This window comes from Methyloversatilis sp. XJ19-49 (assembly GCF_024580145.1).
Lineage (GTDB): Bacteria > Pseudomonadota > Gammaproteobacteria > Burkholderiales > Rhodocyclaceae > Methyloversatilis.
The window spans coordinates 283,506-341,176 of record NZ_JANINI010000003.1; the positions used below are offsets into that span (position 1 = coordinate 283,506).

Below are 57,671 nucleotides of genomic sequence, written 5' to 3' on the forward strand. Positions count from 1 at the left end.
CGACGACGGACGCCTGCGCATCGAGGTGCGCGACAGCGGTCAGGGCATTCCGGCCGAACGTATCGACGACGTGTTCGAAGAATTCGTGCGCCTGCCCGGCGCCGACCCGGGGGCAGGCGGGCGTGGCATGGGGCTGGGGCTGACCATCGTGAAGCGGCTGTGTGCCTTGCTCGGGCATGAAGTGAAGGTGCGCTCGCGCCCCGGCCGCGGTTCAACCTTCAGCGTCGTGTTGCCGCGGGTACGCGCCTTCGTTCAGGCACCGGTTGTCGAGTCGTTGCATGGGCTGGTTCGGCTGGCCGGATGCCGGGTGGCGCTGATCGACGACGATGCCGCGGTGCTGCAGTCGCTGCAGTCGCTGCTCAGTTCGGTCGGCATCGATGTGATTGCCGGTACCTCGCCCGATTTCGTACTGCGTCAGCTCAGGCAGGCCGGTGCGCCGGCCTTCATCATCAGCGATTACCAGCTGGGCGACGGACTGGATGGACTGAATGCCGTACTGACGCTGCGACGCGAGCTGGGCGACGACATTCCGGCGCTGGTGATGACCGGGCTGGCCGCCACGCGCGAGCTTGAAATCCAACTGGAAGGGCATGGCATCCCGCTGGTCGCCAAACCGGTGCGCCCGGTCGTGCTCGACGCGGTGATCGGCGGTATGCTGGATGCGGCCGATGATCCGGACGCCTGACCGGCTGCGTTCAGGGCGTCGCCGGTTTCAGGCCCGAGCGGGGCGTCGCGGCAGCTTCACACCCATTTTCGACAGTGCGAACACCGCCTGCGTGCGGTTGCGTACGTCAAGCAGGCGCAGGATGGCTGAAATATGCGTCTTGCAGGTGCCGTCGGAAATGCCCAGTTCGCGGCAGATGAGCTTGTTCGGCAGACCTTCGATCATCAGTGTCAGCACTTCGATCTGACGCGGCGTCATGCCGATGTCGGCCAGATCCTGGATATGCGCCTGTGGCGGATGGTCTACGCCGTGGCTGTCGAGCACCTGATGCGGCACATAGATGCCGCCCTTCATCACGAGCTGCAGCGCGCTGACCAGTATCGCCGTGTTCGAGCTTTTGGAAATGAAACCCATGGCGCCCTGGTCGATGGCGCGCGTGATGGTGTCGCGATCGTCCTGGGCCGAAATCACCACCACCGGCACATCCGGAAACTCCTGCCGCAGGTCGGTCAGCAGCGAGGTACCCCCGGCATCCGGAAGATTGAGGTCCAGCAGCACCAGATCGGGCCGCAAACCGCTGCGCAGCATGGACAATGCGCGGGAAGCAAGCAAGGCGCACCGGATGTCCGGCTCGCAGTCCATGCCCGTCAGCACGCTGCGCAGCCCTTCCACCACCAGGGGCTGGTCTTCGATGATCATGACCTGCATGCACAGTCCCGTCGCAATGAGATGGCACGAGTGTACCCGGGGCGCTTGACCGGCGCTTGATCGTAAGCACATAAATTGAAAGGGATTAAGCAGTGAAGCATGGTTTGATACTGTTCGGACACGGCTCGCGCGATCCGGAATGGGCGCGCCCGTTGCGTGAGGTGGCGGCGCGCCTGACGGCTGCATCGTCGGCGCCGCGCGTCGAACTCGCCTTTCTCGAGTTCCTCGAGCCCACGCTCGATCAGGCCTGCGACCGGTTGGTTGCGGAGGGCGTGACGCGCATCGCCGTGGTGCCGATGTTCATTGCACAGAGCGGGCATGTCCGGCGCGACCTGCCGGCTCAGGTCGATGCGGCGCGCGTCCGTCATCCGTCGCTGCTCATCGATCTCGCGACGGCCGTGGGCGAGGATGCACGCGTGCAGCAGGTGATGGCCGAGGTGGCGCTGGCCGCCCTCAGCGGCTGAACGGGGTTCAAGACTCGGCGCAAGAAGCCGTTAGCACTGCCAGAGGTCGGGTGCCATCAGGTTTGACGGGATTCCGGCCGCAGACTTCCGGAGCCTTGCATGCCGAATGTGTCAGCGAAAGTACGGGTGCTCGTCGTCGATGACGAACCGTTCAACCTCGAAATCATCCGGGAATATCTGGACGCGCCCGGATTCGAGCTGACCATGGCTCACGACGGCGTCGAAGCATGGGCACTCCTCGGGGATGCCGAGCGCGAATTCGAGCTGCTGGTGCTGGACCGCATGATGCCGCGCCTGGACGGCATGGAGGTGCTGCGCCGCGTGCAGCGCACGCCGCGCCTGCGCGGTATGCCGGTCATCATGCAGACAGCCGCCGCCACCCCGGACCAGGTGCGCGAAGGGCTCGAGGCGGGCGCGCGCTATTACCTCACCAAGCCGTACGAGCCGGACGCGCTGCTCGCCATCGTCAAGTCGGCACTCGACGAAGTGCGTCGCACGCGCGAATCCCAGGTGCAGGTCGAAGACATGCGCCGCGCCATGTGCGTGCTCACCCGCGCGGAGTTCGAATTCGCCACACTGAAGCAGGCGACCGAGTTGTCGACGCTGGCGTCGCTGGCGGCGCCGCAACCGGAAAACATCGTGATGGGCCTGAGCGAGCTGCTGATCAATGCGGTCGAACACGGCAATCTGGGCATCACCTACGCCGAAAAATCGCGCCTGCGTCTGGAAGACCGCTGGCAGGAAGAGGTCGAGCGCCGCCTGTTGTTGCCGCAGAACGCGGGCAAGCGGGCGCGCCTGACGGTCGAACGTTCGGCAACGGAAGTGCGCTTCACGGTCAGCGATGAAGGTCGGGGTTTCGACTACACGCGCTATCTCGACTTCGATCCGGAGCGCGCCTTCGATCCGAACGGCCGGGGCATCGCGATGGCGCGCCAACTTTCTTTCACGCGGCTCGAATACAGCGGATCCGGCAATGTGGTCAGCGCAGCGGTGGACGTGCAATGAGCCGTGCGCAAGTCACTGAGGAAGGCCTGGCGCCAATCGTCGATCAGCAGCCCGTGAGACCGATGACGGTGCTGGTGGTGGATGACACCCTGATCGGCCGCGCGACCGTCAGCGCGCTCGTGCGGCGGCTCGGCTACCGCTGCATCGAGGCATCGGATGGCGCCGCCGCGCTGCATGCCTTTCGCAGCGTGCGCCCGGACATCGTGCTGATGGACGTCGTCATGCCCGGCATGGATGGCCTGCAGGCCACGCGGGAACTGCGTCGCCTGTGTGCCGGTATTTGGCTGCCCATCCTGCTGCTGTCGGCGCGTTCCGACGACGAAGACATGATTGCCGGTCTGGAGGCGGGCGCCGACGACTACCTGAGCAAGCCGATCCGGCGTGCGATCCTCGCGGCCAAGCTGGCTGCCTGTGCGCGTCAGCTGGCACTGCAGGCCGACATGAACAATTACCGTGCCGAGCAGGAAGCGGAAATCGAGTTTGCGCGTGCGGTCATCGATCGCCAGGTAAAGGGCAAGGCGGTCGCCGACTCGCGGGTGCGCTATTCGGTGACCCCCACGACGCAGTTCTCCGGCGACATCGTGGCTGTGTCGCGGTCGCATTCCGGTGCGCTGTACACGCTGCTGGCCGACGCCACCGGTCACGGACTTGCAGCGGCGATCAGCGTGCTGCCGGTGCTGCAGGTGTTTTTCGGCATGGCGGCGAAGAACCTGTCGCTCGGCCTGATGGCGGGTGAAATCAACCGTCATCTGATGTCGTCACTGCCGGTCGGCCGCTTTGTCGCGGCCAGTATGCTCAGGCTGGGAGATGGCTTCGGCGAACTGTGGGTCGGCGGCACGCCGGACGTCCTGTGGCTGAACAAGCAGGGCGTGGTGAAAGAGCGTTTCGGGTCAGCCAACCTGCCGCTGGGCATCGATGCCGACGATCCGGTCAATGTCCCGCCCCGTCATTTCCGCTGGACCCCGGGCGACCAGCTCGTGCTGTGTTCGGACGGACTGCTCGAGGCGCAGTCACCCGGCGGCGAGGCGTTCGGCAACAATCGCCTCGAAGCGGTACTGCGCGACACCCTGCCCACGCAACGCCACGATGCGGTGCGCAACGCGCTCCACATGCATCTGGACGGGGCATCGGCGCACGACGACGTGTCCCTGATGGTGATCAATCTCGAATGAAACCTGCGCCGAACGGCGCAAGTGCATCGAAACGGCTGATCGTGCCTGCAGTTCCCGCGCGTTGGCACAGCGATTGCATGCCACGTTCAATCCGAATCTCGAATGTTGCGCCATGGCTGTCCTCAATGTTCTGGTGGTCGATGAATCGCGCAAGCGTGCAGCGGAAATCTGCGCCGGGCTTGCCTGCGCCGGTTACCAGGTAGCGGCCGTGCTGTCGAGCGCCTACGATCTGCACCTCAGGGTAGAAGAACTCAAGCCCGATGTCATTCTGATCCAGACCGATTCGCCTTCGCGCGACACGCTGGAACACATGGCCGCGATGGACCGCGAAAAGCCGCGTCCGGTGATCGTGTTCGCCAACGAATCGGACAGCAAGACCATCCGTCGGGCCATGAAGGCCGGTGTGTCGGCCTATGTGGTCGACGGGCTGGAAGCCAAACGCATCAAGCCCATCATCGATGTGGCCCTGGCGCAGTTCGAGGAACATCAGGAACTGCGTCGCGCGCGCGACGAGGCGCGGCAGAAGCTGTCCGACCGCATCACCATCGACCGCGCCAAGGGCGTGCTGATGAAGCTGCGCGGCATAGAGGAAGATGCCGCGTACCACACGCTGCGCAAGCTGGCGATGGAGCGCGGCAAGACCATTGCCGCCGTGTCCGAAGACCTGCTCGCCACTGCCCGACTGCTCGGCTGATCCTGCACCGGTTGTATCCGCCGCTGCACTCGCTGCCGGCGGCACCTTGTTTCGACTGTTGCCGGCATCCCTGCCGATTACCGCTGTTCGTCGTGGTGCGCGGCGTCAGGCTGTTGCACCGCACAAGTGCAGCCCAATGAGGCAGCGCGCGCAATGTCGTCGGGCGGATTATGCAAAACCTTTGAAAAACAGCTGGATGGATGTGGCGCAGTGCTCTGGCACGCTGCGTGCTACGAGACGTTCAAGGCGCAACAACGACGTTGCGGCCAGCGAGGCTCGAAAGCCTCCGACAGGGACAGGGGCGTCCATCCGGCTCGGCTTTCACCGCTGCGGATGCACGCCCCTTTTTCATTCTGGAACCGAAACATGAACCCACGGAGAACACGATGGCTGACCATCCGAAACAGGCAGACAGCGCGCAGGCCCAAGGCATCATCGAAACCGCAGACAAGCGCCGCAGCTTCCTCAGGCAGGGCGTGGCACTCGGCGCAGGAGCAGCGCTCATGAGCATGGTGCCGCCCGGCGTGCGTTCGGGAGCATGGGCTGCAGGCTCGGACGCACCCGAGAAGAAGGAAGTGCGCATCGGCTTCATTCCGCTGACCGACTGTTCCAGCGTCGTCATGGCGGCGGTCGAGAAGTTCGACGAAAAGTACGGCATCAAGATCATCCCGTCCAAGGAAGCATCGTGGGCTGCGGTGCGCGACAAGCTGGTCAATGGCGAACTCGATGCGGCGCACGTGCTGTACGGCCTCGTATATGGCGTGCATCTGGGCATCGGCGGTCCGAAGAAGGACATGGCCGTGCTGATGAGCCTGAACAACAACGGCCAGGCCATTACGCTCGCCAACAAACTGAAGGACCAGGGCGTCACCGATGGCACCAGCCTAAAGAAGCTGCTGACCAGCAAGCCGGGCGACTACACGTTCGCGCAGACCTTCCCGACCGGCACCCATGCCATGTGGCTGTATTACTGGCTGGCCGCGCACGACATCAATCCGATGAAGGATGTCAAGGTCATCACCGTGCCGCCACCGCAGATGGTGGCCAACATGCGTGTAGGCAACATGGACGGTTTCTGTGTCGGCGAGCCGTGGAACAACCGCGCCATCATCGACAAGATCGGCTTCACGTCAGTGACGACGCAGGACATCTGGACGGATCACCCGGAAAAGGTGCTCGGCACCACCGCCGACTGGGTCAGCAAGTACCCGAATACTGCGCGCGCCATGACGGCTGCCGTCCTCGAAGCGGGCAAGTGGATCGACGCCTCGCTCGCCAATCGGCGCAAGACGGCCGAAGTCGTGGCAACCAAGTCATACATCAACACCGACATGGACGTCATCCTGGAACGCATGCTGGGTCGCTATTCGAACGGCCTGGGCAAGAGCTGGGACGACAAGAACGCGATGAAATTCTACAACGACGGCGCGGTGAATTTCCCCTACCTGTCGGATGGCATGTGGTTCCTGACCCAGCACAAGCGCTGGGGTCTGCTGAAAAGCGACCCGGACTATCTGGCCGTGGCCAAGGCGATCAATCGGATCGACATCTACAAGCAGGCCGCGACGGCCGCCGGCGCGCCGCTGCCCAAGAGCGACATGCGGTCGCACAAGCTTATCGACGGTGTCACCTGGGACGGCAAGGAACCGCAGAAGTATGCAGGCAGCTTCAAGGTCAACGCCGCGTGATGGTTCGGGCGCGGGGTTCGCCCTGCGCCCTCAGGTACCGAAAGGAGTCAAGCATGAGTGCAGCAATCATTACCAGTGACAAGGTCGTTCAGATGACGTCCGGTGCCGCCGCCACGCCGGTGCGCGCCGCGAACGAAGCGGCGCCGGTCGTGCCACCCGTCGTTGCGGCAGCGTCGCGTGAGCCGCGCACGCCGGTGTCGGAAATCCTTCTGAACATCTTCAAGGCGGTGTTTCCGCCGATCGCCGGCATGGTGTTGCTGATTGCCGTGTGGGCCCTGCTGGCCGGTTCCGGCGGCAGCATCCCCGGGCCGCTGCCGGTGTGGGAAGCGGCCAAGGTGCTGTTCGCCGACCCGTTCTACAACAATGGGCCGAACGATCTGGGCATCGGCTGGAACGTGCTGTCGTCGCTGCAGCGGGTCGGCATCGGCTTCGGCTTCGCCGCGCTGGTGGGCATACCGCTTGGCTTCATCATCGGCCGCTTCGCCTTCATGAACGCCATGCTCGACCCGATCATCTCGCTGCTGCGCCCGGTCAGCCCGCTGGCCTGGCTGCCGATCGGTCTGCTGGTGTTCAAGCAGGCCGATCCTGCCGCCACCTGGACCATTTTCATCTGTTCCATCTGGCCGATGATCATCAACACCGCGGTCGGCGTGCAGCGCGTGCCGCAGGACTACATGAACGTGGCGCGCGTGCTTGATCTGAGCGAGTGGAAGATCGTCACCAAGATCCTGTTCCCATCGGTGCTGCCCTACATGCTGACCGGCATCCGCCTGTCCATCGGCACCGCCTGGCTGGTCATCGTCGCTGCCGAAATGCTGACCGGCGGCGTGGGCATCGGTTTCTGGGTGTGGGACGAGTGGAACAACCTGAAGGTGGAGCACATCATCATCGCAATCTTCGTCATCGGCATCGTCGGTCTGCTGCTCGAACAGTTCCTGCTGCTGCTCGCCCGCCGCTTCTCGTACGGCAACAGCTGATCACGGACCCAGGAGATTCCCATGAGCAAAGTCATCGTCAAGGTCGAAAACGCCGGCATGTCCTTCGATACAAAGAAGGGCAAGTTCGTCGCACTGCGCGACATCGACCTCACCATCGCCGAGGGCGAATTCGTCACGCTGATCGGACACTCCGGCTGCGGCAAGTCGACGCTGCTGAACCTGATCGCCGGGCTCACACTGCCGACGTCCGGCAACTTGTTCTGCGACGGTCGCGAAATCGCCGGCCCGGGCCCGGAGCGCGCGGTGGTGTTCCAGAATCACTCGCTGCTGCCCTGGCTGACCTGCCGCGAAAACGTGCTGCTGGCGGTCGAGCGCGTGTTCGGCAGGAAGGAAGGCAAGGGCAAGCTGAAGGCGCGTGCCGAGGCGGCGCTTGAAATGGTGCATATGGACCACGCACTGGACAAGCTGCCGCATGAAATTTCCGGCGGCATGAAGCAGCGCGTCGGCATCGCCCGCGCCTTCGCGATGGAGCCGAAGATCCTGCTGATGGACGAGCCCTTCGGCGCGCTCGACGCACTGACGCGCGCCAGCCTGCAGGACGAGCTGAACGGTGTCATGGAAAAGACCGGTGCGACCGTCGTCATGGTGACGCACGACGTCGATGAGGCGGTGCTGCTGTCCGACCGTATCGTCATGATGACCAACGGCCCGGCGGCCACCATCGGCGAAATCCTCGAAGTGAAGCTGGCCCGTCCGCGCGACCGGTTGAAACTGGCGCATGACCACGACTTTGTCGAGTACCGCGCCGCGCTGCTCGAGTTCCTGTACCAGAAGCAGGTGAAGAAGGCGGCCTGACGCGGTGTATGTCGGGCATCGCTGCGCTCGCCCCGATCTGCGGGACGTGTGCCGGGTGCGGCGGGCGGGTGTTGGGCATCGCCTTCGGCTCACCCCAACCTACAACGGCGCGCGGAGTCCGTAGGTTGGGGTGAGCGCAGCGATGCCCAACATCCCCGCTCCATCCCCGCAAAGCTGCGCGACATCGTCGACGACGCAGATGTCGGAGCTGCCCTCGCCTGCAAGGGCGAAGTGCCTCGTCAATCTGTGCCATTTCCGGCAATCCATGACGGGCGAAGCGGCCGCCGTGCGCGTGTGCGGTCGCCTGGGCGATAATCGTGGTTTTACCGCACCGCCCAGCCCATGAACGTTTTCGGATTTGCCGGCTACAGCGGCTCCGGCAAGACCACGCTGATCGAACAGCTCATCCCGCATTTCGTGCTGGAGGGGCTGACCGTATCGCTGATCAAGCACGCCCATGCCGGCTTCGACATCGACCGTCCGGGCAAGGATTCCTTCCGCCTGCGCGAAGCCGGCTGCACCGAAGTGCTGCTCACGTCCAACAACCGCTGGGTGCTGATGCACGAACTGCGTGGCCGTGAAGAACCGTCTCTCGACCAGCAGATTGCCGCGCTGAGCCCGTGCGACCTGGTGCTGGTGGAAGGTTTCAAGGCGTCGCCGATTCCGAAACTGGAAGTGCACCGCCCGTCGCACGACCGGCCGCTGATGTATCCGGACAACCCGCACGTGGTCGCCGTCGCGACCGATGTGCCGATGGAACTTCCGCTGCCCAGGCTCGACCTGAATGATGTGGAAGCCATCGCGGGCTTCATCCTTAGCCACCAGGGGTTCCGATGAACGAAATGCTTACCCTCGACGCGGCACTCGCGCGCTTGCTCGCGAGCGCGCGCCCGATCGGCGACACCGAAACGGTCAGCACCTTCCATGCGGCCGGTCGTGTGCTGGCACGCGATCAGCGGTCGGCAATCACCGTGCCGCCGCACGACAACAGCAGCATGGATGGCTACGCGGTGCGCGTGGCCGACCTCGAATCGGTCGGCGACTGCCTGCCGGTCAGCCAGCGCATTCCCGCCGGACACGTCGGTAAGCCGCTGGCGCCCCGCACCTGTGCGCGCATCTTCACCGGCGCGCCGGTGCCCGCGGGTGCTGACGCCATCGTGATGCAGGAAGCCACGCGCACGACCGATGCCGGCGTGTGCTTCGACGAGATACCGAAGATCGGCGCGTGGATACGCCGCGCCGGCGAAGACATCCGCAACGGCGACACGGTGCTGGCGGCCGGCAGCCGGCTGCGCGCGCAGGAAGTCGGGCTGGCGGCGTCGGTCGGGCTGGCCGACCTGCCGGTGGTGCGCCGGCCGCGCGTCGCACTCTTTTCCACCGGCGACGAACTGGTCATGCCGGGCCAGCCGCTGCCCCCGGGTGCCATCTACAACTCGAACCGCTACCTGCTGCGCGCACTGTGCGAGGCGCTGGGCTGCGAAGTGCTCGATCTGGGCATCGTGCCGGACCGGCTCGACGCCACGCGCGCTGCGCTGCGCGAAGCGGCGGCGACCTGCGATGTCATCCTGACGAGTGGCGGCGTCGGTGTCGGCGAAGAAGACCACATCAAGCCGGCGCTCGAAGCCGAAGGCGGGCTGGACAGCTGGAAGATCGCGATGAAGCCGGGCAAGCCGCTGGCGCACGGCCATGTGAAACGCTCCGATGGCAGCATGGCCGACTTCCTGGGTCTGCCCGGCAATCCGGTGTCCAGCTTCGTCACCTTCCTGCTGCTGGTGCGTCCGTTCATCCTGCGCCGCATGGGTGTGAAGGACGTGACGCCGGTGCCCTTCATGGTGCGTGCCGACTTCGACTGGCCGAAACCCGATCGCCGGCGCGAATTCCTGCGCGTGCGCCGCACTGCCGCCGGCGGGCTGGAGCTGTTCGACAATCAGAGCTCCGGCGTGCTCACCTCGACCGTGTGGGGCGATGGCCTGGCCGACATCGTGGCCGGGCACACGATCGCCCGGGGCGATGCCGTGCCTTTCCTGTCCTTCGAATCGCTGCTGTACTGAAACATGGCCCACACCACCATCAAAGTGCTCTATTTCGCCGCGCTGCGAGAAGCGCTCGGCACGCCGGGCGAAACGCTTGAGCTGCCGGGCGGCTGCACGACGCTGGGCGACGTGCGGGCGCTGATCGCCGGCCGGGGCGGCGACTGGGACAGGCTGGCGCAGATGAAGAACCTGCGTGCGGCGATCAACCAGCGCATGGCCGATCCGGCCGCGACGGTGGCCGACGGCGACGAGGTCGCCTTCTTTCCGCCGGTCACCGGCGGCTGAGCGGGAGGCAGGCATGAGCGTAAGTGTCCGCGAAGCCGATTTCGACATCGGCGCCGAAATCGACGCGCTGCTGGCCGGCCGCACCGACGTCGGTGCCGTAGCCACCTTCACCGGTCTGGTGCGCGACATGAACGACGGTTCGGGCGTGCACGCGATGACGCTCGAACACTATCCGGGCATGACCGAGTCTGCGCTGGAAGACATCGTCGCCCAGGCGAAGTCGCGCTGGGACATTCTCGCGGTGCGCGTGATCCATCGCGTCGGCCTGTTGCAACCGGCCGACCGCATCGTGCTGGTCATCGTCGCCGGCAGTCACCGCGGCGAAGCCTTCGCGGCCTGCGAATTCATCATGGACTACCTGAAGACGCGCGCGCCGTTCTGGAAGCGCGAAGACACGCCCGACGGCAGCCGCTGGGTGGACGCGCGCGACACCGACGACAGCGCCGCCCGGCGCTGGGACTGATCAGGCGCCGCCTTCGACCCTGACCGGCAGCGGAAAGGGCTTCACCGTGCGGCCCTTCCTCGCATACAGCAGCACCGGCGCGCAGCGTTTTTCGTCGGCGTGGATGCCGACGCAGTCGAGGCACTGGAAACAGTCGTCGTAGCGGATTTCGCCGCTGCGCTCGATCGCATCGTACTGGCAGCGGTGACGACAGGTCTGACAAGGCTTGCCGCATTCCACCCGCCGCGCCAGCCAGTCGAAGCGGCGCAGCTTGCCACCGAGCGCCATCGCCGCGCCGAGCGGACACACATAGCGGCAGAAGAACTTGTAGCTGAATGCGCCGGCCAGCAGCAGGCCGACGGCCCATGCGACATAGGGCCAGGTGCGGTCGAATCCCACCGTGATGGCGGTCTTGAACGGTTCCACCTCGACCAGCCCGGTCGCCAGATCAGGCGCGACGCCGGCCGCCACCACCAGCACGAGCAGGATGACGAAGCGGCCGCGGTCGAGCACCCGCGCGAGCCGCGCGGGCAGGCGGATCTGCGGCACGCGCAGCTTCTGTGCCGCCATCGCGACGAATTCCTGCAGCGCGCCGAACGGGCACAGCCAGCCGCAGAAGGTGCCGCGGCCCCAGATGAAGAAAGTCACCAGCGTGAAGGCGATGATGAGCAGCGATACCGGGTCGTACAGGAAGCTCTTCAGGCTCTGGCCGGCGACCAGCGTCTTGATCGCGCCGGTGATCTGCACGATGGACAGCTGGCCCTGCGCATACCAACCGATGAACACCAGCGTGAACAGCAGGAAGCCGCTGCGGAAAAGCACCAGCCGTCTGGCATCCTTCGCCATCCACTGCGGTTTCGCCAGCACCACCGACAGCAGCACGAGCGCGGCGCCGATCAGCGCCAGATCCGGCCAGCGGCCTTGCCAGGCGATCAGCCATTCCGGCAGCGGCTTCGGTGGATAGATGAACAGCCGCTCGGGCAGCGCGTAGTCGAGCGCAACGGTCTGGTTGGTGATGCGCGGCAGCATGATGCCCTTGGCGCGGGTCAACGTGAGCGTGACCTGCAGCGGCTGGGCCGGGTCGAGATTGGACGCGGCATAGACGCGGAACACACCCGATGCATTGAAGGCGGGCGCGCCGGGCGGTGCTGGGTGCTCGAACACCAGATCGCGCATTTCCGCCGGATAGCCACCCTGGGTCAGCTGCAGTTTCGGGGGTGCGGTGCCGGGCACGAAGCTGTCGTCGAGCACCGCCTCGCGGCCAGTGCTGGCGAACCACAGTGCATGCTGCCCCGGTTCGAGCTTTTTCATCAGATCGGCGTAGCGCGCTTCGCCGAGCACGGTCCGGCCGACGGTCGGCGCATTCAGATAGGCGACGTAAAGTTCGATCAGCGTGTCGCCGGGGCTGCGCAGCGCGTCATCGTCGACGCCTTCGCCTTCGGTGCCGGCAAACAGCTTTTCGGCCTCGGCGTGTGTCACGCGCAGACGCCCGATCAGGCCGCGCTCGACCAGCACCGGAAAGTCCAGTGGTTCATAGACATCGCTGCGCACTTCGGCGGGCGGACCGCGTGTGCCGGGGTCGGCGAAACCCAGCTTGGCGCGTGCCACCGCCAGCCCGGCGGCCAGTGCGGTCTGATTCACGATGCGCACCGACGCGGTGGCCTTGGTGACGCCGTCCAGCACCACGCGGTTGTCGGCAGCGCCGGTCTTCGTGTTGCCGTAGGCCGACGACACGGTGAAATCCTGACGCAGGTTCTTGCCGGCGTACTGGCGCACGAACTCGTTCAGCGGCGTTTCGCCCAGGCCGCTCAGGAACACCGGTTCGTGCTGTCGCAGCACCGATACGTCGATGAAGTTGCCCTTGCGGTCGATCGCCACCAGCAGGTTCATCGGCGTGCCTTCGAACCCCGGGATGGGTGCCAGATCGATCGACTCGAACACATAGCCGATCGGCCCGCCTTCCGGTTCCAGTTCGCTGGTGATCGGCCAGGCGGGAATGTCGGTCAGCTTCGGCTGCACGTGCAGCGGCGGCGGAAAGCGCGCCGACAGCGCCTCGAGCGTCATGTCGCCGGCGACGGCGGGCGCACAGGACAACATGAAGCACAGCGCACTGGCAGACACGGCGGCCAGCACGAAGCGGATCGGACCGAACAGGGAAGATGTCATCGTGCGGCGGGGTGCAGTTCGTGAAGCGATGGTTCGCGACGCTAGCACACGTCGGCCGGATCGAAATCCGACGTCGAAGGGAAACTCCTTCGTGCGTTAAGCTGTCAAGGAAACATGACATACCCGAAAACCGCTGCCACATCCTGTCGGTGCGGCCGGGCTGACCACCGCGGAGAACCTGCATCATGACCATCCAACGCTTTCGACCGCGCTTCCTGCTTCATGCCGCCGTGGCTCTGGGTCTGCTGCCGATATCGGCGTTTGCGCTGACCGAAGCGGACATCGACGAAGCCATCCGCAAGCCCTCGTGGGGCCTCTACAAGGGCTACGCGGAATTCAAGATGGCGCATTACGACGACGCCAAACGCATCTGGTCCGTACTGGCCGAGCGCGGCAGCGGCGAGGCCTGGTTCAATCTGGGCATCCTGGCCGAAGACGGGCTGGGCGAGCCGCGCGACCCGCAGCAGGCGCGCCACCGTTACGAACAGGGGGCGCTGGCCGGCAGCCGCAACGCAGCGCTGCGCCTCGGCCTGCTGCTGCAGACCAGCAAGCTCGGCGCGCCTGACCCCGATGGCGCGCGGCGCTGGCTGAAGGTCGCTGCCGACGGCGGCGATCAGGAAGCGGTGACCCAGCTCGCCGCACTGTCCGGCGATGCGCCGGGCGGCAGTGCTGCCGATCGCGCGCTGGCTGACGCGCGCAAGCTGGAAGCCGACGGCCGGCATGGCGATGCGGTGCTGCAGTACAGAACGCTGGCCGATGCGGGCGACCCGCGCGGCGTGACCCGGCTCGCCTGGGCCTACGAATCGGGCCGCGGCGTGCCGCGTGATCTGGCCGAAGCCGCACGGCTGTTCCGCGTCGCCGCAGAAAAGGGTGAAGCCGAAGCGCAATACGCGCTGTCGGTCATGCTTGAAACCGGCGCCGGTCAGTCACGCAACAGCGACGAATCGCTGCGCTGGTTGCGCAGCTCAGCCGACCAGAAGTACCCGCCCGCGGTCGAGGCACTGCAGGCGCGCAAGTAGCGGCCGATCGACTGCGCGCAGATTCTCCTGGAGCGTCCCCTGTGGGCACGGGGCGGTCTGTGGGAGAGTGGCGGTCTGTGGGAGCGGCGGCCCCGCCGCGATTGGCACCGGCCCTGTGGGAGCGGCCTTGTGGGAGCGGCGGCCTCGCCGCGATCGTGCAGCGATCATCGTTGAGCAGAGTGCGTATCGCGGCGAGGCCGCCGCTCCCACAAAACCTGCGCCGCTCCCACAATAGCCGCTCCCGCAAGGACTGCTCCTACGGGGGCACAGCGCCTTGGCGGCTTCAGGACGCGATCGGCAACACCAGGCTCGCGCGTAGCCCGCCTTCGGGTCGCCGGCTCAGGGTGATGTCGCCACCTTGCGCGCGGGCCACGGCGCGGGCGATGGCGAGCCCCAGGCCGCTGCCGCCGGTGTGGCGGGCGCGCGACGCCTCCAGCCGCACATAGGGTTCGAATACCCTCTCGCGTTCGCCGTCGGGAATGCCCGGGCCGTCGTCGTCGATGTCGACCCGCGCTTCGGTGGCATTGCCCGATAAGGTGACGCGGATCTTGCCGCCACCGTAGCGGCGCGCGTTGTCCATAAGATTGGCGAGGCAGCGGCGCGTGATGGACGGCCGCACGATGACCGGCTGCGCCACGCTGCCGCTCACCTCGATATCGGCGCCCAGTGCGGCGATGTCGTCGGCCACGCCCTCGACCAGCGCGTCGAGCCGGGTCGGCGCGGCCGCTTCCGAACTGTCGCCGGCGCGCAGGAAGGCCAGTGTGTCGTCGATCAGCGTTTCCATGTCGGCCAGATCGCGCTCGATGGCGTCGCGTACCGGGCCTTCGGGCAATTGTTCGAGACGCAGGCGCACGCGCGTGATCGGTAGCCGAAGGTCGTGCGACACGCCCGCCAGCGCCTGCGCCCGGGTGTGGATCAGCGTGCGCAGCGCGCGCTGCATGCTGTTGAAGGCGCGGGCGGCGCCGGCGACTTCACGCGGACCGGATTCGCCGAGCGGCGCCTGTTCGAGGTCGCGCGCCAGCCCTTCGGCGGCGCGCGCGAACATGTCGAGCGGCCGGGTCAGCCGGCGCACCACCCAGATCGACAGCAGGCTGACGACGATGGCCACCAGCAGCAGGCTGCCGATGATGCGCAGCGGTCGCTCGGCCACCGCGAGTGGCGGCGAATAACGGAAGGTGAGCACCGTTCCGTCGTTCAGCCGCGCCTGGGTCGACACATTGTGCGGATGCGGCTTGGCGAACAGCCGGGCCAGGGCCGGCGGGGGCGGGAGAGGCGGGCGCAGCGGCAGCGCGTCAGCGGCCGTTGCGCCGGTTGGCGCTTTCGGACGTTCCAGCGTGATCACCTGATGCGCATGCCGTCCCGCAATGCGCTCATCCACCTTGTTGGCGAACGCCTCGAAGTCCTCGTCCACCGGCCGTGCGTCGTCGTACCAGGGTTCGTCGAGCGACAGCGCCGTGCTCGGACTTTCCAGCAGTCGCACCAGGCGGTCCCGTCCGGCCGGCGCGGTTTCGTTGATCAGCGCGATCGATTCGGCCACCCGCGTCGCCGCATATTCGCTGCGCACCTGACGCGACAGACGCACGCGGTCGTCCACCACCAGCCAGAGGCCGATGCCATTGGCCACCAGCAGTCCGCCGAGCAAGGTCAGCAGGATCTGGCCGAACAGCGTGCGCGGCATCAGGCGCGAAAAGAAAGCGCTCAAACGTGTTTCTCCACCGGCACCGACAGCACATAGCCTTCGCTGCGCAGCGTGCGGATGATGCGCGGCTCGCGCCCGTCGTCGCCGAGCCGGCGGCGCAGCCGGCTGATCATCACATCCACCGTGCGATCGAACGGACCGGCGCTGCGACCGGCCAGCACGTCCATCAGCTGGTCGCGCGACAGCACGCGGTTTGGGCTTTCGGCCAGCGCGTTCAGCATGCGGAATTCGCCGCTCGACAGCGGCGTCACGACGCCCTGGGCGTCCACCAGGTGGCGTGCGCCCAGATCGAGCGTCCAGCCGGCAAATTTCAACGTGCGCACATTGCCGTCACCGTCCGGATGTTCCGGCGCGCGGCGCAGGATGCTGCGCACACGTGCCAGCAGTTCGCGCGGGTGAAAAGGCTTGGGCAGGTAGTCGTCAGCGCCCATTTCGAGACCGATGATGCGATCGAGCTCGTCGCCTCGCGCGGTCAGCATCAGGATGGGCAGGCGCGATTTCGCGCGGATTTCGCGGCACAGCGCGAGCCCGTCGTCACCGGGCAGCATCACGTCGAGAATCAGCAGGTCGCACGCTTCGTGGGCGAGTGCGGCGCGCAGGCCCGGGCCGTCAGCCACGGTGCGCACGTCCATGTCCTGCTTGCCCAGATAGTCGCGCAGCAGCTCGCGCAGCTCAGGGTCATCATCGACGACCAGGATGCGCGGCTTGGGATTGGCGGTGTTCATGCACGCAAGCTTAGCGGCTTGCCGGCCGCCCGCATGCAAAGCGGACAAATCCACACAGCCGGTTTACGCGCTGTTAACAATTGCACTGCGCCGTCAGTGCGCGTGGCTGCGGCGTGACCGGGTCGACGCCAGCGCGATCAGGCCAAGCAGCAGTCCTGCCGCGGCGTAGTCGGCGCTGTACAGGATCAGGCCGGCGCCGCCACTGACCACAGCCACTGCCGCCAGCATGGGGATCCGGGTCGCCATGGCCAGTGCGCCGGCCGCCAGCGCAAGCCAGCCGATGCGCTGGTCGATGAACAGCTGCGGCGCGTAGCGCCTTGCAGCGCAGCGCCAGTCGTCGCTCGCCGCCGCGCACAGGCCGTGCAGCACATCGGATTCCATCAGCCCGTAACGCAGCGTCGCACTGGCCGCGACGGCTGCGGTGAAGGCGACGATCAGGCCGGTGACGGGCGTATTGCGGTGGAACAGGTGTCGGTTCATGGGCGCAGGAGTGTAGGCGGAGTCCGTCGCCACAGGGCAAGGGATTTTCGCTGTGTTAGCATCGCCGCGCTGCAACAACGGGTCGTTCGCAGACATGTACGACGCGTCAGAACAACGTTGTGCAGACCCCAACCTTACCGGAAATTCCGCGTCCGACGCTTCATGGCGCGGTCGCACACCGCGCATGAAAAGACATATTTCGTTCGCCCGGATACTGATGGCGCTGTTCGTGGCGGGCGGCGTTGCCGCCATCCACTTCGGCCTGTGGGCGGTGATGAACCGGCCGGTCAGCGTGGTCGAACCGCTCGACTACATCGACGGATTTTCTTACAGCCCCTACCGCCGTGACCAGACGCCGCTGCGCGGAATCTACCCGTCGTACGAAGAGATTGCGCAGGACCTGTCGCAACTGGGTGGCATCGCCCACCGCATCCGTACCTACAACTCGACCGAAAACCCGGAAGTGTCGGATCTGGCCGGCCAGAACGACCTGAAGGTCACGGCGGGTGCGTGGATCGATACCGACAAGGTGCGCAACCGGCGGGAGATCGGCGCGCTGCTGGCGGACGCGCGTCTGCATGGCAACATCGACCGGCTGATGGTGGGCAACGAGTCGCTTCTGCGCGCCGACGTGACGATTCCCGAAATGATCGAGTACCTGGACGAGGTGCGCGAGGCGACCGATCTGCCGGTATCCACCGCCGAGCCCTGGCATGTCTGGCTGAAAAACCCCGAACTGGCCAACCACGTTGACTACCTGGCCGTTCACCTGCTGCCCTATCACGAGGGTGTGCCGGCGGACAAGGCGGTCGATTACGCGATGGCGCGCTATCAGGAACTGCTGGATGCCTTTCCCGGCAGGGCCATTTTGATCGGCGAAATCGGCTGGCCGAGCAAGGGACCTACCATCCAGGCCGCGGTGGCGTCGGAAGAGAACCAGGCGCGCTTCGTCCGTGAGTTCCTGTACCGCTCGCTGTGCAAGAACCTCGACTACTTCCTGATCGAAGCCTACGACCAGCCGTGGAAGATCGAGATCGAAGGCTGGGCCGGTGCCTACTGGGGCATGTTCAACGCCGACCGTCAGTTGAAGTTCCCGCTCGAAGGCAGCGTGGACCGCAACAGCGGCTGGATCGACGACGCTGTCGTGGCCACCGTGTTTGCGCTGGTGCCGATGCTGCTGCTGTGCCTCGCGCAGCGCGGCATGAGCATGTTCGGCCTGCTGTGGATGTGCGTGCTGGTGCAGGCCTGCGTCACCGCCATCGTCATTTCGGCCCGGCTGCCGGCGGATTATTACTTCACGCTGCGCGATCTCACGGCGCTGATCGGCCTGGTGTTCGGCGTCATGCTGACCGCGGGCGTGCTGCTGACCAATGGTTTCGAATTTGCCGAGGTGTTCTTCAAGGCGCGCTGGCGCCGCGCCTACAAGGCGGCTGCGCCGCTGCCGCCCGAACAGCAACCTTTCGTGTCTGTGCATCTGGCCTGCTGCAACGAGCCGCCGGAAATGGTGATTGCCACCATCGACAGTCTGGCAGCCATGGATTACCAGAACTTCGAGGTGCTGGTGATCGACAACAACACAAAGGATGAGGCGCTGTGGAAGCCGGTCGAGGCGCGCATGGCCGAACTGGGCCCGCGCTTCCGCTTCTTCCATCTGTCGCCGTGGCCGGGTTTCAAGGCCGGCGCGCTGAATTTCGGCCTGAAGCAGACCGACCCGCGGGCCACCGTGGTCGGTGTGGTCGATGCCGATTACGTGGTTACGCCGGACTGGCTCAGCGCATTGATTCCGCACTTCCACGATGAAAAGGTCGCTGTCGTGCAGGCGCCGCAGGCGCACCGGGAATGGGAACGTCACCCGTTCCGGCGCATGTGCAACTGGGAATTCGAAGGCTTCTTCCGCATCGGCATGCATCATCGCCACGAGCGCAATGCGCTGATCCAGCACGGCACGATGACGCTGGTGCGCCGTTCGCGCCTGGAAAGTTCGGGCAGCTGGTCGGAGTGGTGCATCTGCGAAGACACCGAGCTGGGCCTGCGCCTGCTCGAAAACGGTGACGAACTGCGCTATATCGACCGCGTGTTCGGCCGCGGCCTGACGCCGGCCAGCTTTGCTGCGCTGAAGTCGCAGCGCTTCCGCTGGGCGTTCGGCGCAATGCAGATCCTGAAGGGCCACTGGCGTTCGCTGTTCGGTCACAGCAAGCTCGACAGCGGGCAGCGCTATCACTTCATCACCGGCTGGTTTTCGTGGTTCGGCGACGCGCTGCAACTGGTGTTCGCGATGGGCGCCATCGCCTGGACAGCGGCCATGCTGATCTGGCCCAAGCTGTTTTCGCTGCCGGTCACCATCATGCTGGCGCCGGTGCTCGGTCTGCTGGTCGCCAAGGCGGCGATGGGCCCGATCCTTTACCGGCGCGCGATGGACTGTCCGTGGGCTGATATTGCGGGTGCGTCGCTGGTCAGCCTCGGCCTGTCGCATTCGATCGCGCGCGGCGTCATCGCCGGTCTGACGCACAAGCGTGGCGTGTTTCTGCGCACCGCCAAAGGCAGGGGCGAAAGCGGCCTGGCCCAGTTCTTTCAGCCGATCCGCGAGGAAACTTATCTGCTGCTGGCGCTGATCGCCGCCGCCTGGGCCATGATCGTGCTGCGCGGTACGCAGAACATCGAAGTCGTGCTTTGGGTGACGATGCTGGGTCTGCAATCGCTGCCTTACCTCGCCGCCGTGGGCTGCCAGTTCATCGCCCAGTTGCCGGAAAAAGCCGAGCCACTGCCAGCGCAGGCCCAGGCCGCGTGACCGGTCACTGAACGCATGAACCGTTCTGCGCCGCGCTGGGTGCGCTTTGCGCTCGTCCATGTCCTCGTCCTCGTGCTGCTGGCGGTATGGCTGTGGCAGCGCAATGAAGCGCAGCCGCTGGCCGACGTGCCGACGGATGCGGGCCCGCTGCAGTGCGTGTCATACGCGCCGTATTACCGCCCGGGTGAATCGCCGCTGCAGCCGGACTTCCAGGTCACGCGCGAGCGGATAGACGCCGATCTGGCGCGCCTCGCGGAAGTTTCCGGCTGCGTGCGGCTGTATTCGGTCGACCAGGGCCTGCACCATGTGCCCGAACTGGCCGGCAAGCACGGCCTGAAGGTGCTGCTGGGCGCCTGGATAGGCGGCGACAAACTGAAGAACGACCGCGAACTGGCGCAGGCCATCGAACTGGCAAACCGGCATCCGGACGTCGTGCGCGGCCTGATCGTCGGCAACGAGGTGCTGCTGCGCCGCGAACAGACGCCGGACGCCATGCGTTCCTACATCGAACGCGCGCAGGCCGCGACGAATGTGCCGGTCACCTACGCCGATGTGTGGGAGTTCTGGCTGAAGAACAAGGACCTCGCGCAGTCGGTCGACTTCGTCACCGTGCATGTGCTGCCCTACTGGGAAGACGAGCCGCAGCCGATCGACCGCGCCATTGCCCATGTGGAAGAGGTGATGAAGACGGTCGACGCCGCCTTCGACAAGCCGCTGCTGATCGGCGAAACCGGCTGGCCCAGCGTGGGCAAGCAGCGCGAAGGCGCACGCCCCGGCGTGCTCGAACAGGCGCGCTACCTGCGCGAATTCGTCATTGTCGCGCAGACGCACGGCTGGCAATACAACCTGATCGAAGCTTTCGACCAGCCGTGGAAACGCCGGCTGGAGGGCACGGTGGGTGGCTTCTGGGGCCTGCTCGATACGGACGGCCAGGCCAAGTTTGCCTGGCAGGGGCCGCTGGCTGCGCGGGTCGATGGGCCGCAGCCGCTGGTCGCCGGTGCGGCAGGTCTGGCGCTGGCGCTCGTGTTGTCGACGCTGGGCCGCGTGCGCCGGCCGGCCGCGACGGTCGCGTTCGCCGTGTCGGGCGTGCTGGCCGGTGTCATCGCACCGCTGCAGTTCGAATATCTCGCGCTGGCCTGTCGCAGCCCGCTCGAATGGGCCGCCATGGGCGCGGTCGCGGCGGCTGGCTGGCTGATGTGGGCCGCGTTGCCCTGGACGCTGCACGGTCGCCCCGGCGAGGCGGTGCGCCTTGCGGCCCGGGTGCTGCTGTTCGGACTTGCGTTCAGCGGTCTGCTGCTGGCCGTCGACGGCCGCTACCGCGATTTCCCCTTCCTGCTGTTCCTGCTGCCGGCGGTGCAGTGGGGTCTGGCCGCCGCCGTCGCGCGGCTGGCGCCTTTGCCCCATCTGCCGGAAGGCAAGCTGTTTGCCGCCGTCGCGGTGATCGGCAGTGCCGTCGCCTGGCTCGCCGACTGGCGCAATCCGCAGGCACTCGCCTGGCTCGCGCTGACACTCGTCATGGCCAGCGCGTTCGTGCTGCGCCGGGAACGCGGTTACTGAGCTGAAGCGCACGCCCGCAGGGGGGAGTGGCGCCCTCGCTGAGATTGGCACCGACCCTGTGGGAGCGGCGGCCCCGCCGCGATCGTGCCGCGACCATCGTTGTGCAGAGTGCGTATCGCGGCGAGGGCGCCGCTCCCACAAGAGCAGCGCGCCCGGACACCACGGCGAGCCCTCAAGCGCAGAGGCTGTGGGAGCGACGGCCCCGTCGCGATCAGTGCCGTGGCCATCGAGGTGCGAAGTGCATATCGCGGCGAGGGCGGAGCGGGGGGGTCGGCGAGCACTGCTCGCCGCCCGCAGAGCCGGCTGGCCATGCAGGGCCAGCAGTGGATCGCCGCTCCCACAGAGACAACTCCCACGGCACGCGACCTGCAGCGAGACGGCAGCCTTCCCGCCGCCCGCCTTCACACCTTCAGCGGAACAGCGCCTTGAATTCCCTCGGCTGGCAGCGCAGGTACTGCGGGGCGGCATCGACCTGCGCACCCAGTTCCGCGGCTGCGTGCCAGGGCCAGCGCGGCTCGTACAGCATGGCGCGGGCGAGTGCGACCAGATCGGCCTGACCGCTGGCCAGGATGGCTTCGGCCTGTTCCGCTTCGGTGATCAGGCCGACCGCGATGGTCGACAGGCCGCCGTCGCGCTTGATGCGTTCGGCGAACGCGACCTGATAGCCGGGCACCGCCGGAATCTGCTGCAGCGGCGAGGCGCCACCGCTCGACACGTGGATGTACGCCGCGCCGCGCGCCTTCAGCGCCTGCGTGAAGACGACGCTCTGATCGACATCCCAGCCGCCGTCCACCCAGTCGCTGGCGGAGATGCGCACGCCGACCGGCTTGTCGGCCGGAAAGGCGGCACGCACGGCGTCGAACACTTCGAGCGGAAAGCGCATGCGGTTGTCGAGCGAACCGCCGTATTCGTCGCTGCGTGCGTTGGCCAGTGGGGTCAGGAACTGGTGCAGCAGATACCCGTGCGCGGCATGCACTTCGATCGCATCCAGTCCGAGCCGCGCCGCGCGGCGGGCGGTGTCGGCGAACGCTGTGCGGATGCGCTCAAGGCCTGCGGCATCGAGGGCGACCGGCGGGTGTTCGCCCGGCGCATGCGGCTGTGCCGACGGCGCAACGGTCTGCCAGCCTCCGGCCGAGGGCGCGATCTGCGCGCCCCCTTCCCATGGCCGTGCGACCGACGCCTTGCGCCCGGCGTGACCGATCTGGATCGCGATCGGCATGTTCGAATGCGCGCGCACCGCCTTGAGCACGCGCGCCAGCGCCGCTTCGTTGGCGTCGGACCACAGGCCGAGGTCCTGCGCGGAAATGCGGCCTTCCGGCTCGACCGCCGACGCTTCGATGATCAGCAGGCCGGCGCCGGACAGCGCCAGCTGGCCCAGATGCATCAGATGCCAGTCGGTGGCGCAGCCGTCCTGCGCCGAGTACTGGCACATCGGTGCGATGACGATGCGGTTCGGGAGCTGCAGCGGGCCGAGGGCATAGGGCTGGAAAAGCAGGCTGGACATGGGAGAGGGCGGCGTATTGACGGAGGCGTGCAGTATCCCTGACGGCGGCCCGGGCGCGCCACCGTCAGGTCGGCGAGAGGACGAAAAAGCGGTGACGAGAAGACGGTGACGAAAAGTCAGCGCAGCATCAGAGCCCGAGTTCGCCCAGCCCCGGGTGGTCGTCCGGTCGGCGGCCCTGCGGCCAGCGGAACAGCCGATCGGCCTCGCTGATCGGCAGATCGTTGATGCTGGCGTGGCGGCGTGCCATCAGGCCACGTTCGTCGAATTCCCAGTTCTCGTTGCCGTAGGAACGGAACCACTGGCCGTCGGCGTCGTGCCATTCGTAGGCGAAACGCACCGCGATGCGGTTGCCGCCGGTACACCACAGCTCCTTGATCAGCCGGTACTCATGTTCCTTCGCCCACTTGCGGGTCAGGAAATCGACGATTCCGGCGCGTCCGTTGATGAATTCCGAGCGGTTGCGCCAGCGACTGTCCGGCGTATAGGCGAGCGAAACCTTGTGCGGGTCGCGATTGTTCCAGCCGTCTTCGGCGGCGCGCACCTTCTGTGCGGCGGTGTCGGCGGTGAAGGGTGGCAGCGGCGGGCGGGGGGCGTCGGTCATGTCGGGCTCCATCAGGCAGGGTCAACAGGAAGATGAGGCAGAGAAGGTGATACAGGTCTGTCTACATCCTTGAACAAGACAGGTCTGTCTGTCAACATGGCGCATGACCTTCACCCTCGACGACCTCGCCGGCTCCGGCCCGCTGCCGGAGCATGACGCGCGCACCCGCGTGCTTGAAACGGCCTACCGACTGTTCTACCGGCAAGGCCTGCGCGCCACCGGCATCGACCGCATCATCGCCGAGTCGGGTGTGGCCAAGATGTCCTTCTACCGTCACTTTCCGTCCAAGCAGGCGTTGATCGACGCCTATCTCGACCTGCGCCATGCGCGCTGGATGGCCTGGCTGGAAGGTCGGCTCGGCAAGCTGAGCTCGCCGCGCGACTGGCTAGCTGCGCTGCCTGGCGCACTCGATGACTGGTTCCGCGCGCCCGGCTTTCGTGGCTGTGCCTTCATCAACGGTCACGCCGAAGCCGGACCCGACGCGCCGGCGATGACCGTGATGCACAAGCGCGCGCTGGCCGCGCGCATCGAGCGCGCGTGTGCCGAAGCCGGTCTGCCGCAGCCCGGCGAAGTCGCAGCCGACCTGCTGCTGGCCATCGAAGGCGCGATCGTGCGGGCGCAGATGGAAGGCGCCGACGCGGCACAGCAGCCACTGCGCCGGCTGTTCGCGCGCACTCTTTCCGATGCCGGCGGCAAGCAGTGAGGTTTTTGTGGGAGTGGCGGCCTCGCCGCGATCGGCACCGGCCCTGTGGGAGCGGCGGCCTCGCCGCGATCAGTGCTGCGATGGTCGCAGTGCAACGTGCACATGTGGGAGCGGCGATCCACTGCTGGCCCTGCAGGGCCAGCAGTGGATCGCCGCTCCCACATGTGCACGTTGCACTGCGACCATCGCAGCACTGATCGCGGCGAGGCCGCCGCTCCCACAGGGCCGGTGCCGATCGCGGCGAGGCCGCCACTCCCACAAAAACCTCACTGCTTGCCGCCGGCATCGGAAAGAGTGCGCGCGAACAGCCGGCGCAGTGGCTGCTGTGCCGCGTCGGCGCCTTCCATCTGCGCCCGCACGATCGCNGTACCATGCCTGCCCCATGAACTATGAAATCCTGCTCGGCCTGCGCTATGTGCGGGCGAAACGGCGCAACGGCTTCATTTCCTTCATTTCCCTGATTTCCACGCTCGGTCTGGCGCTGGGCATTGCAGCGCTGATCACGGTGCTGTCGGTGATGAACGGATTCCAGAAGGAGTTGCGCACCCGCATCCTCGGCGTGGCGTCACACGTACAGATCACCGGCTACGACAACGAACTGACCGACTGGCAGCAGGTGGCCGAGCGCGCGCTGCAGAACACCGACGTGAAGGCCGCAGCGCCCTACGTCAACGAGCAGGCCATGCTGAGCTTCGACCAGACGGTGCGCGGTGCCATGGTGCGCGGCGTGCTGCCGGCGGCCGAAGATGGCGTCGCCGATTTCAGCCAGCACATGCGCGCCGGCCATCTCGCCGACCTGCAGCCGGGCGGGTTCGGCGTGGTGCTGGGCATCGAACTGGCGCGCGCATTGCGCGTTCAGGTCGGCGAAAAGGTGACGCTGATTGCGCCGCAGGGTCTGGTGACGCCGGCGGCGGTGCTGCCCCGGCTGAAGCAATTCACCGTGGTCGGCGTGTTCGAGGCCGGGCATTTCGAGTACGACGCCAGTCTGGCGCTGATCCACATGCAGGACGCGCAGACGCTGTACCGGATGGAAGACCGCGTGTCGGGCGTGCGGCTCAAGCTGGGCGACCTGTTCGACGCGCCGCGCGTGGCGCGCGATCTGCACGCGCAGATGTCAGGCGACGGTCTGCTGGTTGGCGACTGGACGCGCCAGCACGCCAATTTCTTCCGCGCCATCGCGATCGAGAAGAACATGATGTTCATCATCCTGATGCTCATCGTCGCCGTCGCGGCGTTCAACATCGTGTCCATGCTCATCATGGTGGTGACCGACAAGCAGGCGGACATCGCCATCCTGCGCACGCTGGGTGCCAGCCCGGCCAGCATGATGGCGGTGTTCATCGTGCAGGGCGCGATCATCGGCGGCGGCGGCCTGCTGCTCGGCGTGGCCGGCGGTGTCGCGCTGGCGTCCAACCTCGACGTGGTCGTGCCGGCCATCGAAGCCATCGCAGGCGTGTCGCTGTGGTCGGCCGAGGTGTATTTCATTCCCGAGCTGCCGTCTGAAATCCTGTGGTCCGACGTGCTGACGGTGACCGTCATCGGCGGCCTGCTGACGCTGGCTGCGACGCTGTACCCGAGCTGGCGCGCGTCGCGCGTGCAGCCGGCGGAGGCGCTGCGCTATGAGTGACATCGTGCTGAAGTGCGAGGGGCTGACCAAGGTGTTCCATCAGGGCAAGGTCGAGGTGCCGGTGCTGTCCGGTGTCGATCTGGCGGTGCTGCGCGGCGAGCGTGTGGCCATCGTCGGCGCCAGCGGATCGGGCAAGAGCACCTTGCTGCACCTGCTGGGCGGGCTCGATACGCCCAGTGCGGGCAGCGTGTCGCTGCTCGGCCAGCAGTATTCGACGCTGGGTGAGGCGGCGCGCGGTGCGCTGCGCAACCGCTCGCTGGGCTTTGTCTACCAGTTCCATCATCTGCTGGCCGAATTCTCCGCGCTCGACAATGTCGCGATGCCGCTGATGATCCGCCGCCAGTCACGGCTGCAGGCGCGCGAAGCCGCGGCTGCCATGCTGGCCGAAGTCGGGCTGGCGCACCGGGTGGAGCATCAGCCGGGCGAAATGTCCGGCGGCGAACGCCAGCGCGTGGCCATTGCGCGCGCCCTGGTCACCCAGCCGGCCTGCGTGCTGGCCGACGAGCCGACCGGCAATCTCGACAGCAAGACCGCTGACGGGGTATTCGACCTGATGCTGACGCTGAGCCGCACGCGCGGCACCAGCTTCGTCATCGTCACCCACGACGAACGGCTCGCCGCACGGGCGGACCGCATCGTGCGGCTGGTCGACGGCCGGCTTTAGGCGGATTCAAGACGCAAGGTGCAAGATGCAAGGTGCAAGGCGGCGGTACTGGGCGCCTGCCGCGATCGGCACCGGCCCCTGTGGGAGCGGCGGCCTCGCCGCGATCAGCGCTGCGCTGGTCGATGATCAGCGTGCGGATCGCGGCGAGGCCGCCGCTCCCACATTAGCGCCTCCCACAGTAGCTTTACCCACAGTAGACCCACCCACAGGGGCTGTCGCGCCGCGTCGATTCTACGTCTTGCGCCGCTGCGCCCGCGCGCGCCAGCTGCGCAACAGGTGCCAGCGCCACAGGCCCAGCACCGTGACGTAACCGACCGCGGCCAGCGTCACCGCCAGCAGCGGCAAGCCGATCAGCAATGGCTCGCCCAGGGCCATCGCCCAGTCGAACAGGGCGCGTATCCAGCCACCGAATCCGGCACCTTCGGGGATATGCGGTGCGTGGAAGCTCGCGCCGGGTGGCATTGTCAGCCCCAGCAGCGGCATCACCAACCGACCATAGCCCCAGGCCAAGGCATACAGCGGCACGATGGTCAGCGGGTTGCTGTAGAAGGTGACCGCCATCGACAGTGGCAGGTTCACACGCAGCAGCACCGCCAGCCCGGCGGCAAACAGCATCTGCAGCGGCCCTGGAATCAGCCCCGCGAAAAGCCCGGCTGCCACGCCGCCGGCACAGCTGTGTCGGTTCAGGTGCCAAAGCCTGGGATGGCCGAGCCAGTCGGCGAAGGGTGCCAGCCAGCGATTGCGGCGCAGGGTTTCGGTGTCGGGGATGTACTTCCGGAAGATCTTTTTCATCGGAGCGGATTATCCGCTGCCGTCGTGACGGCATGGCAATGGTGTGGTTCGAATGACTTCCGGGACGCGCAACGGGATAATCGTTCGTCATGATCACACCCGTCGCGCTGTCGCTCGTTGCCGGTACATGGCTCGCTCAGCAGCAGGCCGAGTTGCCCGCGCCTGTCACGCTCTTTGGCCTGTCGGCCCTTGCGCTGCTGCTGGTGCTGTGTGCTTCGACCCGACTCACGCGCGCTGCATCCGACAGCGCCCTCTGCGTCTCGGTTGCACTGGCCGCCTTCGTGTGGGCCAGCGCAACAGGGCATGTTGCGCTGGCCGACCGTCTGTCGCACGCGCTCGAAGGGCAGGATATCGACCTGACTGGCGTGATCGCGGGGCTGCCGCAGCGGGTGGAAAGGGGCCAGCGCTTCGATCTTGCGGTCGAGCAGGCACCGTCCGGCGTGCCACGGCGCATCGCCCTCACCTGGTACGACGGTCGCGACGCGGATTCGCCGGCATCCGGAGCGGCGCCGCCGCTGCAGGCCGGCAGCCGCTGGCAGCTTCGGGTACGCCTGAAGCGACCGCACGGCAACATGAATCCGCACGGGTTCGACTACGAAGCCTGGCTGTTCGAACGCGGCATCGGCGCGACCGGTCATGTGCGTGCCGGCGGCGAAGGACGACAGGCGCAGCGGCTGATCGCCGTTCGGGCGGGCGGGCTCACGGCATGGATCGATGCGCGACGCGACGCGGTGCGGTCGCGTTTCACGGCGGTGATGCACGACGACGCGCTGGCCGAGGAGCCGGCGTGGCAATGGGCCGGCGTGCTGATCGCGCTGGCGATCGGCGACCAGCGGGCGATCCCGCCGGCACACTGGGACCTGTTCGAACGCGCCGGCCTGACACATCTGGTGTCGATTTCCGGGCTGCACGTCACGATGGTGGCGGCGCTGTCCGGTCTTTTGGTGTCCGCTCTCTGGCGCCGGGTGCCCGCGCTTGCGCTGCGCTGTGCTGCGCAGCGTGCCGGCATCGTCGCGGGACTGATCGCCGCCACCGCCTACTGCGCGCTGGCCGGTTTCGGCATTCCGGCGCAGCGCACGCTGATCATGCTGGCGGTCGCCGGGCTGGCGTTGCTGGCCGGGCGCTTCTCGTCACCTTTCAATGCGCTCGCGCTGGCCGTGTGCGTCGTGTTGCCGCTGCACCCGATGGCGGTGATGAACCCCGGCTTCTGGCTGTCGTTCGGCGCGGTGGCGCTGCTGTTCTACGCGGCCGCCGGCCATCTGGGAACGCCGCATCCGGTGCGCAGCTGGCTCGGCGCACAGGCCGCGATCACGCTCGGCCTGGCGCCGCCGATGATGGCGCTGTTCGGTCAGGTGTCGCTGGTGTCGCCGCTGATCAACCTGTTCGCGATACCGCTGGTCAGCGTGGTCATCACGCCGCTGGTGCTGATCGCCATCGTGCTGCCGCTCGATGCACTGCTGTGGCTGGCGCATGCGCTGACCGCCGTGCTGATGTGGGCGGTGCAGCGGCTGGTCGCACCCGACTGGGTGTTGTGGCATGCCGCGGCACCGGCCGGCTGGGCGGTCGCGTGCGGGGTGCTCGGTGCGGCGAACCTGCTGGCGCCGCGCGGCTGGCCCGGACGTGCGCTGGCCGTGCCGCTGATGCTGCCGCTGTTCATGACGCAGGACACCCGGCCGGTGGCCGGCGCCATGCATGTGGTCGTGCTCGACGTCGGCCAGGGGCTCGCCGTGCATGTGCAGACGGCGCAGTATGACCTGCTGTTCGACACCGGCCCGCGCTACGGCGCCGAAGCCGATGCCGGCGGGCGGCTCGTGCTGCCCTATCTGCGGGCGATCGGTGTGCGGCGCCTCGACACCCTGATCGTCAGCCATGCCGACAGCGATCATTCAGGGGGCGCCGCATCGTTGCTCGCCGGCCTGCCGGTGGGCGAGGTGTTGTCGTCGGTTTCCGCGCACGATGGGCTGCGTCTGGTGCGGCCCGACACGCGGGACTGTGCTGCCGGCCAGCGCTGGATGGTGGATGGGGTGCGCTTTGCGATGCTGCATCCGCCGCCCGGTGCCGTTGCACTTGGCGCGCGCAGCAGCAACGCGCTGTCGTGCGTGTTGCGCATCGACACCGCCCACGGGTCGGCACTGATCACCGGCGATGTGCTGGCCGACGGTGAAGCGGCGCTGCTTGAGGCGGCTGCGCCGCTGGCTGCCGATCTGCTGGTGAGCCCGCATCACGGCAGCCGCACGTCGTCGACGGAAGCCTTCGTGGAGGCGGTCGACGCCAGCGACGTCGTGCATGCCGTGGGCTACCGCAACCGCTTCAATCACCCGCATCCGAAAGTGCAGCAACGGTATGCGGACCAGGGCACGGTGCAGTGGCGCAGTGACGCCCATGGCGCCGTGGCCTTCGATTTCGCCGCCGTCGGCATCGAGCGCCGCGTGAGTCGCGAGATCGACGCGCGCTACTGGCACAATCGGGTTTTCGGGCAGCAGGCGGTTGCTCGATGAACGAAGTGGGTTGGTGGGGACAGCCCCTGCGGGAGCGGCCTCTCTGGGAGCGGCTCTGTGGGACTGGACCTTGTGGGAGCGGCGGCCACGCCGCGATGGTGCCGCGACCATCGTTGTGCAGAGTGCGTATCGCGGCGAGGCCGCCGCTCCCACATTAATCAGATCCGTTGCCGCCCGCAGCGCCCATCGTGAATCACCGCAGATGCTTTTTCCAACAGGGCTTGATCAATGGCGACTGGTGTCATCGACAGATTGCGGGCATGGTTCGGCGGTGCGCCGCCTGCACCACGCGACGCGCAGCCGCGTCTGCACCGCGTGCAGTGCGCCAATCCGAAAGGGCTGCATCACATGGCCTATGCGGAATGGGGCGACCCGGCGAATCCGCGCGTGCTGTTGTGCGTGCATGGACTGACCCGGGTCGGGCGCGACTTCGACTTCCTCGCGCAGCAGCTCGCCCGGCACTACCGCGTCGTGTGCCCGGACGTGGTCGGACGCGGTCGCAGCGACTGGCTGCCGGACGCTGCGAATTACGGCGTGCCGCAGTACGTCGGCGACATGGTGACGTTGATTGCCCGCCTCGGCGTCGAAGAGGTGCATTGGTTCGGCACCTCAATGGGCGGCCTGATCGGCATGGCGCTCGCCGCGCTGCCGCAGTCGCCGATCACCCGCATGGTGCTGAACGACGTCGGGCCGGTGGTCACCTCGGTGAGCCTGCGGCGCATCGCGGAGTACGTCGGCAAGGCGCCGAAGTTCGCCAGCCTGGACGAGGCTGACCGGTACATCCGTACGGTCAGCGCGCCGTTCGGGCCGCTGACCGACGCGCAGTGGCGCCACCTCACCGTGCATTCGACGCGCCCGATCACCGATGGTGGCTTCGAAATGGGTTATGACCCCGACATCGCCAAGCCGATGCAGGCCATGCTGTTTCTCGGCGATATCGAACTGTGGAATCTATACGAGGCCATCCGCTGCCCGACGCTGTGCGTACGCGGCGCCGAATCGGATCTGCTGACGCGCGACACGCTGGCGCAGATGGCTGCACGCGGACCCAAAGCCCGCACGCTCGAAATCGCCGGCGTCGGACATGCGCCGATGTTCATGGACACCGCGCAGACCGCTCAGATCGAACAATTCCTGACCGAAGGTTTCGCCGCATGACGAAAGATGAAGTGATTGCCGCGACGCGCGACTGGCTGGAGAAGGCCGTGATCGGCCTCAACCTGTGTCCGTTCGCCAAGGCGGTGTATGTGAAGGAACAGGTACGCTACGTGGTCAGCGAAGCGACACATCTCGACGGCTATCTGGAGGATATCGACCGCGAGATCGAATTTCTGGCCGCCGCCGATCCGCAGCAGACCGACACCACCCTGATCATGCATGCCTCGCTGCTCGAGGATTTTCTCGACTTCAACGACGTGCTCGATCTGGTCGACGACGCGGTGACCGAGCATGGACATGAAGGCGTGCTGCAGGTCGCTGCCTTCCATCCGCTTTGGCAGTTCGCCGACACCGAGCCGGATGACATCGGCAACTTCACCAACCGGGCGCCGTTCCCGACCATCCACCTGCTGCGCGAAGCCAGTGTCACGCGCGCGGTCGACGCTTTCCCGGAAGCGGAAAGCATCTACGAGCGCAACATCGACACGCTGGAAAAGCTGGGTCTCGATGGCTGGCGCGCGCTCGGCTTGCCGGTCGGGCTCCGGTCCGCGCCAGATTCGAAGTCCTGAGTCGCGGCGGTTGCGCCGTCAGCGATGGGCCGGACGAGTGCGGCGCAACCGCATGTGGTCCAGTCGGTGGCGGCTCAATCGACTTCCGAAAAATTCGCCAGCTCGGCGCTCAGTTCAGGCCAGTTGTGCGAAAGCCGGTGTACGCCCGCCGGCGTGACGACATCGATCGAAAACACCTTCTTGTCAGCGCTGACCAGACCGGCGCCATGGATGGCCGGCTGGGACGCATCCCGGGCGTGGCGCAGCACCACCTTCATCTGGCGGCCCGGCACGGCCGACTCGAGACGCAGCCGGTTCGAGTGATTGGTCAGATCGACGATGTACTGATTGACGTCTACGTCGTTCATGGCAGTCCTCCTGGCAGGTGAAGCATTAGGAAGTCACAACTTCAATCTAGCACCGCTCGCACGCCCGCTCTCCTCAATCGATGCTGCAGTGCAATCGCATGCGAAGATGCGCCGCTTCTCCGACGATCCGAACCGACTTGTCCGTGACTGTTTCCCTGCCCGACATTCCGCTTGAAATCATCTATCGCGACGAAGTCATGGTCGCGATCAACAAGCCGTCCGGTCTTCTGGTGCACCGCACCGCGCTGGACCGGCACGAAACCGAATTTGCGGTGCAGCGGCTGCGCGACCAGATCGGCCAACGCGTGTGGCCGGTGCATCGGCTGGACCGAGGCACCTCCGGCGTACTCGTGTTCGCACTCGACGCCGTGTCGGCGCATGCTCTGGCAGACCAGTTCGCGCAGCACACGCCCGACAAGCGCTACCTCGTGCTGGTGCGCGGCCATCCGTCGGAGGCGGGCGTGATCGACCATCCGCTGCGTCGCGTGATCGACGCGATCGACCCGCGCGCGGCGCGCGAGGGTGCCGAACCCATCGAGGTGCAGCCGGCGCTGACCCGCTACCGACGGCTGGCGACAGTCGAGCTGCCGGTCATGGTCGATCGCTACCCGAGCAGCCGCTACGCGCTGGTCGAAGCGCTGCCGCTGACCGGCCGCACGCACCAGATCCGTCGCCACATGAATCACATTGCCCACCCGGTGATCGGCGATTCGACCCATGGCAAGGGCGTGCACAACCGCTATTTTGCGTCCGCCTGGGGCGTGAGCCGGTTGATGCTCGCCTGTATACACATGCAGTTGCGGCATCCGGTCAGCGGTGATCCGATCACGCTGCAATGCGATCCGGGAGAAGCGTTCGGGCGGCTGGCCGGGGCCTTCGGCTGGAATCCGCCACAGTGCCAGCCCCAGTATGAGCGGCCATGAGGGAGTGGCCCCTGTGGGAGCGGCCCTGTGGGAGCGGCCCTGTGGGAGCGGCGGCCTCGCCGCGATCTGCGCGTCGATCAACGATCATCGCTGCACTGATCGCGGCGAGGCCGCCGCTCCCACAACACCTCACCGCTCCCACAACACCTCGCCGCTCCCACAACACCTCGCCGCTCCCACGATGGACGCTCCGGCAACTGAGCACCGCCGCGGATCCGCGACATATCGCGGATCCGCGGGATTTCGCGGAAGAATGCGCCCGTGAAATTTCAAGGCATAAAGATTTTAATGTATCAAGTCATTGTTTTTAAATAAATAAAAATTATTGTCCGCAACTGGCACGCAAGCTGCTGAGAGGAAGGCGTCGAGAGCACACCGCTCAACCCGAAACCGGGCGACTGCCTACCCAACCTCAAAGGAGCTTTGCCATGAACAAGATGATCGCTGTCCTGATGTTTGCCGGCCTGACCGTTTCTTCCGCCTCGTTTGCCGGCAGCACGACCCCCCATGAATCCATCTACGAACCCGGCTACCTGAGCAGCCTGTCGGACAAGGGAGCGCTGGGCGGGCGTGCCGAGACCCGCGACGTGCTGGCGCACGAGTCGACGTATGACCCGGCCTATCTGCGTGCGCTGAGTCAGGCACCGGCGGGCAAGTCGTTCGACGGTCTCGTGATCAACCACGAGTCGATCTATGAGCCGGGCGTGCTGCGCGGCTTCACGACGGAGCGCGCAGCGCCGGTGCGCAGCGCGCAGGCGCCTGCAGACCACTCCGCCATCTGATGCGGACTGCAACACCGGATCGCCAAGGGGCGATCCGGTGTGCAGCGCAACCGTCGCAATGGCGCATCTTCTCGCGGGCTGTCATCGGCCCGCTTCTCCTTTCACGCGAAGCGAAGCGGCTGCGCCAGCCGTGATGCGGCGCAGCAGGAATTGATGCTCCTGATAGTCCGATCGGACTATCAATGTCCATATTTCATGTCACGGCATGGACATGTTCCGCCCCGACAATCGGCGCTGAAACTTATCCCCGCCTGCCATGAAAACCCTGATTGCTCTCGGCGCCTTCGCGGCGCTTATCCCCTCTTTTGCCAACGCCTGGTGGGACGAAGCGTGGACCGCGCGCCGAATTGTCACGCTGGATACCAGCGCTGCGGGCGTACCGATCACGGCACCGCAGAATTCGATTCCGGTGGCAATCCGCCTGCACAGCGGGAATTTCGACTTTCTTGCCGCAAAGGACGACGGCTCGGACATCCGTTTTGTCACGGCAGACGACAAGACGGTGCTGAAGCACCACATCGAACGCTATGACGCGCTGAACGAACTGGCTGTGGTGTGGGTGCAGGTCCCACTGATCGCCGCCGGCGACGCGCCGGCCACGTTGTATGCCTACTTCGGCAATGCAGCCGTCGGCGGCGCGCAGGACAGCAAGGCGACGTATGACGCCTCGACGGTCGGCGTGTGGCATTTTTCGGAAACCGCACCGCTGGCCGATTCTTCGGCCAGCGCGCTGGTGGCGCAGGGTGCCGTGCAGATGCAGAAGGCTGCGCTGCTTGGCGACGCCGCCATTTTCGGTGGAACGCCCATCACGGTCGCGGCCGCCGCGCCGCTGGCGACGACCGCCGGCGGCGCCTGGACGATGTCGGCCTGGATCAAGCCGGCTGCGTTGCCGCAGCAGGCGACGCTGTACGGCCAGGGCGCACTGACCGTGAAGATCGAAGACACTGCGCTGGCACTGAACATCGGCGCCACCCGTCTGGCCGGCGGCACGCTGCAGCCGGGCGTGTGGCAGCACGTCGCGGCAACGGTGGGCGGCGGCAAGGCCACCCTCTATGTAAATGGCCAGCCAGCCGGCAGTGCCGACGTTGCGCTGACAGCGGAGCAGGCCGAAGTCGTCATCGGCGACGGCTACACCGGTGAGCTGGACGAACTGCAACTTGCGAACACGGTGCGCGGCCCGGACTGGATCAAGCTGGCCGCACTGGGGCAGGGTGCCGACGCGACCTTCGTCGCGGTGCGTGAGGAGGTGGCCGAATCCGAAGGCGGTCACAGCCATTTCGCCGTGCTGGTGGACAATCTGACGGTGGATGCCTGGGTCGTCATCATCATCCTCGGCGTCATGTTTCTGATCAGCGCCTGGGTCATGGTGGACAAGGCGATGCAGGTGACGCGCATCGACAAGGCGAACCGCGGCTTCATCAATCGCTTCCGTACGGCAGCCAATGACTTCCTGCTGCTCGACAAGGGTGAAACATATGGCGACTCGTCGCTGTTCCGCCTGTATGGCGCCGGCCTGCGTGAAATACGCAAGCGCTTTGATAGCCAGGGCGAAGCGGCCGGGCTGACCGGTGCGTCGATGGACGCGATCAAGGCCGCCATCGATGCCGATCTGGTGCGCGAATCGCACAAGCTCAACGCGCGCATGGTGTTGCTGACCATCGCGATTTCCGGCGGCCCCTTCCTCGGCCTGCTCGGTACCGTGGTCGGCGTGATGATCGTGTTCGCCGCCATCGCGGCGGCCGGCGACGTGAATGTCACGGCCATCGCGCCCGGCATTGCGGCGGCACTGCTCGCCACGGTTGCCGGTCTGGCGGTCGCGATTCCGGCGCTGTTCGGCTACAACTACCTCGCGTCGCGCATCAAGAACATCAGCGCCGACATGCAGATCTTCGTCGACGAATTCGTCACCCGCGTCGCCGAAGCGCACGGCCGCTGAGAGGCGAAAATGCGACCCCCACGCTCACTTCGTTCGCTGCCCCCCACGGGGGCTGCTCAGCGCCTTCGGGCGGCCGGGCGGCGCTGACATGTCCGCCGACGTCAAGGACGACAACCAGCCGTACGACGAAATCAACGTCACGCCCATGCTCGACCTGGCGTACGTGCTGCTGGTGGTATTCATCATCATGACCACGGCGTCGGTGCAGGGCATCAAAGTCGAAGCGCCGGTGACCGAAACGATCACCAGCCTCGCCAAACCGCAAACCCGTGCCATCACGATCACGGCGGCCGGCGACGTTTTCCTCGATGCCTACCCGGTCGATCTGGCGATGCTCGAAACCCGCCTCGCCCAGCACAAGAGCGCCAACCCGGCGCTGCCCGTGGTGCTCAAGGGCGACGCGGCCGCGCACTTCGAAAAGGTGTCGGCCGTGCTGGAAATCTGCAAGCGGCTGGACATCACCGAAGTCGGGCTGGTGACCAAGAAAGCGGCAGGCTAGGCATGGAGCGGAACGCGTAATGCAGGTCAATACCGAAGCCAAGCCGTATGACTCGATCAACGTCACGCCGATGCTCGACCTGGCGTACGTGCTGCTGGTCGTGTTCATCCTGATGACGACTGCCGGCGTGCAGGGGCTGACGATGACGCTGCCCAAGCCGTCGAACAAGCCGAGCACCGAGCAGCACGAAATCAAGATCGTGCAGGTGATGGAAAGCGGTGCGCTGATGGTCAATGGCGTCGGTGTCACGCTGGGCCAGCTCGAAGGCCAGCTCAATGCCGTGCGGGCGCGTGATCCGAAGTTCAGCGTGATGATCCGCGGTGAAGCGCGTGCGCCTTACAGCGGCGTGATCGAGGTGATCGATCTGGTCAATCGCATGGGCATCGAGAACGTCGGCCTGATCACGTCCAGGATCGGTACCTGATGGCGGCGCTGGCTGAAGATTCCCTCGAGGGTACGAGCACCGGCCGTCGTGTGCGCAACATCCTGCTGGCGCTGGTCGGCATGGGGGTGGTGGGTTACGGCGGCTACTGGCTGAAGTCGCAGTTTTCGACGCCGTCGGCACCGACCCGTCAGGTGACGAAGATTTCCATCATTCCGGATACGCCGCCGCCCCCACCGCCGCCGCCGCGCGAAGAGAAGCGGCCGGAGCCGAAGGAGCAGAAGGACGTCAAGGTCGAGCAGCCCAAGCCGGTCGAGGCACCGCCGCAGCAGGCCGAGCAGCTGAAGATGGAAGGTGCGGCCGGAGACGGCCCGAGCGCGTTTGCGTCGGGCGACGTCACCAATGAATACAAGGGCGGTGACGTCGGCAGCACGATAGGCGGCGCGCCGGCCAAGCCCAGCCGTATGCAGTACGCCTTCTACACCAATGCGCTGCAGCGCCACATCCAGGACGAACTCGCGCGCAACCGCAACGTGAAGCAGATCGATTACCGCGTCGTCGTGAAGGTGTGGCTCGGCCGTGACGGCAGCATCCAGCGCGCCGTGCTCGACGACAGCACCGGTGACGACAAGGCCGACAGCGCGCTGTCGGCGGCGCTGGCCGACATGCGCGCCTTCCGCGACGCACCGCCCGCCGACATGCCGCAGCCGATCCGCCTGCGCATCACCAACCGACTGACCGGCTGAGCGCGCGAGCGCCTCGCTTACCCATTCCAGACAGATCCCGGACCGATGTCATGAAGAAATCCCTCCTCCCTGTTGCACTGGCCGCGCTGTTCGCGCTGCCGGCGCACGCCAGTGAAGCGGAAACGCTGGATACGCTGCGCCAGACCACGCTCAACCTGATCGATGCACTGGTCGACACAGGCGTGCTGACGCGCGAAAAAGCCGATGCGCTGGTCAAGGCTGCCGAAGCAAAAACTGCCAAGGCGGTGGCCAAGGCAAAAAAAGACACTACGGTGCGCGTGCAGTACGTGCCCGAATCGGTGAAGGCTGAGATACGCGACCAGCTGAAGCAGGAAGTGCTTGCGCAGGCGCGCAGCGAAGGCTGGGCCGCTCCGAACTCGATTCCGGAGTGGACCGAGCGCATCAAGATCGAGGGTGATCTGCGGGTGCGTTACCAGAACGATCGCTTCCCGGCCGGCAATACGCCGATCGGCGGCTTCGCGCCGGGTGCCATCGGCAATCCGGGTGCGACCAATGATGACTTTCCGCTCGGCACGCGCTTTCCGTCAGGCGTCGATCTCGATGGCAACGGCTTTCCGAACGGTAACGTCGATGACAACGTAAATCGGCTGCGCCTGCGAGCCCGTCTGGGTGTGCTGGCGAAGATCAGCGACGGGGTCAGCGCAGGCTTGCGCTTTACCACCGGCAATGTGACCGACCGCGTGTCGACAAACCAGACGTTGGGCAGCGGCTTCAACAAGTACAGCTTCCTCGTGGATCGCGCCTACATCAAGATCGATCCGGTCGAGTGGGCGTCGTTCACCGGTGGGCGCGTGCCCAACCCGTGGTTTGCCACCGATCTGGTGTGGGACGAAGACCTGAACTTCGACGGCATTGCCGTCAATCTGCGCAACGTCACGCCGACCGCCACTCTGCGGCCGTTCGCCACCGCCGGCTGGTTCCCGCTGCGCGCCGACAATCCGCCGAACGCAGAAAAGCAGTGGCTGGCCGGTGCCCAGATCGGCACCGAATTCGACTGGAATTCGTCGATCAAGCTGCGCTTCGGCCTGGCGAAGTATCACTACAGCCGCATCGAGGCGCGCACCGACAACAACTACGATGCGCTCAATGGGCCGCTGCAGGGCTACGGGCGCTACGCGCACTCGTCCGCACTGCGCGCCAGGGGCAATACGCTGGTGCAGACGAACAGCCCGATCGACAACACCGAAGCACCGATCTACGGTCTGGCGTCGAAATTCGAGCCGTGGGTGCTCACCGCCACCGCCGATCTGGCGCACTTCGATCCGGTGCATGTGCTGCTGTCCGCCGAATACGTGAAGAACACAGGCTTTGACCGAGGCGACATCCAGCGGCGCACCGGTTTGGCGTTGACCGACGGCAAGGACACGGCGTACCACCTGCGTGCCGCAGTCGGCATGCCTTCGGTCACGCTGAGCGACGATTGGCAGGTGTTCCTGTCATATAAATACATCGGATCCGATGCCGTGCTCGACGGCTTCACCGATTCGGATCTCGGCCTCGGTGGCACCAATATCAAGGGTTTCGTGCTTGGCGGCAGCTACGGCCTGTACCGCAACACGGCGCTCGGGCTGCGCTGGTACTCGGCGAAGAACATCCAGACCATGACCTATGATCCCACTGCCATCACCGCCCAGCGCTACGAAGTGGACACGCTGATGATGGACATGAGCGTGAAGTTCTGACCATGAAGACCCTGAGCTTCCTTCTGGTGGCGCTGCTTGGCGCCACGTCGGTCCATGCGCAGCAGGCTTCGCGCGAGCAGGAACAGTTGCGCCGCCTGCGCGCCCAGGCGCAGCAGTTGCAGCAGGCGCTGTCGGCCGAACAGCAGGCGCGCCAGCAGGCGGCTGCCGAAGCCGACCGGCTGAAGCAGGCGGCCGAAGTCGAATTGCCCAAGCTTGAAGAAGAAGCCGCCAGCGCAAAGCGCCGCGCCAGCGGTGCGCAGCGCAAGGCTGATCAGCTTGCGAGCGAACTGGAGGAAGCGCGTGTCGCCGCCGCAGCACAGGCGCAGCAGCTCGAAGCGACCCGCAAGCAGCTGGCCGACCGCGAGCGCGATCTGGCACAGACCCGCGACACCTTGCAGAAGACCGAGCGCGAACTCGAAGGCGCACGTATCCAGGGTGAATCGCTGACCGGCAAGCTGGCCCAGTGCACCAAGGACAACGTCGCCCTGTACCAGACCGGCATCGACATGCTCGATCGCTGGCGCGACCGCTCGCTCGGCGAGCGCGTCGGCCAGGCCGAGCCGTTCACCCAGATCGGACGCGTCAAGCTGGAAAACCTCGTCGAAGGCTATCGCGACCGCCTCGAAGACAGTCTGTCCCGCCCGGAAAAGTAAAGGCGGGCTGCGGGCTGCGCCTCGCCTGTGGGAAGCGTCGGCCTGTAGGAGCGGTCCTGTGGGTGCGGTGGCCTGGGGATCGCCGCTCCCACAGGGCTGCCGTTCCACGGTCAGCACAGCGGACCCGTGCTCCCCACGCCCGTTCCGCCTCTGCAGCCGATGCCCGGCCTGCCGTGACGCGACGTTACACAAATTTTCTGATGCACCGCCGCATTTTGCCGGCCTGCTTTACACCTTGCGGACTACCCGCAACTGCCCTTGCATCCATGCGAGTTGTAACAAACCGACGCATTCAGGCGATTTTCAGACTTTACGGACCATTCTCGAAATCCTTTCCCATAAAAGATTTCAGGGGATCGGATCATTTTTCATGAGCCGAACGGACTACGAATTCGAAGCCGGGCTGCAACGGTTTCGTCATCTGCGATCGCTAACGTCCTGCCCAGGTCAACGGACGGAATTCTTTACAGCCAATAGTCCGAACGGCTCATTCATTGGCACTACCCACTTCGGGCGGGTGTAACGCGAGCCCGTCAATCTCGATTCGCTTCCTCGTGGAGCAGGGCGATCCGGTGCGAGCCGGATACCACCCACGAACTTTCCTAGGAGATTTATATGTTCAAAATTAAACTGCTGGCAGGCGTTGCCGCTGTTGCGATGTCGGGTGCCGCGAGCGCCGGCATCATCGGCTCGAACGGCGGGAATACCGAATTGGTATTTACCGCATATGTCGGTGATGTTGGCTACACCTACGACCTCGCCGACGCTGGCTTCAACAGCATCTTCGGCAGCAACGTGTTGATGGACAGCCTGATTGGCAGCGGCAACCAGAACGCCAACAACACAGCTCAGCTGACCGCAACGAAGTCATACCTCACCAACAACTTCTCGACCGGCGTTGTATTCGACGCGGCGCTGACTGGCTTCGACAGCTTCCTGGCGTTGTCGGGCGGCACCACGGGCGTGTTGTGGAATGTTTGGTCCGGTGAAAACGGCGGTGTTGCACGCGTCGTTCAGACCGTCGCCTCCGAGCCTGCAGCGCGCGTTCGTTCCAACACGATCCTCGGCGCTGTTTCGCAGTTTAGCTTCTACACGGATGCAAACAGCCAAGGCGGCACGCATAACAATCTGGACGTGACTGTTGATGGCTACCGCGTGACGACTGTCCTCGACGGTAACGCGTTTGCCGGCAAGGTTGCTCCCGAGCTCAGCAAGACCTACGGCAGCTTTGGCAGCATCGGCGACACCATGGACATGTATGTGGTCCGCAGTGCGTCATCACTGTCAAACACCAGCCTGGGCGGCTTTGCCCAACTCCTGGGTGGAACCGACCAAGCGGTGACTGCCAAGGTTTACGTCGGCGACCAAGGCGAATATCGCCTGCAGATCAGCGCTGTACCTGAGCCGGAAACCTACGCAATGCTGCTGGCTGGTCTGGGCCTGATCGGCTTTGCCGCCCGTCGTCGCAGCGTCTGATTCCCTTCTTGCCTTAAAGGTTGCGCGACGATGCGCGACCCGTTCTGGAGATAGACCATGAAATTGAAGTCACTTGCATTTGCTTGCGCCATGATGGCCGCAGGTTCGTCCTTCGCAGCCGGCACCGTCAACATTGGCGGCGTGTCGCACCAGGTTGTTTATTTCTCGGGCGCATCCGCCCCGGACAATTTTCTGAACGACATTGCCGAAGGTGTGCTGACCGGCATCACCTACTACGTTGCCCCGAACTATCGCGCCTTTGCTGGCTTGGCCAATGGTGTGCCTGGTGTCACCAACGGTACGCGCGTGCTGTTCATCAAGCGCTCGGCTGGTGGTTCCGTGTTTGGTGTCAATCCGGTTGCCCGCGCCCAGCGCGTCAAAACCATCGATGTCAACAACTGCACGGTAAGCGCGACCAGCACCGGCGCCAAGGCTACGCCGTTCAGCTGCGCCGTGGTCGGCACCGATCCGGGCGAAGCGAATCACGCTGCCGCGAACAACGCCGGCCTGGTGATCGACTTCGGCGTGTCGGACGTCGAGCCCGCAATGTTTGCCGGCCCGCTGAACACCGAAAATGACACACCGGCGCTGTCGCCGCAGGAAGTTGCCCGCATGCGTGTGCAGCCGGTCAATCAGCTCATGATGGGTCTGGCCGCCACCAACACAGTGCCGGACACGACGATGTTTTCGCGTTCGACCTACGGTGCCATGCTGAATGGTCAGATTGCTACGTGGGATCAGGTTGATCCGTCGCTGGAAGGTGATGTTGTCGTGTGCCGCCGCGTCGAAGGTTCGGGTACCCAGACTTCGTACAACTGGTTCTTCGGTAACTTCCCGTGCGCTAACGGCGCTAACGGCGCGATCGAGCCCGCCCGCATGAATGCGAGCTTTGGCTGGAAGACTTCGGGTACCGGCACGACGGCTGATCCGTTCATCATCGATCCGTCGGCCGGTTATACGGTCATCGAGAACTCGTCGTCGGGCAATGTGCGTTCGTGCATGGCTGCCGCCAACAATGGAACCGACTACACCTTCACGTCGTGGGATCCGGAAACTGCTGCCACCAAGACGTTCAAGGTCCCGTTCTCCAGCACCGGCCCGATGAAGGCCATTGCCACGCTGTCGCTCGACTCCTACACCGGCACCAGCGGCTGGAGCTTCCGCAATCTGGACGGCATCGGTACGTTCGATGCCTCGACCCAGACGCCGTCGGCCAACGCCACCGGCATCTTCCCGTCGAAGGAAAACCTGATCAAGGGTCGCTACGATTTCGTGGTCGAACTGTCGATCCAGGATCGTTCGGTGGCGGTGACCAACGAACAGGGCGACAACATCCCGGCCATCGCCGGCGTGCAGAAGGCGTTTGCTGACGAAGTCGTGCGTCGCGCAGGTTCGCCGCGTTTCACCGGCAACTTCGAAAACACCGGCGCTCAGGTCAGCACGCCGCTGGCTTTCGCATCGTTGCCGCAGTTCTACGCCGGCCTGACTGATGCAAACGGCAGCGAGGTCGACGGCGATGGCGTCCGCTGGGCCGACCAGTATGTGTCGAAGTTCACTCGTGAAGCCAACACCTGCTCGCCGCTGAAGTTCTTCGGCAACTGAGTGTGATGTACGCCGGGCAGCGTTTCACGAAGCTGCCCGGTTCGTTTTGACGAACGGCCCGCCCCCGGCGGGCCGTTCCCTTGTTTGACTCTGTACTTGTGCCTACATCCTTCGCGGCTTTCATGATCGATACATTCCGGCGCCTTGCCGGCCTGACGGCAGCCACGGTGCTCGCTTTTCTCTTCGTCCTCCCCATGCCCGCTGCAGCGCAGGACGCGTCACGCTTCGACATTTTCGAATTCGAGATCGAAGGCAATACGGTATTGCCGGCCGAGGTGATCGAACGGGCGGTCTATCCCTTTCTCGGCGAGGGGCGCAACGCCGATGACGTGAACAAGGCCGTCGCGGCACTTGAAAAGGCCTATCAGGACGCCGGCTATCTGACGGTGGCTGTCGGCATCCCCGAACAGGCGGTGACGACCGGCGTCGTGAAGCTTGAAGTGACCGAAGGCAAGGTCGAGCGCCTGCGCGTGACCGGTGCCGAATACACATTGCCGAGCCGCGTGCGCGAAGGCGCGCCGTCGCTGGCCGAAGGCGGTGTGCCGCATTTCCCCGAGGTGCAGGAAGATCTTGGCCGACTGGGCCGCAATGGCGACCTGCAGGTGACGCCGCTGCTGCAGCCCGGCCGGGTGCCCGGTTCGGTCGCGGTCGAATTGCGACTTGATGACAAGTCACCGCTGCATGGCAGCGTCGAGGTCAACAACAAGCGCAGTGCCGACACCGATGCCGGCCGGCTCGAAGCGACGGTGCGCTACGACAATCTGTGGCAGCGCCGGCATTCGATCGGCGTGACCTATTTCGTGTCGCCGCGCGATCGAGAGCAGGTCGAAGTGTGGGGGCTGAACTACTCGGCGCCGCTGGGCGACGCCATCCTGGCGGCCTACTACGCGCGCTCGAACAGCAATGTGCCGACGTTGTTCGACACCGCCACATTGGGCCGCGGTGATACGGCCGGCTTCCGCTACGTGCGGCCGCTGCCCGACCGCGGACGTGGCTTCTTCCACTCGATCAGTCTCGGCCTGGACTACAAGGACAACAAGCAGGACACGCTGGGCATTGGCGGCACGCCCTTCACGATCAGTCAGCCGGTGCGCTACTGGGTGTGGTCGGGCCAGTACGGGCTGACCGTGCCGCTGCAGTCGGGCGCCCGGCTGCGCTTCGGCACCACGCTCAGCGCCGGCTCGAACGCGATGAACGAACGCGAAATCGACTGCGTCGGTACGCGGATCGAACAGTTCGAATGCCGCCGTTTCGGCGCGCGCCCGGGCTTCTTCGTGTCGCGCTTCGAATTCGAAGGCGCTTTCCCGCTGCCCGGTGGCTGGGCCGCCAGTGCGCGGCTTGACCTGCAGCGCAGCAGCGATCCGCTGATCAACAGCGAACAGTTCTCGGCCGGTGGTTTCGATTCGGTGCGCGGCTATCTGGAATCGGAGCGGCTGGCCGACGAAGGCGAGCGGGTGAGCCTGGAACTGGCCACGCCGGGGAAACAGCTGTTCGACAGTGCAGTCGGCCTGTCCGGCCTGTTGTTCTACGACTGGGCCGGGCTGCGCATCCGTCAGGCCTTCCCGGGTCAGGACTCGCAGTCGGCGCTGGAAAGCGTCGGTTTGGGCTTGCGCGTGAGCAGCCCGCGCGGGGTGCGGCTCGACGCCGACTGGGCGTATGCGCTGCGCGATGGCGCACCGCTGCCGGGCCGCACGCGCGAAGGCGATCAGCGCCTGCTGGTGCGCGTGGGATACGAATTCTGAGGGGATTCCGAGTGGAGTTCCAATAGGCGCGCCCTGCGCCCGATCGATGTCCGCAGCGGCGCTGCCCGACATCGGCTCAGTGAATTTTTGCATCGGCGCGGCGGCTTTCGCCGCGCCGTCATCGCCGCATCACATCCGGTCGCGAAGCTGCCTCTTCGGGCCGTGTGACACGGCCGGCAGGAGATAGAACATGAACACGAACCGCTACCGCCTGATCTTCAATGAACTGACCGCCACCTGGGTGCCGGTGGCTGAATGCGTCGCTGCTCGCGGCAAGCGCAGCGCCGGCCGGCTGCAGCGACGCGTGCTGGCGACGGCCTGTGCACTGGCCTTCACCACCCCGCTGATGGCGGCCGGCGCGCTGCCGGTTGCGGCCCCCAACTTTGTCGACGGCCGCCTGCCGGGCACCGCCACGATGACCCAGACGGCGAACCGGATGGTGATCCAGCAGTCCGGCAACGCGGTGATGCTGAACTGGAACAGTTTCAACATCGGCCGCGGCAACGCCGTGCATTTCGATCAGGCATCGGCGGCGATGCGCGCCATCAACGTGGTCGCCCCGGGCGGCCCGCGCAGCGAAATCGACGGCACGCTGACCGCACGCGGTCAGGTATTCATCTTCAACCAGGCCGGCATCCTGTTCGGGCCGGGCGCCAACATCGACGTCGGCGGCCTGGTCGGTTCGTCGCTGAAGCTCAACGACGAACTGCTGCAGCGCGCGCTCAATTCGCTCGGCTCCACCGGCGCGGCGCTGACGCCGTTTGCCGATGGCGACTACGCCGGCCGCGCAACCGGCGACATCACGGTGGCGCGCGGCGCGCGCATCCTCGCGGCGAAGAACGGCCGCGTGCTGCTCGCGGCACCCAATGTGCGCGTCGGTGCCAACGTCGACACCACGATCGACACACCGTTGACGCCGGCTCAGCGTGCCGCGCTGCCTGACGCCCGCATCGAAGCCGAAGAAGGTCAGGTGGTGCTGGCGGCTGGCGAGCGCATCTACATCGCCGACCCGCTCGACAGCCGGCTGCGCGGCTTTCTGGTCGAGGTCGACAACGGCGGTACGGTGACGACCGACAGCGCGTCGGAACTGCTTTCCGAGCGCGGCAACATCACGCTGGTCGGTCTGAACATCCGCCACGCCGGCGCTGCGCGCGCGACCACGTCGGTCACGCTGAATGGCACCGTCTTCCTGAAGGCACGCGACAGCGTCGCAGCGCGTCAGGTGGACGCCATGTTCCCGGACGCCGAGCCGCTTGCGACCGGCGTCAACGTGCCGATCGGCCAGCGCACCGGCAGCATCGAACTGGCCGCCGGGGCGGTCATCGACATCAGCCCGGATGCCGCGTCGCGCACGCAGACGGCGCGCGACGACGCGCTGTTCCGGCGTTCGGAAATCAATCTGTACGGCCACACCATCGTGCTGGCCGACGCGGGTGCCAACGGCGTCGGGGTGACGCTGCGTGCGCCGTCCGGGCTGCTGCGCGTGACCGCCGAAGCCACCGCGCTGTCGTCGACGCAGCCGGTGCCGCAGCGCGACGGCGCGTCGCGGGTCTACATCGGTTCGGGCAGCGTGATCGATCTGGCGGGGCTTGACGCATTCGCCGATGCCGGGCGCGAAATCGTGCGTGTCGAATTGCGCGGCGACGAAGTCAAGGACGCGCCGCTGCTGCGCGATGAGGCGTTCGGCCGCGCGCTGTTCGGCAAGCAGGTCTGGGTGGATCTGCGCGAAGGCACCGAATTGTTCGACATCGCCGGCTATCTGGGTGGCGTCGAGCGCACGCTGGACGAAAAGCTGACCACCGGCGGCGAGTTTGTCGCCTATTCGCAGGGCGACGTGCTGACCCATTCGGCCAGTTCGATCGACCTGTCCGGCGGCACGGTGACCTATCGTGCAGGCGAGGTGGGTTACACGCTGGTGAAGTCGGCGGATGGCCGCTCACAATCGGTGGCCGACGCACGCGCTGACCGCATCTATACCGGCACGCAGGATCGCACGCGCACCGTGGCCGAGCGCGTCGAAGGGCGTGACGCCGGCGAACTGACGGTGACCGCCTTCGGCATGGCGCTCGACGGCGCGGTGAAAGCGCAGCGTACCGTGGGCGCCACGCAGCGCGAACTGGTGACGCGCGCACTCGGCCCGGGCAAGTCCGATGTTCTCGGCTCGCCGCAAGCCGGCCGCATCGACCTGAACCTGCGTCTGGTCAATGGACTCGCCGCCCAGGACACCCGCTTCGTCAATTCGACCGGTACCCGCGCGTTGTCTGCAACGGGGGCGCTGCCGACCGAGCTGTGGCTGCGCAGCGACTGGTTTTCGTCCGGCATAGGCAGCTTCGAGCTGACCGGCGCCGGCAATGTCGTGCTGCCTGAATCCGTGTGCCTCACGCTCGGTCCTACTGCGCTGTACAACGCCGCCACGGACAGCATGCCGGCGTTTTGGTCCGATGGCAGTCGCTTCGCGGTGACCGGCACGACGCTGACAATCGATGGCGACATCACGGCGGCCGGCGGCGACATCACGCTGCGCACCGGCGGCCTGGCCGACGACGCACCGCGCGCCACGCGCACGATTTCCGTCGGTGCGAAGTCGCAACTGTCCACGGCCGGCCAGTGGCAGCGCGACACGCGCAGCAGCGCACGGGGCTATGTCGCGGCCGATGGTGGTTCGATCACGCTGGACGCGGACAGTCACCTCAATCTCGCCCGGGGATCGCAGATCGACGCTTCGGCCGGAGCGTGGCAGTCGCTCGATGGCACGCGCGAGCTGGGCGATGCAGGCGCCATTTCGCTGGGCGCCGGTTTCGAGGTCACCGGCGGTGATCCGGGCACCGGTGTGCCGGTCGGCAGCTTCTTCGGCAACCTGAATCTGGGCGCGCAGCTGAGTGCCTTCGCGACCAGCCTTACCGGTCGCGCATCGGCAGGCGGCTCGCTCGTGCTGCGTAGCGCGGCCATCGCACTTGATGGGGTGAATGCCGGTCTGCTCGGTGACACGCTCTACCTGTCGCCGACGTTGTTTTCAGGCTCGGGCTTTTCCGATTTTTCACTGACCGGTGGAAATCGCATGGACATCGGCGGTGCATCGGCACTGACGCTGACGCCTGTGGTGCAGGCACGCGCGATCGATGGCATTCGCAGCGTCTCGGCCGGCTCGCTGGCCGGGCTGGGCCGCGTCACGGCGGTGCCGCGTGCGCTGCGCGAAGACGGCGTCCAGCTTTCCTTTGCTGCGACCTCGGAATCGGCCGGCACGCTGACGGTGGACGACAACGCGACGATCAACGTCGATGCCGGAGGCAGCATCGAGTTGTCGGCCAACCGCAGTCTGGAACTGGCCGGCAAGTTGAACGCGCCGGGCGGGCGCATTGCGCTGCGCATGGACGAAGTGCAGCAGGACGACATCTATTTCGGCAGCTCGATTTTTGTGGCCTCGACCGCGCGGCTGAACACCAGCGGCGTATTCCTGCAGACGCCTGGCCTGAGTTATGTCGATGGCACGCTGTTCGATGGCGGCTCGATCGACATCGCCGCGCGCCGGGGCTTCCTGGTCATCCAGGACGGTGCGCAGCTGCGTGCCGACGGCAGCAGTGCGGTTCTGGCGCAACGCACCGGCGCACTGGGCGCCCTGTCGGCCGTGCGCATCGACAGTTCGGGCGGCCGGATTGCGCTGAATGCCCGCGAGGGGCTGTATGCCGATCCGCTGCTGTCGGCACGCGCTGGCGGGTCGAACGCACTCGGTGGTCAGCTTTCGGTGATGCTGGATCAAGGCTCGAACAACTGGGGCGACCTGCTGTCCCTGCCGACCGCACTGACCGGCCCGCGCACGCTGGATATCCTGCAGGGCGGCAACAGCGGCTCGGCTGCCTTGGTGGCCGGTGCTGCACCCGATGCGGCGACCTACGGCGGACGCGGCGCGTTCGCACTCGACGCGCTTGATGGCAGCGGTATCGCCGATCTGACGTTGGCGGTGCTCGGCAACGGTGGCAATTTCGGCACGCTGCGCTTCAGCGAGGACGTCAACGCGTCGGTCGCCGGTCGCATGGTGCTGAACGCCGCCAACATCCGGGGCACGAACGGTGCCGACGTGCGGCTCGGTGCTGCCGTGCTCGACTGGACCAACGTCGGTCGCATCCAGCAGAACCACGCACAGCCGACCGCCGTGGCCGCCGGTGACGGCAGTCTCGTGCTGGCTGCGGATCTCGTCCAGGTTTCCGGCAACCTCGCAGCGAGCGGTTTCGCCGACGTGACGCTGGATGCCCGCGGCGACCTGCGGGCGAGTGCATCGCCTGGCTACGTCGCCGATGGCGCCAGTCTGGTGACCAGCGGCGACCTCACCTTGCGCGCCGCGCAGGTGTATCCGACGTCGGCATCGCGCTACGCCTTCGAAATCCACAACAATCCGGCCGGCACGCTGCGCATCGAATCGTCGGGCCGCGCCGCCGGGCCGGTCTATTCCGCGCTCGGCTCGCTGACCTTCGCTGCACCGGACATCGTGCAGGCCGGGCGCGTGGTCGCCCCGTTCGGCGACATCGTGCTGCGTTCGGAAACGATCACCCGCACCGGTGCCGGCACGACGCGCTCGGAAGCGGCTGGCGGTTCGATCGAACTGGCCGCCGGCAGCGTCACGTCGGTATCGGCCGACGGGTTGCTGCTGCCGTACGGTCAGACCGCGCTCAGCGGACGCGACTGGCTCTACCTGGTCGGCACCGATGCGCGGATCGAACTCGATGGCACGCCGCAGAAGCGCATCACGCTGAATGCCGACAATGTGGTGTTGCAGGGGGCGCAGGGTGGCCGGGCGGCGGCTCGGGTCGACCTGTCGGGCGGCGGCGATCTGCAGGCATGGGAATGGATCGCCGGCAGCGGCGGCTCACGCGACATTCTCGCCGCACCGCAGGACAGCTACGCCATCGTGCCGACGCTGGGCAGCGGCTACGCGGCCTACGACCTGTCGATGTGGGCGGAAGAAGGCAACGGCCTGCGCATCGGCGAGGCGGTGCAGGTACTCGCGTCGGCCAACGGCCTGGCTGCGGGTACCTACACCTTGCTGCCGGCGCGCTACGCACTGCTGCCGGGCGCCTTCCTGATCAGTCTGTCGCCCGGCGACAGTTCGCTGGCCGCGGGCCAGGCGCAGGCGAATGTCGATGGCAGTGCGCGCGTGAGCGTGCGTTCGGCGCAGGCGCTGGGCGGCGTGAGCCGCTCGACCGGAAAGGCCTTCGTGGCCGAACTGCTGACCTCCGAGCAGGTGCGTGACCGCGCCGAATACCTCATTTCGAAGACTGCCGATGTGTTCGACGACGGACGCAGCACGGCTGACGCCGGCCGCCTGTCGCTGCAGGTCGGCCGCGCGCTGACGCTCGATGGCGTGCTGGATACCAGTCGCGGCGCGGCGGCCCGCGGTGCGCAGGTGGACATCACCGCACAGGCACTGGCGCTGTTGGGGCAGGGTACTGCCGCGCGTACCGGCGAAGTCGGCGTGTCGGTGGCGAGCCTGAATGCGCTCAATGCCGAAAGCCTGCTGTTGGGCGGCACGCGCAGTGAGGTGGATGAAGAGAGTGGCGAAACCCTGGTCGACGTGCGCGCAGCGGACGACGCCGGTCGCCTGATCCGCGGCGCGTCGACGGTGCGTCTGGACAATGCGGCCGGGCCTGCGCTGAGCGCACCTGATGTGGTGCTGGTGGCGCGCGACAGCGTGGTCATCGAAGCCGGCAGCCAGATTGCGGCGGTCGGCACGGCGGAGCCGGAGGCGCTGCGCATTTCGGGCAGCGGCGCCGACGCCGACGGCGCCGCGCTGCGCGTCAGCGCGGCCGACGCGGCACCGATCTCGCGTGATGCGCCGTCGGGCCTGCGCGGCGAACTGACGCTCGGCGCCGGTTCGCGCATCGCTGGCCGCGGCGTCGTGCTCGACAGCACGCTGGAAACGCGAAATCTCGGTGCGACCATCGCGCTGCCGCAGAGCGGCGGCGCACTGGCACTGACGGCGTCGACCATCAATGTCGGCGACGTGCCGTTCGATACGCCGGGCCTGCGCTTTGACAACAGCCAGCTGGCGGCGCTGGGCGATCCGTCGCGCCTCACATTGCGCGCCTACGGTGGTCTCAACCTGTATGGCGAGGTGACGCTGGGCAGCGCCTCGCTCGACCTGCTGCGCATCGACGCCGCCGGCATCGGCGGTGTCGACAATGCGGGTCTGACCCAGAACATCGTCGCCCGCGAGGTGCAGTTTGCAAACACTTCGCCCACCGCTGCTGCATTGGCACCCGCCGTGGGCACCGGTGCCTTGTCGGTGACGGCCGACCGCATCGTGCTCGACGGCACGCCGGCGGCTGCCGCCGGGCAGGCCGGTTTCGCGATCAGCGGATTCGATGCCGTGACGCTGGCGGCAGCCAACCAGGTGCGCGTTTCGGGCGACGGCGACTATCGCGTCATGGCCGATACGGTGCGCATCGCCACGCCGCAGATCGCGGCCGACACCGGGGCAAATACCCGTATCGCGGTCGATGGCGCGTTGTCCATTTCCGGCGGCGACGCGCCGGCCGGCGTGGTGCAGGCCGGCATCGGTGCGGCGCTGGCGCTCGATGCCCAGGCCATCGATCTGGCGTCGCGCATTGCGCTGCCGTCCGGTCGTGTCAGCCTCAGCGCGACGCAGGATGTGCGCGTGGCGGCGGGTGGCATGATCGATGTGTCCGGCACGGCGAAGAACTATCTTGGCAAGACCGTCACCACACCGGGCGGCGACGTGGTGCTGACGTCGCGCAATGGCGATGTCACGCTGGAGCAAGGCGCCTTGATCGACGTGTCGGCGGCATCGACGGCTGCCACCGGTGGAAATGCCGGTTCGGTCACGCTGTCGGCTGCGCAGGGCGAACTGTCGGTCGCCGACGGCGCGCTGCGGGCGCAGTCGAGCGGTGGCAGCGCCGGTGGCGCCCTGTCGGTCGATCTGCGTTCGGCGGCCAGCCTGGATAGCCTGGCGGCGCAGGGCAGCGAATTCACGCGCAGCTGGTCCGCCCGTGTGCGCACCGGCGACACACGGCTCGACACCGACCTCAAGTCCGGCGACATCGCGATCGCGGCCGACGCGGGTTCCTTGACCATCGGCAGCACTCTGGACGCTTCGGGTGCCGAACAGGGCGGCCGCATCGAGCTGTCAGCGCGGCGCGCGCTCGATCACCTCGAGGGCATGACGACCGGCGCCGGTGATCTGGTGCTCGAGTCGGGTGCGCGGCTGGATGCGCGTGCCACCGCATTCGTCGCCGAAGCGAGCGGGACGCGCGGCGAAGGTGGCAGCGTCATCCTGGAAGCCAGCCCGCGCAGCGCGGGCGGAGAAAGCGGCCCGGCTCAGGGCGGCCGCATCCGCATCGCCGACGGCGCCACCATCGATGTCGGCACCACACCGGGAGTGGTCAATGGCGTTGCGCTGGCCAGTGCGGCGCAGCAGGGCGATGTGTGGCTGCGCGCCGAGCGCACCGGCAATACGGCGGTCGCCATCGACGGCGATCTGTCGAATGCCATCGACGGTGCGCGCCATGTGTTCGTCGAAGGCACGCGCATCTATGGCGGCAGCACGCTCAGCATGGCCGCCGCGCACGCCGATGCAGCGGCGATGACCAGTTCAGTCAATGTGGCGGCGACGCGTGCGGCGCTCGGTTTGCCAGCACAGGATGCCGACGGCGGCACGCGCTTCCACGTGCGGCCGCACATCGAGTTCCGCGCCGACGGCAATTTCACGATCAATGCGACCGATCTCGCTGCCAACACCTATCAGGGCGGCACCGAAGCGGGTTCGCTGACCGTGCGCGCAGCGGGCAACCTCAACGTGAATGGTGCGCTGTCGGATGGCTTCGGCCGGCTGAATGCAAGCAGCCAGACCATCGTGCTGGGCGCGCTCACGAGTGCCGGCCTGACGCAGAGCCGCTTCGATCTGGGGCAGCGCGATACGGCCTGGTCAATGCGCCTGGTGTCGGGTGCCGATCTGGACGGTGCCGGTGCAATGTCGCTGCAGGCGCTCGACGCGCTGGAGACGGCCAATCGTGGCGACATGATTCTGGCCGCCAACGCGCAGGTGCGCACTGGCGCTGGCGACATCGACGTCGCGGTCGGTCGCGATCTGGTGCTGGGCGCGCGCGCCGCAATCTACACCGCGGGTTATCAGACGGCACGCGGCGACGGCTTCACGACGCAGACGCTGCTGAATCTGAATGGCTCGGGCAACCGTCAGGCGGAATACCCGACCGACGGTGGCGACGTGGCGATCCGCGCCCAGCGTTCCATCGTCGCGACCGAATCGCCGGGCATTGTCGGCGAATGGTTGCTGCGCCAGGGTGCGCTCAGCCCGACCGGTGAATTCCTGTCCGGGTCGGGCCAGCGCAACACGACCTGGTACGCCCGCATCGATCAGTTCAGCCAGGGCGTGGCGACCTTCGGCGGCGGCGACATCCGGGTCACGGCGGGCAATGACATCCGCAATCTCGGTGTGTTCACGGTCACCAATGGCCGCCTTTCCGGTGCGGCGGGCACCACGCCTGATCCGGCCAACCTGCAGGTTCTGGGCGGGGGCGACGTGACGGTGCGAGCGGGCGGCGACATCGGCAGTGCCATCCTGATGGTGGATCGTGGTGCCCTCGACGCACAGGCGGCAGGTGATTTCGGCAGCGCGCGCAACAATGGCGCCGGGTCGGTACTGCTGCTGGGCGAAGCATCGGCGCGGTTGGGTGCGGCGGGCTCGATCGATCTGGAAACGATTGCGTCATCGACCGCGGTGCGTCAGGCATCGAACACCACCACGTCGAATCGCAGCAGCTACTTTTTCCGCTATGGCGAAGGCAGCCGGGTCGATCTGCTGAGTTTCGGCGGCAGCGTCAGTCTCGACAACAACGCGACGCCGTGGGGTACGCTGGCGCTGTGGGAAGGTCTGAACCCGCTGCTGCCGAATTCGCTCAATGCGGTGGCCATGGGCGGTGACCTGAACCTGCGCAACGGCATGGTGCTGCTGCCGGCGACCTACAACGACCTGCTGCTTGCGGCGTCGGGCAACCTCAACCTGGCGACCGCCAGTGGCGGTGTCGCCGGCATCAAGATTGCCGACAGCGCGCCTGCTCTGGTGCCGTCAGCGCTGCGTCCGGCGGCCAACCCCAACAACGTGTTCTGGGTCGAACTGGCCAATCCGAACGTCGTGTCCGGCATCCGCGCGCATGACGCCGACCTGAACGCCAACCGCGTGGTCGAGCCGGTCAGGCTGATCGCCGAAACGGGAAATGTCGCGGTACCGTCGGTCGGTGCCAATCTGCCGCTGGTGATCAATTCGCCGCAACCGGTGCAGGTCGACGCGGGTGGCGACATCAGCAACCTGACCATCCGCTCGCAGCACTTCAGCGACAGCGACTTGACCCGCGTTCGCGCCGGCGGTGACATCACCTTCGACACCGTTTTCGAGAGCGACGGCGTGACGCCGTCAGGCAGCATCGCCGAAGGCATACAGACCGGCGGCCGCGGCAAGCTCGAAGTGGTCGCAGGCGGCCGCATCGATCTGGCCAACAGTTTCGGCGTGGTCACCCGCGGCAATTTCGACAATCCGTGGCTGGACGAGGTCGGCGCGTCGATTCTCGTGCAGGCCGGCAGCGCCGGTTTCGACGGCCGCGAGGTGTGGTTGTCGCTGCTGCCAGTTCGAGGTGCAGCGGGAGAAGACAGTTACGACCAGTTGCTGCTGTCGCTCAGCAGTGCGAGGTCGATCGAAGCCCTGCTGTCCGGACCGGACAGCGGCGCGCTGATCAAGGTGCGCAGTGAAGGGCGCACGCTGATCGCACAGAGGCTCGCAGCGATCGACGCAGCCATTGTCAGCTACATGCGTGGCAACGGCGCGGCGCCGGACGCGCCGGAAGCGCAACTGCTGCAGGCTTTCGACGCACTGCCTGCCGCCGTGCAGCGGGATTTCTTCACTGCGCAGCAGCCGCTCGTGTCTGCGCTGCTGAATGCCGGACTGAACTACGCCGGCAAGCTGGGAGACGCGATCGGTGCCGGCTCGACCGGTTATGCCCCGGGTGTAGACCTGGTGGAAACGGCCTTTCCGCAGACGGCAGGGGGCAATACGGGTGGCGACATCAATCTGTTCTTCAGTCAGGTGAAGTCGGAACAGGGCGGAAACGTCGATCTGTTTGCACCGGGCGGCAGCATCAACGTCGGTGTGGCAGGGGCCGGGGCCAGTGCAGCCAGCGCGTCGCGCCAGGGCGTATTCGCGATCGGCGAGGGTGAAATCAACGCCATCGCGGGGCAGGACTTCCAGCTCGGCCCATCCCGCGTATTCACGCTGGGCGGCGGCGACATCCAGCTCTGGTCGACGGCCGGCAATATCGACGCCGGCCGCGGTTCGCGCACGGCATCGGCCACGCCGCCGCCGCAGGTGCGCATCCGCGGCGACCTCGTGGTGCTGGACATCAGCGACTCGGTGTCCGGTTCAGGCATCGGCACGCTGAAGCGCTCCGACGAGGTGCGCGACGCCGACATCCGGCTGTTCGCACCGTCGGGCGCCATCATCGCGCTCGATGCCGCGATCCGCTCGTCGGGCAATCTGACCATCGGCGCGCAGCAGGTGATCGGCAATTCGATCAGCGTGGGGGGCAGCCTGAGCGGTTCGGCGACGGTCGCTGCAGCAGCGCCGGCTGCGGCACCTTCGGCGCCGCCTCCGAGCGAAGCCAACAAGGCGGTCGATCAGGGCCAGAGGGCCACTGCTGCCGGACAGAAGGACGCGCGCGATCCGAATTCCATCCTGACCGTCGAACTGGTCGGTCTGGGCGAGGAGACGACTGCCGCGGGCTGCGAAGAGGACGACGAGGACGAGCGGTGCAAGGAACGCGCGACGCGCGCCAACTGACGAGAACGGCCGCGCGGCTTGCTGCGAGGGCGGTATGCGGGAGGGCGTTGTTGCGGTGTGGTGTTGGGCATCGCTGCGCTCACCCCAACCTACGGGCTGATCACATGGCGTGATTCGTGGGTTGGGGGCTGATCACGTGGCGTCACTCGTATATTGGGGACAGGCGGATTACGTGGCTTCACGCGTGGGTTGGGGTGAGCGCAGCGATGCCCAACAACAGCGCTTCACCCCGCCTCGGTCGCTGTCGCGCGGAGTTTTCCGAGCGGCGCCAGGTCGTAGCCGCCCAGCCGGGCGGCCAGGTCGGTGCTGTCGGCGCTGGACAGTTCGGCCAGCAGTTGCTGCAGCAATGCGCGGAAGTACAGCGTGCGCGGCATGACGAGGTCGAGCGCCTCGCGGCCGAGCGACAGGAAGGGCAGGCCGAATTCGCCGGCGGCGGCGCGCGTGCCCGGGGCGCAATCGCCGGCGCCGCTGGCCACCATGAAAGCGGCTTCGCGTTCGGTGGCGGCGGACTGCGTCAGTGCCGGCAGTGCAAGGCCGGCCGCGGTGCACGCCTGCACGAAGAAGTGCTGCGATCCGGCGCCGCTGCCGCGCTGGATGATCTTCGGCTGGCGCTCAAGCAGTTCGGCGAGCGTGACGACCGGGGCAGTCGTGCGCGACAGCATGACGCCCTGTTCGCGCAGCGCAAGCTGCACCATGACCCAGCCCGAACTGCCGGTGTATTCGCGCAGCAGCAGCGCATGCCGGCGCGTGGCGTGCTGCGCGTCGCCCCAGTGGATCGGGCAGGCGTTGGCGCGTCGCTGGGCGAGCAGCGCCAGCCCCTTGCGCGTGCCGCACGGGCTGTAGGCGATCAGCGTGCCGTCGTCGGCGCGCTGGGCGAGCCGCGCGATGCTGTGCGCCAGCCAGGGGTCGTCGCTGCCGGCGATCAGCAGGCGGTCGGCCAGCACGCCGCCATGCGTCGATTCAAGCAGCCAGTCGTCGAGCAGCGCGCGCGGGAACAGCCATTTGCCGGTCACCTTGGTGGCCGGAATGCCGCCCTCCTGGATCATCGCGTACAGCGTCTTTTCGTTCAGATGCAGATAGGCGGCCGCTTCGCGCGCCGTCAGGTAGGGCGAAGCCTCGCCCGGCTGATCGTCGTCGGCCGGCACCGTCAGATCAGGCCTTCGAACGGAATGACATTCACCGCGTCGCCGACCGCGACGTTGCCGCAGTCGTCACCGAGCACGATGATGCAGTTGGCGTCGCACATCGAACGCAGGATGCCGGAGCCCTGGGCTCCGGTCACCGCGACATGCCACTGGCCGTCGCGCAGTTCGAGGATACCGCGCTGGTATTCGGTGCGGCCGGGCTGCTTCTTCATCGCCGTGTCGCTGAGCGCGGCGAAATGGATGGGCGCCGCGACGGGTGACACGCCCATCAGCTTGAGCAGCGCGTCGCGGGCGAAGAAGTGGAAGGTGACCATGGTGGCGACCGGATTGCCCGGCAGGCCGAACAGCAATGTGCTGCGTTCGCCCCTGCCAAGCTTCCCGAACGCCATCGGCCGACCCGGCTTCATGGCGATCTTCCAGAACGTGACTTCGCCCAGGCTGGCGAGGATTTCGCGCACGAAATCCGCCTCGCCCACCGACACGCCGCCGCTGGTGATGATCGCGTCGACTTCGCCAACGGCCGATTCGAGCGCAGCCGACAGCGCCTCGCGCGTGTCGCGCGCCACGCCCAGGTCGACCACTTCGCAGCCCAGCCGCGTCAGCATGCCGGTCAGCGTGTAGCGATTGCTGTCGTAGATGCCGCCTTCGCGCGGTGCGTCGCCGATCGACATCACTTCGTCGCCGGTCGACAGCACGCCGACGCGCACGCGCCGGCGCACGGTCAGTTCCGGTATGCCGAGCGAAGCGGCCAGACCGATGTCGGCCGGCCGTAGCAGGCGACCTGTGCGCAGTGCGGGTTCGCCCGCGCGCAGGTCTTCGCCGGCGCGGCGGCGGTGCTGACCGGCCTTCTGGCCCGGCGGCACGATGACCGTGTCGCCGTCGAGGCGCGCGGTTTCCTGGATGACGATGGTGTCGGCACCCGCCGGCATGACCGCACCGGTCATGATGCGCACCGCCTGCCCGGCGGCGACTTCGCCTGCCCAGCCATGTCCGGCGAACGCCTGGCCGACGATGAACAGCCGCGTGTCGCCGTCGGCCGACAGGTCGGCGTGGCGCACGGCGTAGCCGTCCATCGCCGAGTTGTCGTGCGGCGGCACGCTGACCGGTGAAATGACGTCGGCGGCCAGCACGCGGCCGAGCGCATCGCGCAGCGGCACGCGCTGCGTGCCGCGCACCGGCGAGCAGGCGGCGAGAATGTGGGCGCGGGCGTCCGCGACCGGGGTGAAGCGATCTGTCATGGCGTGTCGGGGCGCACGGAGAGTGCGGCCAGTTCGTTCAGCGTGTTGATGTTGGCGAAGGCGTCGGGCTGGTCGTCGAAGCTGACCTCGACCACCTTCAGTGCCGAATACCAGAGGTCGACCTTGCGCCCGCCGCCGTCG

Annotated in this window: 45 protein-coding genes (2 of these 45 cut by a window edge); 33 read left to right on the forward strand and 12 right to left on the reverse strand. The window is 66.5% G+C overall.

All coding sequences use genetic code 11. The features are described 5' to 3' along the window. Nucleotides 1–685: the end of an ATP-binding protein gene (locus NMQ16_RS05835; RefSeq protein ID WP_257079569.1), read on the forward strand. The gene continues 1,262 nt to the left of window position 1, outside the view; only the last 685 of its 1,947 coding nucleotides appear in the window; the start codon falls outside the window, past its left edge; the stop codon is at nt 683–685. 27 nt (nt 686–712) lie between these two features. On the opposite strand, the gene NMQ16_RS05840 is transcribed toward NMQ16_RS05835, so the two are convergent. Then, on the reverse strand, nt 713–1,372 hold the full coding sequence (locus NMQ16_RS05840) for a response regulator transcription factor (protein ID WP_257079570.1): 660 nt from the start codon (nt 1,370–1,372) through the stop codon (nt 713–715). 92 nt (nt 1,373–1,464) lie between these two features. Between NMQ16_RS05840 and NMQ16_RS05845 the strand changes: the two genes are divergently transcribed. The 11 genes from NMQ16_RS05845 to moaE all read left to right on the forward strand — a co-directional run bounded on the left by NMQ16_RS05845 (nt 1,465) and on the right by moaE (nt 10,969). After that, the gene (locus tag NMQ16_RS05845) at nt 1,465–1,836 is read left to right on the forward strand and encodes a CbiX/SirB N-terminal domain-containing protein (RefSeq protein WP_257079571.1); all 372 of its coding nucleotides are present in this window, start codon (nt 1,465–1,467) and stop codon (nt 1,834–1,836) included. A 99-nt stretch (nt 1,837–1,935) separates the two neighbouring features. Next, nucleotides 1,936–2,841 carry a response regulator gene (locus NMQ16_RS05850; protein ID WP_257079572.1) on the forward strand — a complete coding sequence of 302 codons (906 nt, stop codon included), beginning with the start codon at nt 1,936–1,938 and terminating at the stop codon, nt 2,839–2,841. Between the two features lie 62 nt (nt 2,842–2,903). Continuing rightward, entirely contained in the window at nt 2,904–4,013 is a 1,110-nt protein-coding gene (locus tag NMQ16_RS05855) for a SpoIIE family protein phosphatase (protein WP_257079635.1), read from the forward strand. 112 nt (nt 4,014–4,125) lie between these two features. Beyond that, nucleotides 4,126–4,707 carry an ANTAR domain-containing response regulator gene (locus NMQ16_RS05860; RefSeq protein ID WP_069038026.1) on the forward strand — a complete coding sequence of 194 codons (582 nt, stop codon included), beginning with the start codon at nt 4,126–4,128 and terminating at the stop codon, nt 4,705–4,707. Between the two features lie 386 nt (nt 4,708–5,093). Further along, nucleotides 5,094–6,395, forward strand: a complete 1,302-nt coding sequence (locus NMQ16_RS05865; protein WP_257079573.1) for a CmpA/NrtA family ABC transporter substrate-binding protein — start codon at nt 5,094–5,096, stop codon at nt 6,393–6,395. Between the two features lie 53 nt (nt 6,396–6,448). Further along, complete coding sequence (gene ntrB, locus NMQ16_RS05870) at nt 6,449–7,372, forward strand: nitrate ABC transporter permease (protein WP_257079574.1); 924 nt, start codon at nt 6,449–6,451, stop codon at nt 7,370–7,372. Between the two features lie 21 nt (nt 7,373–7,393). Further along, on the forward strand, nt 7,394–8,188 hold the full coding sequence (locus NMQ16_RS05875; protein ID WP_257079575.1) for an ABC transporter ATP-binding protein: 795 nt from the start codon (nt 7,394–7,396) through the stop codon (nt 8,186–8,188). A 342-nt stretch (nt 8,189–8,530) separates the two neighbouring features. Beyond that, complete coding sequence (mobB, locus tag NMQ16_RS05880; protein ID WP_257079576.1) at nt 8,531–9,025, forward strand: molybdopterin-guanine dinucleotide biosynthesis protein B; 495 nt, start codon at nt 8,531–8,533, stop codon at nt 9,023–9,025. Continuing rightward, nucleotides 9,022–10,239: a gephyrin-like molybdotransferase Glp gene (gene glp, locus NMQ16_RS05885; protein WP_257079577.1), complete on the forward strand. Its 1,218-nt coding sequence runs from the start codon at nt 9,022–9,024 to the stop codon at nt 10,237–10,239. Before mobB ends, glp (NMQ16_RS05885) begins: the two co-directional genes overlap by 4 nt. 3 nt (nt 10,240–10,242) lie before the next feature. After that, nucleotides 10,243–10,506, forward strand: a complete 264-nt coding sequence (gene moaD, locus NMQ16_RS05890; RefSeq protein ID WP_257079578.1) for a molybdopterin converting factor subunit 1 — start codon at nt 10,243–10,245, stop codon at nt 10,504–10,506. A gap of 13 nt (nt 10,507–10,519) precedes the next feature. Next, nucleotides 10,520–10,969, forward strand: a complete 450-nt coding sequence (gene moaE, locus NMQ16_RS05895) for a molybdopterin synthase catalytic subunit MoaE (protein WP_257079579.1) — start codon at nt 10,520–10,522, stop codon at nt 10,967–10,969. Here moaE and NMQ16_RS05900 read toward each other — a convergent pair whose 3' ends face one another. Next, entirely contained in the window at nt 10,970–13,114 is a 2,145-nt protein-coding gene (locus tag NMQ16_RS05900) for a 4Fe-4S binding protein (protein ID WP_257079580.1), read from the reverse strand. A gap of 185 nt (nt 13,115–13,299) precedes the next feature. Between NMQ16_RS05900 and NMQ16_RS05905 the strand changes: the two genes are divergently transcribed. Further along, the gene (locus tag NMQ16_RS05905; protein ID WP_257079581.1) at nt 13,300–14,133 is read left to right on the forward strand and encodes a tetratricopeptide repeat protein; all 834 of its coding nucleotides are present in this window, start codon (nt 13,300–13,302) and stop codon (nt 14,131–14,133) included. Between the two features lie 283 nt (nt 14,134–14,416). On the opposite strand, the gene NMQ16_RS05910 is transcribed toward NMQ16_RS05905, so the two are convergent. The 3 genes from NMQ16_RS05910 to NMQ16_RS05920 all read right to left on the reverse strand — a co-directional run bounded on the left by NMQ16_RS05910 (nt 14,417) and on the right by NMQ16_RS05920 (nt 17,037). Beyond that, on the reverse strand, nt 14,417–15,835 hold the full coding sequence (locus NMQ16_RS05910; RefSeq protein WP_257079582.1) for an ATP-binding protein: 1,419 nt from the start codon (nt 15,833–15,835) through the stop codon (nt 14,417–14,419). Next, nucleotides 15,832–16,557, reverse strand: a complete 726-nt coding sequence (locus tag NMQ16_RS05915) for a response regulator (protein WP_257079583.1) — start codon at nt 16,555–16,557, stop codon at nt 15,832–15,834. The genes NMQ16_RS05910 and NMQ16_RS05915 overlap by 4 nt, the downstream gene beginning before the upstream one ends. Nucleotides 16,558–16,650: 93 nt before the next feature. Next, nucleotides 16,651–17,037 (reverse strand): hypothetical protein, encoded by a 387-nt coding sequence (locus NMQ16_RS05920; protein ID WP_257079584.1) that lies wholly within the window; start codon nt 17,035–17,037, stop codon nt 16,651–16,653. 184 nt (nt 17,038–17,221) lie between these two features. Between NMQ16_RS05920 and NMQ16_RS05925 the strand changes: the two genes are divergently transcribed. Beyond that, on the forward strand, nt 17,222–19,825 hold the full coding sequence (locus NMQ16_RS05925; RefSeq protein ID WP_257079585.1) for a glycosyltransferase: 2,604 nt from the start codon (nt 17,222–17,224) through the stop codon (nt 19,823–19,825). 15 nt (nt 19,826–19,840) lie between these two features. Continuing rightward, the gene (locus tag NMQ16_RS05930) at nt 19,841–21,382 is read left to right on the forward strand and encodes a glucan 1,3-beta-glucosidase (RefSeq protein ID WP_257079586.1); all 1,542 of its coding nucleotides are present in this window, start codon (nt 19,841–19,843) and stop codon (nt 21,380–21,382) included. 409 nt (nt 21,383–21,791) lie between these two features. Here NMQ16_RS05930 and NMQ16_RS05935 read toward each other — a convergent pair whose 3' ends face one another. Further along, the gene (locus tag NMQ16_RS05935) at nt 21,792–22,886 is read right to left on the reverse strand and encodes an NADH:flavin oxidoreductase/NADH oxidase (protein ID WP_257079587.1); all 1,095 of its coding nucleotides are present in this window, start codon (nt 22,884–22,886) and stop codon (nt 21,792–21,794) included. Between the two features lie 127 nt (nt 22,887–23,013). Beyond that, nucleotides 23,014–23,487, reverse strand: coding sequence for a nuclear transport factor 2 family protein (locus NMQ16_RS05940; protein WP_257079588.1), 474 nt, complete (start codon nt 23,485–23,487; stop codon nt 23,014–23,016). A 103-nt stretch (nt 23,488–23,590) separates the two neighbouring features. Between NMQ16_RS05940 and NMQ16_RS05945 the strand changes: the two genes are divergently transcribed. The 3 genes from NMQ16_RS05945 (at nt 23,591) to lolD (ending at nt 26,481) form a co-directional block, all read left to right on the forward strand. After that, a complete protein-coding gene (locus NMQ16_RS05945; RefSeq protein ID WP_257079589.1) occupies nt 23,591–24,190 on the forward strand; it encodes a TetR/AcrR family transcriptional regulator in 600 nt (199 codons plus the stop codon). Nucleotides 24,191–24,572: 382 nt separating this feature from the next. Then, nucleotides 24,573–25,817 (forward strand): lipoprotein-releasing ABC transporter permease subunit, encoded by a 1,245-nt coding sequence (locus NMQ16_RS05950; RefSeq protein WP_257079590.1) that lies wholly within the window; start codon nt 24,573–24,575, stop codon nt 25,815–25,817. Beyond that, nucleotides 25,810–26,481, forward strand: a complete 672-nt coding sequence (gene lolD / locus NMQ16_RS05955; protein ID WP_257079591.1) for a lipoprotein-releasing ABC transporter ATP-binding protein LolD — start codon at nt 25,810–25,812, stop codon at nt 26,479–26,481. Before NMQ16_RS05950 ends, lolD begins: the two co-directional genes overlap by 8 nt. Nucleotides 26,482–26,712: 231 nt before the next feature. Here the strand turns inward: lolD and NMQ16_RS05960 are convergent, their stop codons facing one another. Then, the gene (locus NMQ16_RS05960; RefSeq protein ID WP_257079592.1) at nt 26,713–27,273 is read right to left on the reverse strand and encodes a DUF2062 domain-containing protein; all 561 of its coding nucleotides are present in this window, start codon (nt 27,271–27,273) and stop codon (nt 26,713–26,715) included. 89 nt (nt 27,274–27,362) lie between these two features. Between NMQ16_RS05960 and NMQ16_RS05965 the strand changes: the two genes are divergently transcribed. The 3 genes from NMQ16_RS05965 to NMQ16_RS05975 all read left to right on the forward strand — a co-directional run bounded on the left by NMQ16_RS05965 (nt 27,363) and on the right by NMQ16_RS05975 (nt 31,498). Continuing rightward, the gene (locus tag NMQ16_RS05965; protein WP_257079593.1) at nt 27,363–29,771 is read left to right on the forward strand and encodes a DNA internalization-related competence protein ComEC/Rec2; all 2,409 of its coding nucleotides are present in this window, start codon (nt 27,363–27,365) and stop codon (nt 29,769–29,771) included. A gap of 228 nt (nt 29,772–29,999) precedes the next feature. After that, a complete protein-coding gene (locus NMQ16_RS05970) occupies nt 30,000–30,929 on the forward strand; it encodes an alpha/beta fold hydrolase (RefSeq protein WP_257079594.1) in 930 nt (309 codons plus the stop codon). Then, a complete protein-coding gene (locus NMQ16_RS05975; protein ID WP_257079595.1) occupies nt 30,926–31,498 on the forward strand; it encodes a DUF1415 domain-containing protein in 573 nt (190 codons plus the stop codon). Before NMQ16_RS05970 ends, NMQ16_RS05975 begins: the two co-directional genes overlap by 4 nt. A gap of 74 nt (nt 31,499–31,572) precedes the next feature. Here the strand turns inward: NMQ16_RS05975 and NMQ16_RS05980 are convergent, their stop codons facing one another. Then, nucleotides 31,573–31,845, reverse strand: a complete 273-nt coding sequence (locus NMQ16_RS05980) for a hypothetical protein (protein WP_257079596.1) — start codon at nt 31,843–31,845, stop codon at nt 31,573–31,575. 143 nt (nt 31,846–31,988) lie between these two features. Here NMQ16_RS05980 and NMQ16_RS05985 point away from each other — a divergent pair, with 143 nt between their 5' ends. The 12 genes from NMQ16_RS05985 (at nt 31,989) to NMQ16_RS06040 (ending at nt 55,147) form a co-directional block, all read left to right on the forward strand. Then, nucleotides 31,989–32,768, forward strand: a complete 780-nt coding sequence (locus NMQ16_RS05985; RefSeq protein ID WP_257079597.1) for a pseudouridine synthase — start codon at nt 31,989–31,991, stop codon at nt 32,766–32,768. 428 nt (nt 32,769–33,196) lie between these two features. After that, nucleotides 33,197–33,550 (forward strand): hypothetical protein, encoded by a 354-nt coding sequence (locus NMQ16_RS05990; protein ID WP_257079598.1) that lies wholly within the window; start codon nt 33,197–33,199, stop codon nt 33,548–33,550. A 256-nt stretch (nt 33,551–33,806) separates the two neighbouring features. Further along, nucleotides 33,807–35,486 carry a DUF2341 domain-containing protein gene (locus NMQ16_RS05995; RefSeq protein WP_257079599.1) on the forward strand — a complete coding sequence of 560 codons (1,680 nt, stop codon included), beginning with the start codon at nt 33,807–33,809 and terminating at the stop codon, nt 35,484–35,486. Between the two features lie 88 nt (nt 35,487–35,574). Beyond that, complete coding sequence (locus NMQ16_RS06000; protein WP_257079600.1) at nt 35,575–35,985, forward strand: biopolymer transporter ExbD; 411 nt, start codon at nt 35,575–35,577, stop codon at nt 35,983–35,985. Between the two features lie 19 nt (nt 35,986–36,004). Further along, nucleotides 36,005–36,409 carry a biopolymer transporter ExbD gene (locus tag NMQ16_RS06005; RefSeq protein WP_257079601.1) on the forward strand — a complete coding sequence of 135 codons (405 nt, stop codon included), beginning with the start codon at nt 36,005–36,007 and terminating at the stop codon, nt 36,407–36,409. Further along, complete coding sequence (locus tag NMQ16_RS06010) at nt 36,409–37,113, forward strand: TonB C-terminal domain-containing protein (RefSeq protein ID WP_257079602.1); 705 nt, start codon at nt 36,409–36,411, stop codon at nt 37,111–37,113. Before NMQ16_RS06005 ends, NMQ16_RS06010 begins: the two co-directional genes overlap by 1 nt. 50 nt (nt 37,114–37,163) lie before the next feature. Beyond that, nucleotides 37,164–38,816, forward strand: coding sequence for a putative porin (locus NMQ16_RS06015; RefSeq protein ID WP_257079603.1), 1,653 nt, complete (start codon nt 37,164–37,166; stop codon nt 38,814–38,816). Nucleotides 38,817–38,818: 2 nt separating this feature from the next. Further along, nucleotides 38,819–39,469, forward strand: coding sequence for a hypothetical protein (locus tag NMQ16_RS06020; protein ID WP_257079604.1), 651 nt, complete (start codon nt 38,819–38,821; stop codon nt 39,467–39,469). A gap of 615 nt (nt 39,470–40,084) precedes the next feature. After that, entirely contained in the window at nt 40,085–40,945 is an 861-nt protein-coding gene (locus NMQ16_RS06025) for a PEP-CTERM sorting domain-containing protein (RefSeq protein ID WP_257079605.1), read from the forward strand. A gap of 57 nt (nt 40,946–41,002) precedes the next feature. Beyond that, nucleotides 41,003–42,547 (forward strand): hypothetical protein, encoded by a 1,545-nt coding sequence (locus tag NMQ16_RS06030; protein WP_257079606.1) that lies wholly within the window; start codon nt 41,003–41,005, stop codon nt 42,545–42,547. A gap of 122 nt (nt 42,548–42,669) precedes the next feature. Then, nucleotides 42,670–44,289: a ShlB/FhaC/HecB family hemolysin secretion/activation protein gene (locus NMQ16_RS06035; protein WP_257079607.1), complete on the forward strand. Its 1,620-nt coding sequence runs from the start codon at nt 42,670–42,672 to the stop codon at nt 44,287–44,289. Nucleotides 44,290–44,479: 190 nt separating this feature from the next. Further along, the gene (locus tag NMQ16_RS06040; RefSeq protein WP_257079608.1) at nt 44,480–55,147 is read left to right on the forward strand and encodes a filamentous haemagglutinin family protein; all 10,668 of its coding nucleotides are present in this window, start codon (nt 44,480–44,482) and stop codon (nt 55,145–55,147) included. Nucleotides 55,148–55,371: 224 nt separating this feature from the next. Here the strand turns inward: NMQ16_RS06040 and NMQ16_RS06045 are convergent, their stop codons facing one another. The 3 genes in view from NMQ16_RS06045 to mobA are tightly spaced (at most 2 nt apart) and all read right to left on the reverse strand, a layout consistent with a single transcriptional unit that may run on beyond the window. Beyond that, nucleotides 55,372–56,292 (reverse strand): helix-turn-helix transcriptional regulator, encoded by a 921-nt coding sequence (locus NMQ16_RS06045; RefSeq protein ID WP_257079609.1) that lies wholly within the window; start codon nt 56,290–56,292, stop codon nt 55,372–55,374. 2 nt (nt 56,293–56,294) lie between these two features. Then, nucleotides 56,295–57,530 (reverse strand): gephyrin-like molybdotransferase Glp, encoded by a 1,236-nt coding sequence (gene glp / locus NMQ16_RS06050; protein WP_257079610.1) that lies wholly within the window; start codon nt 57,528–57,530, stop codon nt 56,295–56,297. Further along, nucleotides 57,527–57,671: the final stretch of a molybdenum cofactor guanylyltransferase MobA gene (gene mobA / locus NMQ16_RS06055; protein WP_257079611.1), read on the reverse strand. It continues 449 nt past the right edge of the window; the window shows 145 of its 594 coding nt (coding positions 450–594); its start codon lies beyond the right edge, outside the window — the gene reads right to left on this strand; it ends in the stop codon at nt 57,527–57,529. The genes glp (NMQ16_RS06050) and mobA overlap by 4 nt, the downstream gene beginning before the upstream one ends.

What these genes read in the sequence shown, in the direction of transcription:
- NMQ16_RS05840 (WP_257079570.1), bottom strand. Translation starts at nt 1,372, where the DNA reads ATGCAGGTCATGATCATCGAAGACCAGCCCCTGGTGGTGGAAGGGCTG.
- NMQ16_RS05850 (WP_257079572.1), top strand. Translation starts at nt 1,936, where the DNA reads ATGCCGAATGTGTCAGCGAAAGTACGGGTGCTCGTCGTCGATGACGAA.
- NMQ16_RS05855 (WP_257079635.1), top strand. Translation starts at nt 2,904, where the DNA reads ATGACGGTGCTGGTGGTGGATGACACCCTGATCGGCCGCGCGACCGTC.
- NMQ16_RS05860 (WP_069038026.1), top strand. Translation starts at nt 4,126, where the DNA reads ATGGCTGTCCTCAATGTTCTGGTGGTCGATGAATCGCGCAAGCGTGCA.
- NMQ16_RS05865 (WP_257079573.1), top strand. Translation starts at nt 5,094, where the DNA reads ATGGCTGACCATCCGAAACAGGCAGACAGCGCGCAGGCCCAAGGCATC.
- ntrB (WP_257079574.1), top strand. Translation starts at nt 6,449, where the DNA reads ATGAGTGCAGCAATCATTACCAGTGACAAGGTCGTTCAGATGACGTCC.
- NMQ16_RS05875 (WP_257079575.1), top strand. Translation starts at nt 7,394, where the DNA reads ATGAGCAAAGTCATCGTCAAGGTCGAAAACGCCGGCATGTCCTTCGAT.
- mobB (WP_257079576.1), top strand. Translation starts at nt 8,531, where the DNA reads ATGAACGTTTTCGGATTTGCCGGCTACAGCGGCTCCGGCAAGACCACG.
- glp (WP_257079577.1), top strand. Translation starts at nt 9,022, where the DNA reads ATGAACGAAATGCTTACCCTCGACGCGGCACTCGCGCGCTTGCTCGCG.
- moaD (WP_257079578.1), top strand. Translation starts at nt 10,243, where the DNA reads ATGGCCCACACCACCATCAAAGTGCTCTATTTCGCCGCGCTGCGAGAA.
- moaE (WP_257079579.1), top strand. Translation starts at nt 10,520, where the DNA reads ATGAGCGTAAGTGTCCGCGAAGCCGATTTCGACATCGGCGCCGAAATC.
- NMQ16_RS05900 (WP_257079580.1), bottom strand. Translation starts at nt 13,114, where the DNA reads ATGACATCTTCCCTGTTCGGTCCGATCCGCTTCGTGCTGGCCGCCGTG.
- NMQ16_RS05905 (WP_257079581.1), top strand. Translation starts at nt 13,300, where the DNA reads ATGACCATCCAACGCTTTCGACCGCGCTTCCTGCTTCATGCCGCCGTG.
- NMQ16_RS05915 (WP_257079583.1), bottom strand. Translation starts at nt 16,557, where the DNA reads ATGAACACCGCCAATCCCAAGCCGCGCATCCTGGTCGTCGATGATGAC.
- NMQ16_RS05920 (WP_257079584.1), bottom strand. Translation starts at nt 17,037, where the DNA reads ATGAACCGACACCTGTTCCACCGCAATACGCCCGTCACCGGCCTGATC.
- NMQ16_RS05925 (WP_257079585.1), top strand. Translation starts at nt 17,222, where the DNA reads ATGAAAAGACATATTTCGTTCGCCCGGATACTGATGGCGCTGTTCGTG.
- NMQ16_RS05930 (WP_257079586.1), top strand. Translation starts at nt 19,841, where the DNA reads ATGAACCGTTCTGCGCCGCGCTGGGTGCGCTTTGCGCTCGTCCATGTC.
- NMQ16_RS05935 (WP_257079587.1), bottom strand. Translation starts at nt 22,886, where the DNA reads ATGTCCAGCCTGCTTTTCCAGCCCTATGCCCTCGGCCCGCTGCAGCTC.
- NMQ16_RS05940 (WP_257079588.1), bottom strand. Translation starts at nt 23,487, where the DNA reads ATGACCGACGCCCCCCGCCCGCCGCTGCCACCCTTCACCGCCGACACC.
- NMQ16_RS05945 (WP_257079589.1), top strand. Translation starts at nt 23,591, where the DNA reads ATGACCTTCACCCTCGACGACCTCGCCGGCTCCGGCCCGCTGCCGGAG.
- NMQ16_RS05950 (WP_257079590.1), top strand. Translation starts at nt 24,573, where the DNA reads ATGAACTATGAAATCCTGCTCGGCCTGCGCTATGTGCGGGCGAAACGG.
- lolD (WP_257079591.1), top strand. Translation starts at nt 25,810, where the DNA reads ATGAGTGACATCGTGCTGAAGTGCGAGGGGCTGACCAAGGTGTTCCAT.
- NMQ16_RS05960 (WP_257079592.1), bottom strand. Translation starts at nt 27,273, where the DNA reads ATGAAAAAGATCTTCCGGAAGTACATCCCCGACACCGAAACCCTGCGC.
- NMQ16_RS05965 (WP_257079593.1), top strand. Translation starts at nt 27,363, where the DNA reads ATGATCACACCCGTCGCGCTGTCGCTCGTTGCCGGTACATGGCTCGCT.
- NMQ16_RS05970 (WP_257079594.1), top strand. Translation starts at nt 30,000, where the DNA reads ATGGCGACTGGTGTCATCGACAGATTGCGGGCATGGTTCGGCGGTGCG.
- NMQ16_RS05975 (WP_257079595.1), top strand. Translation starts at nt 30,926, where the DNA reads ATGACGAAAGATGAAGTGATTGCCGCGACGCGCGACTGGCTGGAGAAG.
- NMQ16_RS05980 (WP_257079596.1), bottom strand. Translation starts at nt 31,845, where the DNA reads ATGAACGACGTAGACGTCAATCAGTACATCGTCGATCTGACCAATCAC.
- NMQ16_RS05990 (WP_257079598.1), top strand. Translation starts at nt 33,197, where the DNA reads ATGAACAAGATGATCGCTGTCCTGATGTTTGCCGGCCTGACCGTTTCT.
- NMQ16_RS05995 (WP_257079599.1), top strand. Translation starts at nt 33,807, where the DNA reads ATGAAAACCCTGATTGCTCTCGGCGCCTTCGCGGCGCTTATCCCCTCT.
- NMQ16_RS06000 (WP_257079600.1), top strand. Translation starts at nt 35,575, where the DNA reads ATGTCCGCCGACGTCAAGGACGACAACCAGCCGTACGACGAAATCAAC.
- NMQ16_RS06005 (WP_257079601.1), top strand. Translation starts at nt 36,005, where the DNA reads ATGCAGGTCAATACCGAAGCCAAGCCGTATGACTCGATCAACGTCACG.
- NMQ16_RS06010 (WP_257079602.1), top strand. Translation starts at nt 36,409, where the DNA reads ATGGCGGCGCTGGCTGAAGATTCCCTCGAGGGTACGAGCACCGGCCGT.
- NMQ16_RS06015 (WP_257079603.1), top strand. Translation starts at nt 37,164, where the DNA reads ATGAAGAAATCCCTCCTCCCTGTTGCACTGGCCGCGCTGTTCGCGCTG.
- NMQ16_RS06020 (WP_257079604.1), top strand. Translation starts at nt 38,819, where the DNA reads ATGAAGACCCTGAGCTTCCTTCTGGTGGCGCTGCTTGGCGCCACGTCG.
- NMQ16_RS06025 (WP_257079605.1), top strand. Translation starts at nt 40,085, where the DNA reads ATGTTCAAAATTAAACTGCTGGCAGGCGTTGCCGCTGTTGCGATGTCG.
- NMQ16_RS06030 (WP_257079606.1), top strand. Translation starts at nt 41,003, where the DNA reads ATGAAATTGAAGTCACTTGCATTTGCTTGCGCCATGATGGCCGCAGGT.
- NMQ16_RS06035 (WP_257079607.1), top strand. Translation starts at nt 42,670, where the DNA reads ATGATCGATACATTCCGGCGCCTTGCCGGCCTGACGGCAGCCACGGTG.
- NMQ16_RS06040 (WP_257079608.1), top strand. Translation starts at nt 44,480, where the DNA reads ATGAACACGAACCGCTACCGCCTGATCTTCAATGAACTGACCGCCACC.
- glp (WP_257079610.1), bottom strand. Translation starts at nt 57,530, where the DNA reads ATGACAGATCGCTTCACCCCGGTCGCGGACGCCCGCGCCCACATTCTC.